Annotated in this window: 43 protein-coding genes and 1 tRNA gene (1 of these 44 running past the window's edge); 24 read left to right on the forward strand and 20 right to left on the reverse strand. The window is 74.0% G+C overall.

Annotated elements, in window-relative coordinates; all coding sequences use genetic code 11:
* Positions 1-46 precede the first annotated feature (46 nt).
* The 3 genes from CR165_RS20665 to gyrB all read left to right on the forward strand — a co-directional run bounded on the left by CR165_RS20665 (position 47) and on the right by gyrB (position 3,867).
* Positions 47-123: transfer RNA gene (locus CR165_RS20665), tRNA-Met, on the forward strand.
* Between the two features lie 69 nt (positions 124-192).
* The gene (gene recF, locus CR165_RS20670; RefSeq protein WP_245906637.1) at positions 193-1,353 is read left to right on the forward strand and encodes a DNA replication/repair protein RecF; all 1,161 of its coding nucleotides are present in this window, start codon (positions 193-195) and stop codon (positions 1,351-1,353) included.
* Between the two features lie 54 nt (positions 1,354-1,407).
* A complete protein-coding gene (gene gyrB / locus CR165_RS20675) occupies positions 1,408-3,867 on the forward strand; it encodes a DNA topoisomerase (ATP-hydrolyzing) subunit B (protein ID WP_109518838.1) in 2,460 nt (819 codons plus the stop codon).
* Between the two features lie 218 nt (positions 3,868-4,085).
* On the opposite strand, the gene CR165_RS20680 is transcribed toward gyrB, so the two are convergent.
* Positions 4,086-6,596, reverse strand: a complete 2,511-nt coding sequence (locus CR165_RS20680; RefSeq protein WP_109518839.1) for a heavy metal translocating P-type ATPase — start codon at positions 6,594-6,596, stop codon at positions 4,086-4,088.
* A 167-nt stretch (positions 6,597-6,763) separates the two neighbouring features.
* Between CR165_RS20680 and CR165_RS20685 the strand changes: the two genes are divergently transcribed.
* Positions 6,764-7,195 (forward strand): MerR family transcriptional regulator, encoded by a 432-nt coding sequence (locus CR165_RS20685; RefSeq protein WP_109518840.1) that lies wholly within the window; start codon positions 6,764-6,766, stop codon positions 7,193-7,195.
* 158 nt (positions 7,196-7,353) lie between these two features.
* Here the strand turns inward: CR165_RS20685 and CR165_RS20690 are convergent, their stop codons facing one another.
* A complete protein-coding gene (locus CR165_RS20690) occupies positions 7,354-7,710 on the reverse strand; it encodes a hypothetical protein (RefSeq protein ID WP_109518841.1) in 357 nt (118 codons plus the stop codon).
* Positions 7,711-7,781: 71 nt separating this feature from the next.
* Complete coding sequence (dnaN, locus tag CR165_RS20695) at positions 7,782-8,909, reverse strand: DNA polymerase III subunit beta (protein WP_109518842.1); 1,128 nt, start codon at positions 8,907-8,909, stop codon at positions 7,782-7,784.
* Between the two features lie 122 nt (positions 8,910-9,031).
* Between dnaN and CR165_RS20700 the strand changes: the two genes are divergently transcribed.
* Complete coding sequence (locus CR165_RS20700) at positions 9,032-9,712, forward strand: UdgX family uracil-DNA binding protein (RefSeq protein ID WP_109518843.1); 681 nt, start codon at positions 9,032-9,034, stop codon at positions 9,710-9,712.
* A gap of 7 nt (positions 9,713-9,719) precedes the next feature.
* Here CR165_RS20700 and addA read toward each other — a convergent pair whose 3' ends face one another.
* From addA to CR165_RS20715, 3 genes are all read right to left on the reverse strand, one after another.
* Entirely contained in the window at positions 9,720-13,226 is a 3,507-nt protein-coding gene (addA, locus tag CR165_RS20705; RefSeq protein WP_109518844.1) for a double-strand break repair helicase AddA, read from the reverse strand.
* Positions 13,216-16,239 carry a double-strand break repair protein AddB gene (addB, locus tag CR165_RS20710; protein WP_109518845.1) on the reverse strand — a complete coding sequence of 1,008 codons (3,024 nt, stop codon included), beginning with the start codon at positions 16,237-16,239 and terminating at the stop codon, positions 13,216-13,218. Before addB ends, addA begins: the two co-directional genes overlap by 11 nt.
* Before the next feature lie 97 nt (positions 16,240-16,336).
* The gene (locus CR165_RS20715; protein WP_109518846.1) at positions 16,337-16,957 is read right to left on the reverse strand and encodes a pyridoxamine 5'-phosphate oxidase family protein; all 621 of its coding nucleotides are present in this window, start codon (positions 16,955-16,957) and stop codon (positions 16,337-16,339) included.
* Positions 16,958-17,069: 112 nt separating this feature from the next.
* Between CR165_RS20715 and CR165_RS20720 the strand changes: the two genes are divergently transcribed.
* Complete coding sequence (locus CR165_RS20720; protein ID WP_109518847.1) at positions 17,070-17,978, forward strand: LysR substrate-binding domain-containing protein; 909 nt, start codon at positions 17,070-17,072, stop codon at positions 17,976-17,978.
* Here CR165_RS20720 and CR165_RS20725 read toward each other — a convergent pair.
* The gene (locus CR165_RS20725) at positions 17,975-18,586 is read right to left on the reverse strand and encodes a CoA pyrophosphatase (protein ID WP_109518848.1); all 612 of its coding nucleotides are present in this window, start codon (positions 18,584-18,586) and stop codon (positions 17,975-17,977) included. The two genes, CR165_RS20720 and CR165_RS20725, sit on opposite strands and share 4 nt — an antisense overlap.
* A 38-nt stretch (positions 18,587-18,624) precedes the next feature.
* Positions 18,625-19,125, reverse strand: coding sequence for a DUF1285 domain-containing protein (locus CR165_RS20730; RefSeq protein WP_245906638.1), 501 nt, complete (start codon positions 19,123-19,125; stop codon positions 18,625-18,627).
* Positions 19,126-19,374: 249 nt separating this feature from the next.
* Here CR165_RS20730 and CR165_RS20735 point away from each other — a divergent pair, with 249 nt between their 5' ends.
* The 7 genes from CR165_RS20735 (at position 19,375) to CR165_RS20765 (ending at position 29,424) form a co-directional block, all read left to right on the forward strand.
* On the forward strand, positions 19,375-20,379 hold the full coding sequence (locus CR165_RS20735) for an AAA family ATPase (RefSeq protein ID WP_109518849.1): 1,005 nt from the start codon (positions 19,375-19,377) through the stop codon (positions 20,377-20,379).
* Positions 20,372-21,250: a DUF58 domain-containing protein gene (locus tag CR165_RS20740; RefSeq protein ID WP_245906640.1), complete on the forward strand. Its 879-nt coding sequence runs from the start codon at positions 20,372-20,374 to the stop codon at positions 21,248-21,250. The genes CR165_RS20735 and CR165_RS20740 overlap by 8 nt, the downstream gene beginning before the upstream one ends.
* Before the next feature lie 37 nt (positions 21,251-21,287).
* The gene (locus tag CR165_RS20745; protein WP_181378267.1) at positions 21,288-24,002 is read left to right on the forward strand and encodes a DUF4159 domain-containing protein; all 2,715 of its coding nucleotides are present in this window, start codon (positions 21,288-21,290) and stop codon (positions 24,000-24,002) included.
* A gap of 161 nt (positions 24,003-24,163) precedes the next feature.
* Entirely contained in the window at positions 24,164-26,257 is a 2,094-nt protein-coding gene (locus CR165_RS20750) for a hypothetical protein (RefSeq protein ID WP_109518850.1), read from the forward strand.
* Positions 26,258-26,318: 61 nt separating this feature from the next.
* Positions 26,319-26,672 (forward strand): hypothetical protein, encoded by a 354-nt coding sequence (locus CR165_RS20755; protein WP_109518851.1) that lies wholly within the window; start codon positions 26,319-26,321, stop codon positions 26,670-26,672.
* Between the two features lie 81 nt (positions 26,673-26,753).
* Positions 26,754-27,383 carry an ankyrin repeat domain-containing protein gene (locus CR165_RS20760; protein WP_146201967.1) on the forward strand — a complete coding sequence of 210 codons (630 nt, stop codon included), beginning with the start codon at positions 26,754-26,756 and terminating at the stop codon, positions 27,381-27,383.
* Positions 27,384-27,513: 130 nt separating this feature from the next.
* Positions 27,514-29,424: an AsmA family protein gene (locus CR165_RS20765; RefSeq protein WP_109518853.1), complete on the forward strand. Its 1,911-nt coding sequence runs from the start codon at positions 27,514-27,516 to the stop codon at positions 29,422-29,424.
* Positions 29,425-29,442: 18 nt separating this feature from the next.
* On the opposite strand, the gene CR165_RS20770 is transcribed toward CR165_RS20765, so the two are convergent.
* The 3 genes from CR165_RS20770 to CR165_RS20780 form a co-directional block, all read right to left on the reverse strand.
* The gene (locus CR165_RS20770; RefSeq protein WP_109518854.1) at positions 29,443-30,369 is read right to left on the reverse strand and encodes an NAD(P)/FAD-dependent oxidoreductase; all 927 of its coding nucleotides are present in this window, start codon (positions 30,367-30,369) and stop codon (positions 29,443-29,445) included.
* Positions 30,370-30,374: 5 nt separating this feature from the next.
* A complete protein-coding gene (locus CR165_RS20775) occupies positions 30,375-31,727 on the reverse strand; it encodes a dihydrolipoyl dehydrogenase family protein (RefSeq protein ID WP_109518855.1) in 1,353 nt (450 codons plus the stop codon).
* A 121-nt stretch (positions 31,728-31,848) separates the two neighbouring features.
* Positions 31,849-32,085 carry a CsbD family protein gene (locus tag CR165_RS20780; protein ID WP_109518856.1) on the reverse strand — a complete coding sequence of 79 codons (237 nt, stop codon included), beginning with the start codon at positions 32,083-32,085 and terminating at the stop codon, positions 31,849-31,851.
* 121 nt (positions 32,086-32,206) lie between these two features.
* On the opposite strand from CR165_RS20780, the gene CR165_RS20785 reads away from it, so the two are divergent.
* Positions 32,207-33,424 carry a CCA tRNA nucleotidyltransferase gene (locus CR165_RS20785; RefSeq protein ID WP_109518857.1) on the forward strand — a complete coding sequence of 406 codons (1,218 nt, stop codon included), beginning with the start codon at positions 32,207-32,209 and terminating at the stop codon, positions 33,422-33,424.
* A gap of 48 nt (positions 33,425-33,472) precedes the next feature.
* On the opposite strand, the gene CR165_RS20790 is transcribed toward CR165_RS20785, so the two are convergent.
* Positions 33,473-34,126 (reverse strand): TIGR04282 family arsenosugar biosynthesis glycosyltransferase, encoded by a 654-nt coding sequence (locus tag CR165_RS20790; protein WP_109518858.1) that lies wholly within the window; start codon positions 34,124-34,126, stop codon positions 33,473-33,475.
* A gap of 174 nt (positions 34,127-34,300) precedes the next feature.
* On the opposite strand from CR165_RS20790, the gene CR165_RS20795 reads away from it, so the two are divergent.
* The 5 genes from CR165_RS20795 (at position 34,301) to arfB (ending at position 40,113) form a co-directional block, all read left to right on the forward strand.
* Complete coding sequence (locus CR165_RS20795; protein ID WP_109518859.1) at positions 34,301-35,449, forward strand: PA0069 family radical SAM protein; 1,149 nt, start codon at positions 34,301-34,303, stop codon at positions 35,447-35,449.
* 114 nt (positions 35,450-35,563) lie between these two features.
* Positions 35,564-37,525 (forward strand): hypothetical protein, encoded by a 1,962-nt coding sequence (locus CR165_RS20800; RefSeq protein ID WP_109518860.1) that lies wholly within the window; start codon positions 35,564-35,566, stop codon positions 37,523-37,525.
* Positions 37,526-37,535: 10 nt separating this feature from the next.
* Positions 37,536-38,477, forward strand: a complete 942-nt coding sequence (locus tag CR165_RS20805; RefSeq protein WP_181378268.1) for a DUF2272 domain-containing protein — start codon at positions 37,536-37,538, stop codon at positions 38,475-38,477.
* Complete coding sequence (locus tag CR165_RS20810) at positions 38,474-39,592, forward strand: NADH:flavin oxidoreductase/NADH oxidase (RefSeq protein ID WP_109518861.1); 1,119 nt, start codon at positions 38,474-38,476, stop codon at positions 39,590-39,592. The genes CR165_RS20805 and CR165_RS20810 overlap by 4 nt, the downstream gene beginning before the upstream one ends.
* A 92-nt stretch (positions 39,593-39,684) precedes the next feature.
* Positions 39,685-40,113, forward strand: coding sequence for an alternative ribosome rescue aminoacyl-tRNA hydrolase ArfB (arfB, locus tag CR165_RS20815; RefSeq protein ID WP_109518862.1), 429 nt, complete (start codon positions 39,685-39,687; stop codon positions 40,111-40,113).
* 192 nt (positions 40,114-40,305) lie between these two features.
* On the opposite strand, the gene CR165_RS20820 is transcribed toward arfB, so the two are convergent.
* From CR165_RS20820 to CR165_RS20835, 4 genes are all read right to left on the reverse strand, one after another.
* Positions 40,306-40,488 carry a KGG domain-containing protein gene (locus CR165_RS20820; protein WP_109518863.1) on the reverse strand — a complete coding sequence of 61 codons (183 nt, stop codon included), beginning with the start codon at positions 40,486-40,488 and terminating at the stop codon, positions 40,306-40,308.
* A gap of 113 nt (positions 40,489-40,601) precedes the next feature.
* Positions 40,602-41,375: an ABC transporter ATP-binding protein gene (locus tag CR165_RS20825; protein ID WP_109518864.1), complete on the reverse strand. Its 774-nt coding sequence runs from the start codon at positions 41,373-41,375 to the stop codon at positions 40,602-40,604.
* A 6-nt stretch (positions 41,376-41,381) separates the two neighbouring features.
* Positions 41,382-42,215 (reverse strand): ABC transporter permease, encoded by an 834-nt coding sequence (locus CR165_RS20830; protein WP_109518865.1) that lies wholly within the window; start codon positions 42,213-42,215, stop codon positions 41,382-41,384.
* Between the two features lie 78 nt (positions 42,216-42,293).
* A complete protein-coding gene (locus tag CR165_RS20835; RefSeq protein ID WP_245906642.1) occupies positions 42,294-42,881 on the reverse strand; it encodes an outer membrane lipoprotein in 588 nt (195 codons plus the stop codon).
* Between the two features lie 292 nt (positions 42,882-43,173).
* On the opposite strand from CR165_RS20835, the gene CR165_RS20840 reads away from it, so the two are divergent.
* Positions 43,174-44,697 (forward strand): lytic transglycosylase domain-containing protein, encoded by a 1,524-nt coding sequence (locus tag CR165_RS20840; RefSeq protein ID WP_109518867.1) that lies wholly within the window; start codon positions 43,174-43,176, stop codon positions 44,695-44,697.
* A gap of 89 nt (positions 44,698-44,786) precedes the next feature.
* On the opposite strand, the gene CR165_RS20845 is transcribed toward CR165_RS20840, so the two are convergent.
* A complete protein-coding gene (locus CR165_RS20845) occupies positions 44,787-46,070 on the reverse strand; it encodes a bifunctional folylpolyglutamate synthase/dihydrofolate synthase (protein WP_109518868.1) in 1,284 nt (427 codons plus the stop codon).
* Positions 46,067-47,047, reverse strand: coding sequence for an acetyl-CoA carboxylase, carboxyltransferase subunit beta (accD, locus tag CR165_RS20850; protein WP_109518869.1), 981 nt, complete (start codon positions 47,045-47,047; stop codon positions 46,067-46,069). The genes CR165_RS20845 and accD overlap by 4 nt, the downstream gene beginning before the upstream one ends.
* A gap of 159 nt (positions 47,048-47,206) precedes the next feature.
* Here accD and CR165_RS20855 point away from each other — a divergent pair, with 159 nt between their 5' ends.
* Positions 47,207-47,554, forward strand: a complete 348-nt coding sequence (locus CR165_RS20855) for a DMT family protein (RefSeq protein WP_109518870.1) — start codon at positions 47,207-47,209, stop codon at positions 47,552-47,554.
* Positions 47,555-47,599: 45 nt separating this feature from the next.
* On the opposite strand, the gene CR165_RS20860 is transcribed toward CR165_RS20855, so the two are convergent.
* Positions 47,600-48,550 carry a metal ABC transporter solute-binding protein, Zn/Mn family gene (locus CR165_RS20860; protein ID WP_109518871.1) on the reverse strand — a complete coding sequence of 317 codons (951 nt, stop codon included), beginning with the start codon at positions 48,548-48,550 and terminating at the stop codon, positions 47,600-47,602.
* Between the two features lie 74 nt (positions 48,551-48,624).
* Positions 48,625-49,404 carry a hypothetical protein gene (locus tag CR165_RS20865; RefSeq protein ID WP_109518872.1) on the reverse strand — a complete coding sequence of 260 codons (780 nt, stop codon included), beginning with the start codon at positions 49,402-49,404 and terminating at the stop codon, positions 48,625-48,627.
* Positions 49,405-49,517: 113 nt separating this feature from the next.
* Here CR165_RS20865 and pip point away from each other — a divergent pair, with 113 nt between their 5' ends.
* The 3 genes from pip to CR165_RS25185 form a co-directional block, all read left to right on the forward strand.
* Complete coding sequence (pip, locus tag CR165_RS20870) at positions 49,518-50,468, forward strand: prolyl aminopeptidase (protein ID WP_109518873.1); 951 nt, start codon at positions 49,518-49,520, stop codon at positions 50,466-50,468.
* Positions 50,469-50,769: 301 nt separating this feature from the next.
* Positions 50,770-53,487, forward strand: coding sequence for an ATP-binding protein (locus CR165_RS20875; RefSeq protein WP_109518874.1), 2,718 nt, complete (start codon positions 50,770-50,772; stop codon positions 53,485-53,487).
* 981 nt (positions 53,488-54,468) lie between these two features.
* A protein-coding gene (locus CR165_RS25185) for a hypothetical protein (protein WP_181378269.1) crosses the window boundary here: on the forward strand, positions 54,469-57,488 show its 5' portion. Its footprint extends 1,984 nt past the window's final position; only the first 3,020 of its 5,004 coding nucleotides appear in the window; the start codon lies at positions 54,469-54,471; its stop codon lies off the right edge, out of view.

The raw sequence follows: 57,488 nt of genomic DNA on the forward strand, positions 1-57,488 counted from the left end.
GGGCCACCAAGCCGGAACTTAACAAACACACGGATACTCTCACCACCGCGGGGTGGAGCAGCCCGGTAGCTCGTCAGGCTCATAACCTGAAGGTCACAGGTTCAAATCCTGTCCCCGCATCCAAATCACAATCCTTATATTCAAAGCAGCCCGTCTTGCCAAAACATGGCAGGTACGGGCCTATCGCGTTCCGTGGACAATACACCCGCCCTGCAACTCCGCCGCCTCATGCTGCAGGATTTCCGCAGCTATGCCGCGCTGGATCAGGGCTTCACCGCGCGCATCGTGGTGATTGCCGGGCCGAACGGCGTCGGAAAGACCAATCTTCTGGAAGCCATCAGCCTGCTCTCTCCCGGCCGTGGGTTGCGCATGGCCCGCGGTGCCGAGCTGGGCCGGCGAGAGGGTGATGAAGGATTGTCCTGGGCCATCGCCGGGCATTTCGAGGGGCGGGCAGGCCCGCTGGTCATCGGCACCGGCGCGGGGGCAGGGCAGGATCGGCGCAGCTTCCGGCTCGACGGCGCCGCCATTCGCAACCAGGCCGAACTCTCCGCGCATATCGCCATGCTCTGGCTGACGCCGCAGATGGACCGCCTGTTCCAGGAAGGCGCCAGCGGCCGCCGCAAGTTCCTCGATCGCCTCGTCTGGTCGCTGGAGCCCACCCATGCGCGGGACGTGGCGGCGCATGACGCGGCCATGACCCAGCGCAACCGCCTGCTTGCGGAAGGACGCCGCGATGCCGCCTGGCTGGCGGCGCTGGAGGACACCATGGCGCGCCATGGCGTGGCCGCCATCGCTGCCCGCCGCGCCATGGCGGGGCAGCTGAACGCCGTCCTGGCCGAAGGCGTCGCCGGCGCCTTCCCGGCGGCACGGCTGGAACTGCTGTGCCCGATCGCAGATGCCCTGGCCGAACGGCCCGCCCTGGCCGTCGAGGAGCAGCTGCGTGCCGGCCTGCAGGCCGACCGCGCGCGGGATGCCGCCGCCGGCGGCGCCCGCCAGGGCGCGCACCGTACCGACCTGCGCATGCTCCTGCTGCCCAAGGCCATCCCCGCCGAGCTCTGCTCCACCGGGGAGCAGAAGGCGCTCCTGGTCAGCGTCGTGCTGGCGCAGGCGGCGCTGGTGGCGGGCCAGCGCGGCTTCGCGCCCCTGCTGCTGCTGGACGAGGTGGCCGCGCACCTGGACCCCGGGCGCCGCGCCGCCTTGTTCGCGGCGCTTGCCATCCTGCCCGCGCAGTGCTTTCTCACCGGCACCGAGGCCGCGCCTTTCGCGCCGCTCGCCGGCACCGCGCAATTCCTGGAGGGCGAGCCGGGCGGGCTTCGCCTTCCTGCGGATTTCCCCGTGCCCAACAGCCGATAAAATGCTATAAATCCGTGTGTTTCCGCACGTCGTCAGCAGGAGTTTTCCGCCGGCATGAGTGAGTCCGCGCGCGCGCCGTCCCCCGCCACCGAGCTGCCGGCGGACGCCTATGACAGCGCCTCCATCACCGTGCTGCGCGGGCTGGAAGCTGTCCGCAAGCGCCCTGGCATGTACATCGGCGACACCGATGACGGCTCGGGCCTGCACCACATGGCCTTCGAGATCATCGACAACGCGGTGGACGAGGCCCAGGCCGGCTACGCCACGCGGTGCGAGGTGGTGCTGAACGCCGATGGCTCCGTCACCGTCACCGACGATGGCCGCGGCATCCCGACCGACATCCATGCCGAGGAAGGCGTCTCCGCCGCCGAGGTGGTGCTGACGCGGCTGCACGCCGGCGGCAAGTTCAACCAGAACTCCTACAAGGTCTCCGGCGGCCTGCACGGCGTCGGCGCCGCGGTGGTGAACGCGCTCTCCGAGTGGATGGAGGTGGTGATCTGGCGCGAGGGCCAGGAGCACTTCATCCGCTTCGAGCATGGCGAGACGGTGCAGCCGCTGAAGGTGGTCGGCCCTTCCGTCCACGGCAACGGCACCCGCGTCACCTTCAAGCCCTCCTCCGGCACCTTCACCCGCACGGAATACGAGTTCTCCGTGCTGGAGAAGCGCCTGCGCGAGCTGGCCTTCCTCAATTCCGGCCTGGCCATCTCGCTGCGCGACGAGCGCCCGGTGGCGCTGGGCGAGCCGGCGCGCGAGACGAACTTCCGCTTCGATGGCGGCCTCGTCGCCTTCGTCGAATGGCTGGACCGCTCGAAGGAGCCGCTGTTCAAGCCGGCCATCAGCCTGAAGGCCAAGGAAGGCACTGGCATCCAGGTCGAGCTGGCGATGTGGTGGAACAACAGCCCGCACGAGCTGGCGCTGTGCTTCACCAACAACATCCCGCAGCGCGACGGCGGCACCCACCAGGCCGGCTTCCGCCAGGCGCTGACCCGCGTGGTGATGAAATACGCCGAGGAGCTGGCCAAGAAGGAGAAGGTCGAGCTCTCCGGCGAGGACATGCGCGAGGGGCTGACCGCCGTGGTTTCGGTGAAGGTGCCGGACCCGAAATTCTCCTCGCAGACCAAGGACAAGCTGGTCTCCTCCGAGGTGCAGCCGGTGGTGCACATGGCGGTGGCCGATGCGCTCTCCCACTGGTTCGAGACGCACCCGAAGGAGGCGCGCATCGTGCTCGACCAGGTCGTGCTCGCCGCCGCCGCCCGCAAGGCGGCGCAGCTGGCGCGCGAGAAGGTCGGCCGCAAGAACGCGCTCGATATCAGCACGCTCCCCGGCAAGCTGGCCGACTGCCAGGAGAAGGACCCCACCAAGTGCGAGATCTTCCTCGTCGAGGGTGACTCCGCCGGCGGCTCCGCCAAGCAGGGGCGCGACCGGCGCTTCCAGGCCATCCTGCCGCTGAAGGGCAAGATCCTGAACGTCGAGCGCGCGCGCATCGACAAGATGCTCTCCTCCGCCGAGATCGGCACGCTGATCACCGCGCTCGGCACCGGCATCGGCACCGGGCCGGTGGAGAAGGGCGGCTTCTCGGCCGACAAGCTGCGCTACCACCGCATCGTCATCATGACCGACGCCGATGTGGACGGCTCGCACATCCGCACCCTGCTGCTGACCTTCTTCTTCCGGCAGATGCCGGAGCTGCTGCACCGCGGCCACCTCTACATCGCCCAGCCGCCCCTCTACCGCGCCAAGCGCGGGCAGGAGGAACGCTACCTCAAGGACGACCGGGCGCTTGAGGACTTCCTGCTGGAGAAGGCCCTGCACAACGCCAGCCTGCGCTATGGCGATGGCCGCGTGGTGGAGGGCGACGCGCTGCGGGAGGTGGTGGAAGGCCTGCGACAGACCGCGCACCGCATCCGCCGCCTCGCCAACAACACCGTGCCGACCGAGCTGGTGGAGCAGGCCGCCATCACCGGCGCGCTGAACGCCGATGCGGAACGTGCCCTGGCCGCCGCCCCCGCCCTCGTCACCCGGCTCGACGCCCTGGCCCGCCCCACCGAGCGCGGCTGGAAGGTGACGGCCGGCGCCGAGGGGCTGGTGATGGGCCGCACCGTGCGCGGCGTGGCCGACCGCCACCGGCTGGACCCCGCCGCCCTGCGCAGCCCTGAGGCGCGCTGGCTGGTCGAGCGTCAGGCGGCGCTGGCCGCCGCCTGGGCGCAGCCCGCCAGCCTGGCGCTGGATGGGCACCCGCTGGAGGTGGCCGGCCCGCTGGCCGCCTTCGACCGTCTGCTGGCCCAGGGCCGCAAGGGCCTCGCCATCCAGCGCTTCAAGGGGCTGGGCGAGATGAACCCGGACCAGCTCTGGCAGACGACGCTCGACCCCGCCGCGCGCACCCTGCTGCAGGTGAAGATCGAGGATGTGGAGGATGCCGAGCAGGTCTTCTCCACCCTGATGGGCGATGTGGTGGAGCCGCGCCGCGAGTTCATCGTCGGCAATGCGCTGAAGGTCGCCAACCTCGACGTCTGAGGCGCCGTAAGGCGCCGCGGACACGGCGAGACGCCGCGCCGGACGGGACGCGGCAAACGCGCGAGCAGCGCGGCCCGGTCCCGCGAGCAGCGTGGCCCGGTCCCGCCCGGCCCATGCTGGCCTCTCCGGCCTCCGCCGGCGGGCCTGGGGCACCGCCCGCGCCGGCCGGCGAGGAACCGGGGAAAAGGGCGCCGTGGCGACCGGCCGCCACGCCCTTCTCAGGCCGCCGGCTTCCAGGCCAGCAGCCGCAGCGCGTTCAGCGTCACCAGCACCGTGGCGCCGGTGTCGGCCAGGATGGCGGGCCAGAGGCCGGTGACGCCGAGCAGGGTGGTGACGAGCAGCAGCCCCTTCAGCCCCACCGCGATCCCGACATTGGCCTTCACATTCGCCATGGTGGCGCGCGACAGGCTGACGAGCTCGGCCACGCCCGTGGTCCGGTCCTTGAGGATGGCGGCGTCGGCCGCCTCCAGCGCCACATCCGTGCCGCCCCCCATCGCCACCCCGGCGGAGGCGGCGGCCAGCGCCGGCGCGTCGTTGATGCCGTCGCCCACCATGACCACCGGGCCGGCGGCGCGCAGCGCCGCGATCTCGCGCAGCTTGTCGTCCGGCAGCAGCCCGGCCTTCGCCGTGAGGCCCAGCGGCCCGGCGATGGCCGCGGCGGTGCGGGCATTGTCGCCCGTCAGCATCACTGTCCGCACGCCCAGCCTGGAAAGGGCGGCCACGCTGGCGGCGGCGTCCGCGCGCGGCTCGTCCCGCAGTGCCAGCACGCCGGCCGGCGTGCCATCGGCGAGGACCACCACGGCCGTCTTGCCCTCCGCCTCGAACCGCGCCACCGCCTCCGCCAGTGGGCCGGGTAGCGCCCCGGCCTCCGCCGCGTGGCGTGGGCTGCCGACGCTGATGGCGCGGCCGCCGATCGTGGCGCGGACCGCCCGCCCGGGGATGGCCCCCTGGCCGGAGGCCGCGGGCAGCGCGATGCCGCGCGCCGCCGCCTCCGCCACCACCGCCCGCGCCAGGGGATGGGAGGAACCCTGCTCGGCGCCGGCCGCCAGGGCCAGGAGCTCCGCCTCCGGCAGGCCCGCCGCCGGCAGGATGTCGGTCACCCGGGGCCGGCCCTCGGTGAGCGTTCCGGTCTTGTCGAAGGCCACCGTCCTCGCGCCGCCGATCGCCTCCAGCGCCGCGCCCCCCTTGATGAGCAGGCCGCGCCGGGCGCCGGCCGAGAGGCCGGAGGCCATGGCGGCGGGAACCGAGATCACCAGGGCGCAGGGGCAGGCGATGAGCAGCACCGCCAGGCCGCGATAGACGCTCTCCCACCAGCTCCAGCCCAGCAGGAAGGGCGGCAGGAGGATGACCAGCAGGGAGACGGCCATCGCGCCCGGCGTCCACCAGGCGGAGAAGCGCTCGATGAAGCGCTGCGTCGGCGCGCGAGAGGCGGTGGCCTCCTCCACCATGCGGATGATGCGGGCGATGGTGTTGTCGGCGGCGGCGCGGGAGACCCGCACCCGCAGCGCCCCGTCGGCGTTGATGGAGCCGGCCAGGACGGCCTCGCCCGGGCCGCGCGGGACCGGCACGCTCTCGCCGGTGACGGGGCTTTCGTCGAGGGCGGAGCGGCCCTCCTCGACAAGGCCGTCGCAGGGCACCCGCTCGCCGGGGCGGATGAGGACGAGATCGCCCACGGCCAGGGCGGCGGAGGGCACCGGCTCGGCCGTGCCATCGGCCCGCAGGCGGAGCGCCGTGCGCGGCATCAGCCCGGCCAGGGCCTTGATGCCCGCCCGGGCGCGGCCCGCCGCCACGTTCTCCAGCAGCTCGCCGACGGCGAAGAGCAGCACCACCATCGCCGCCTCCTCCGCCGCGCCGATCAGGGCGGCGCCGATGGCGGCCGTGACCATCAGCGTCTCGATGGAGAAGGGGGAGCCGGCGCGCGCCAGGGCGAAGGCGCGGCGGCCGAAGGGAATCACCGCCAGGGCGGTGGCGGCCAGGAACAGCGGATAGGCCCAGCTCTCGGCCACCGCCAGGGAGAGGGCATGGGCGCCGAGGACCAGCGCCCCGAGCAGCCAGACCAGCCGCGCCTTGGCCGTGGCGTACCAGGGCTTGGCGGCATCGGCCGGGTCTTCGTGGTCGGCATGGGAATGGCCGAAGGCGCCTGCCCCGGCATGGGCGTGGCCGTGCCCCGCATGGCCGTGCGCGTGGTCCTGCGCCGGGTGGCCGTGCCCGCGGCAGCCGTCATGCTCCTGCGGGGGCGGCGCGCCGGCGGGCTGCCCGGCCGGCGCCAGGGGGCGGGCCGTGTAGCCCAGGCCCGCGAGCGAGCGCGGGATGGCCGCCGCCTCCGTCCCGCCCGGCTCCAGCCGCAGGGTGAGTCGCTCCGCCATGAGGTTGACGCTGACCGCCGAGACGCCGGGCAGGCGCCCGAGCGCGGCTTCGACCTTGGCGGCGCAGCCGGCGCAATCCATGCCCTGCACATGCCAGGCAAGGGAGAGGGCCTCCGGCGCGGCCTCCAGCCGGGTGGCCTGGAAGCCGAGCGCCGCGACCTGCGCCTCCACCGCCTCGGGCATGGCGGCACCGGGGGCGAGGGTGGCCCTGAGCCGCTCGGCCATCAGGTTGACGCTGACCGCTCTGACGCCGGGCAGGCGCGAGACTGCCTTCTCGACCTTGGCCACGCAGGAGGCGCAATCCATGCCGGACACGCGCCAGCTGACCTCCCGGCCGTCCTCTTCGCTCCCTCTGCCGTCCATGGCTCCAACTCCTGCTGACGGCGCCTCAGATAGGACTTCCAGCCACTGGAGGTTCAAGGGAAGATCGGCCGGCGGCGGAATTTCGGTGCCGCCCGCCCGCCGGCATCCGGGCGCGGGGCTGGGTGCCGGGGCTTCCGCGCACCATCTTATCCGGCATGGAGAACACGATGCGGCAGATGGGCATCGGCGACCTGTCCCGGCTCACGGGGGTCAAGCCGACGACGATCCGGTGGTACGAGGCCGAGGGATGGCTGCCCCCGCCCGCCCGCACCGAAGGCGGCCATCGCAGCTACGGGGAGGCCCATCTCCGGCGGCTGGGCTTCATCCGCCATTCCCGCGAGCTCGGCTTCCCGATGGCCGATATCCGCGCGCTTCTCGCGCTCGCGGACCGCCCCCGCGACGAATGCTCGGCGGCGCACGCGATCGCCACGGCGCAGATCGCCGAGATCGACGCCAGGCTGCGCCGCCTGCAGGCGCTCCGGAGCGAGCTGGAGCGCATGGCGCAGGGCTGCGAGGGCGGGCAGGTCGGGGAGTGCCGCATCATCGAGACCCTCTCCGACTTCGCCCACGGGCATTGCGCCCATCCCGGGCACGGCTGAGCCGGCCTGGCCACGGCCAGGATGCCCCGGCTGCGGGGCCTCCCGCCCTCATGCGCCGGCGCTCCGCCGGGCTGCGCGCGGCTATGCCGGTCCAGGCCTCGCCGCCCGCCGCGCGGGAGGTGGCGGATAACGGGGGCGGGAAGGCGCCGGAGGCCCGCTCAGCGCCGGCGGCGCGCCAGGTTCAGGCCGCGCGTCACCGCCCAGACACCCACCAGCAGCATCAGGGCCAGGGTCACGGTGTAGAACACGGCGCCGGATTTCTCCCGCCCGTGGATGAGGTAGTCGGCGTTCTCGGCCAGCAGGCCGGCCACCAGCCCGCAATAGCCGGCCCAGGCGGCGATCATCGGCGGCGTCTCGTCGTGGCGGGCGCGCCAGGCCGCCCAGAGGAGCGCGGCCGCCACGGCCAGCTCGTCCAGCGCGAGGGGGATGAAGGTGGGGGTGCCGGCGCGGCGGGCGATCTCGCCCCCCGCCATCAGCACCGCCAGGCCGATGGCCAGGATCTGCAGGGTCTTCATGGTCGGGTAACCTAAAGAAAAAGCCGGGGCGGCGCTGCCCCGGCCTGTTCCTCGCCCGGATGGCGGTGCGCTCAGACGCGCATCGGCATCAGCACGTAGAGCGCCTCGGGCTTGGAGGCGTCCACCACCACGGTGGGGGCGGAGCCGTCGGCGAAGCGGAACTCCACCTTGCTCTCGATCTGGTCGGTGATGTCGGCGAGGTAGCGCGCCTGGAAGCCGATCTCGATCGGGCCGTTGCCGTAGGAGACGGCGCCGCCATCCAGCTCCTCCTCCGCCTGGCCCTGGTCGGGGCTGCTGGCGGTCAGCGTCAGGCTGTCCTGCTTCAGGCTCAGCTTCACCGGGCGGGAACGCTCGGAGGAGATGGCGGCCACGCGGGAGACGGCGTCGGCGAAGGCCTTCTTGTCCACCGTCAGGATCTTGTCGTTGCCGCGCGGGATGACGCGCTCATACTCGGGGAAGGTGCCGTCGATCAGCTTGCTGGTCAGGTGCACGGCGCCGAAGGTGAAGCGGATCTTGGTGTCGGAAAGCCGCACCTCGATCGGGTCTTGCGCCTCGTCGGCCAGCTTGCGGATCTCGTTGACCGTCTTGCGCGGGATGATGACGCCCGGCATGCCGGCGGCGCCCTCCGGCAGCGGCTCCTCCACGCGGGCCAGGCGGTGGCCATCGGTGGCCACGGCGCGCAGCACGGGCTGCCCTTCCACCTCGGTGGCGTGCAGGTAGATGCCGTTGAGGTAGTAGCGCGTCTCCTCGGTGGAGATGGCGAACTTGGTGCGGTCCACCAGCTCGCGCAGCAGCGAGGGGGCGAGCTGGAAGCTGTGCGGCAGCTTGCCCTCGGTCATCGAGGGGAAGTCCTCCACCGGCAGCACCATCAGCGAGGTGGCGAAGCGGCCGGCGCGCAGCGCCAGCGGCGCGTCGCCGCCCGCATGGTCCAGCTCCACCTTGGCGGCATCCGGCAGCTTGCGGACGATCTCGTACAGCGTCGCAGCCGGCGCGGTGGTGCGGCCGGTGCGGGTGACGGTGACGCCCGGCACCGCCTCGACGATGGCGATCTCCATGTCCGTCGCCGTCAGGGTCAGGGCGCCGTCCTGCGCGGCCAGCATCACGTTGGCGAGGATGGGGATGGTGTTGCGCCGCTCCACCACGCTCTGCACATGCGCGAGCGCCTTGAGCAGCACCGCCCGGTCCACCGAGAACTTCATGGCTTGAGCAACCCCCACGCGCCTGGAATCGAGAGAAGTCGCCCTCTCTACCAGCCGGAAAGTGCCGGGGAAAGGCGCCGCGCGCGGAACCGCCGCCGGGCTTGCGCATTCCTCATCCAGCCATGACACCGCCAGACAGCGACGCCCCCGCTCCCGCCATCCCCATCCCCACGGCCGAATGGGCCACCGGCCGCCCCGCCGTGCCCGGCGAGGGGCCGCGTGGCGCCCCCCTGATGTTCGTCGGCGAGCAGCCGGGGGATGAGGAGGACCGGCAGGGCCGCCCCTTCGTCGGCCCTGCCGGCCGGCTGTTCACCCAGGCGCTGGAGGAGGCGGGCGTCGAGCGCGGCGCCGCCTACGTCACCAACGCGGTGAAGCACTTCAAGTACACCCAGCGCGGCGCGCGGCGGCTGCACCAGAGCCCGGATGCGGGTGACATCAAGCTCTACCGCCCCTTCCTGCTGGCGGAGGTGGCGGCGGTGGCGCCGCGCTTCCTGGTGGCGCTGGGCGCCACCGCCACCCAGGCGCTGATGGGCCGCAAGCTGCCGATGCTGAAGCTGCGCGGCCAGGTTTTCGAGGCGCCGGAGGAGCTGCCCGCCGGGCTGCCGGTGATGCTGACCGTGCACCCCAGCTACCTGCTGCGCCTGCCCGACCCCGAACTCAAGAAGCGCGAATACGAGCGCTTCGTGGCCGAGCTGCGCTTCGCCGGGCAGGCGGCGCGCGGCGAGATCCGCCGCAACGCCGGCGGCGCGCCGGAGGCCCTGCCGGAGCCTGCCGGGGGCGGGCAAGGGACGCTGCCGCTCTGAGCGGCCCTCAGGCCGGCTCGTAGCGGTCCAGCACCGCGCCCGGCAGCGCCATGATTCGCGCCGACCAAGTCCAGAGCAGCCAGCATTCCACCGCCCGGCCGGGGAAGACCTGCCGCAGCAGCGCGCGGTAGGAGGCCATCTGTCTCAGGTAGAGGCCCGGCACATCCTCCACCCGCTCGGGCGGTGGGCGGTTGGTCTTGTAGTCCAGCACCAGCACCCGCTCGGGGGTGATCAGCATGCGGTCCACCTGGCCGGCCAGCGGCAGGCCGTTCACCCGCCCGGCCAGCGGCGCCTCGGCCAGGCTGCCGGGGCCGAAGGCGTCGCGCAGCGCCGGCTCGTCCAGCAGGCGCAGCACCTCCGCCAGGGTCTCGGCCCGGTCCTGCTCGCCGAGGCCATGGCCGGTGCGGCCGAGGAAGCGCTCGGCCACCGCGGCGCGCTCGGCCACCGGGTAGTCCGGCAGGTGCTGCAGCAGCGCATGGATCAGCCGGCCGCGGCGGAAGCGCTCGCCCGTCGGGTCGGCGCGGCCATGCGGGGCGGCGGTGGGGGTCTCCTCCTCGCCCGGCAGGGCGGAGGGGGAGAGGGTCAGCGCCTCGCTCTCCGGCGCGGCGGGGCGATGGATCCACTCCGGCAGCGGGCCTTCCTCGCCGGGGTGCTCGGGTTCCGACTCGGCGCGCGGCGGGGCGGCCTGCGCGCTGGCCAGCCGGCGCAGCGGCCCGGCGAAGCTGGCCATGGGCGGGGCGCCGAACTCCTCCGGCGCGAAGGGCATCTCCTCCGCCCCCTCCAGCCGGGCGAAGCCCTGCGCCACGAGGTCGTACCAGCTGCCGGGCTTCGGCTCACCCCAGGCGCAGACCAGCAGCCGGTCCTCGGCGCGGGTGAGCGCCACGTAGAGCAGGCGGTTCTCCTCCGCCTCGCGCGCCGCGTTGTCGGCCTCCATCAGCGTGGTCCAGGCGGGGGCGAAGAAATCCTTCCGGTTGCGCGGCGCCCAATAGGGCAGGGGCGGCTCCGCCTCGTCCCACCGCACCGGCTTCTCGCCCCGCCCGCTGCCGACATCGGGCAGGATGACGATGGGCGCCTGCAATCCCTTGGAGCCGTGCGCCGTCATCAGCCGCACCGCGTCGGCGCCGGACTCGGCCTCACGCTTCACCTCGGCGCCACCCCGCCGCAGCCAATGAACAAAACCTTGCAGGCTGGGCGGGTGGCGGGATTCGTAGCTGAGGGCGGCGTTCAGCACCTCGTCCAGCGGGTCGGCGGCGTCGGGGCCGAGGCGGGCCAGGATGCGCGCCCGCCCGCCATGCTCGCCCAGCACCTCGGCCAGGATGGAGTGGGGCGTGGCGAGGTCGGCGCGGTCGGCAAGGTCGGCCAGCCACTCGGCGGCGCGGCCGGGGGCGGTGTCCTGGCCGCGGTGCTCCAGCAGGCGCCACCACAGCGGCTGGGTGCGGGCGCGCGCCAGGTCGCACAGCTCCGTCTCGGAGACGCCGCAGAGCGGGCTCTTGAGCAGCGCCGCCAGTTGCAGGTCGTCCTCCGGCAGCAGCAGCACGTCGATCAGCGCCAGCAGGTCCTGCACGGCGATCTGCTCGATCAGCCGCATCCGGTCGACGCCGCCCACCATCACGCCGCGCGCCTTGAGCGCCCGCACCAGCAGGTTGGAGAAGCCGGTGCGCCGGCGCAGCAGCACCAGGATGTCGCCCGGGCGGATGCGGCGGCCGCCGCGCGCCGGCAGCGTCTCGTGCCGCACCATGTGGGCGATGCGCGCGGCGAGCGATTCCGCCATCAGCGCCTCGGCATCCGCCTCGGCCACCGGCTCGTCCGGCACGTGCCAGGGCTCGAGCGTGGCGTTGCCGGGCTTCACCAGCGGCGGCCACAGCTCCACCAGCCCGGCATCGGCCTCGCGGTCGGCGCGGTGGCGGAGCGTGTCGCCTTCCTCCACCACCCCGCGCCGCGCCGGGCCGTCGGCGAAGACGGCATCGACCAGTGCCAGCACCGGCGCCGTGGAGCGGAAGGAGACGTTCAGCGGCACGGCGGCGAACTGCCCGCCCGCCGCCTGCACCGCCTGCGCGAAATGCGCCTCCCACCGGGCGAAGCCGGCGGCGTCGGCGCCCTGGAAGCTGTAGATGGACTGCTTCTCGTCGCCCACCGCGAAGATGCTGCGCGGCGGGCCCTCCTCACCCTCGGGGCGGGTGCCGAGGCCGGAGAAGAACTCCTCCGCCAGCCGCGCCGCGATCTCCCACTGGTAGGCGTTGCTGTCCTGCGCCTCGTCCAGCAGCAGGTGGTCCAGCCCGCCATCGAGCTTGTAGAGCACCCAGGCGCTGCCGGGGTCGTAGAGCAGGGCGCGGGCGGCCTGGATCAGGTCGTCGAAATCCACCGCGCCGATGCGCGCCTTGCGCGCCGTGTAGGCCTCCAGCACCGGCTGGGCCAGCGCCAGCAGCGCCAGACTGGCGGCGTGCAGGCGCCAGGCCTTGCGGCTCTCCTCCAGCGCGAAGACCCGCTCCGCCTCGGCCGCCAGGATGGACTGCGCCTCCTCGTGCCGGTCCCGCAGCCCGCCCTTGGTGGCGAGCGACTTGCGCGGCGTGCCCTCGGCGGCGGTGAGGAAGATGGCCGTCCATTCCTCCCAGCGCGCCGCGCGGGCGCCCTCGGGCAGGTCCATCCAGGCCTTCATCGTCTCGCCGCGGGCGCGGTCGTTGGCGTTGCCGCTGCCGCGCAGTAAAGCGGCGGCGCGCACCAGCTCTTCCCGCGCCGCGCCGCGCGCCGCCTCGGCCACCGCCTCCACCTCGCCGCCCCCGGCCGGCAGGCCGAGGCGGCGGCGCAGCACCGCGTCGCTGCCGCGCACGCCACCGGCGGCGGCGATGGCGGCGCCCAGCCGCTCGCGCTCCTTCACCAGGGTGCGCAGGGTCTCGGAGAAATCCTCGGGCGAGCCGAGGCCGGCCATGGCCTCGATGGCGTCGGCCGGCAGCCGGCCGGAGGCGAGGGTGGCCTCGCGCGCCTCGGCCAGCATGGTGGCGGCCTCGGTCTCCTCGATCAGGCTGAACTGTGGCGGCAGCCCCGCCTCCAGCGGGAAGCCGCGCAGCAGCGACTGGCAGAAGGAATGGATGGTGGCGATGCGCATGCCGCCCGGCTGCTCCAGCACCTCGGCGAAGAGGGCGCGGGCGCGGCGGCGCAGCGCGGCATCGGGCGCCTGGCCGGTCAGGTCGTGCAGGCTGCGCGTGAGCGTCTCCTCATCCGCCACCACCCACTCGCCGAGGCGGCGGGCCAGGCGCTGCGCCATCTCGGCGGCGGCGGCCTTGGTGAAGGTGAGGCAGAGGATGCGCCCCGGCCTCGTGCCCGGCCGCAGCAGCAGGCGCAGCACGCGGTCGGTCAGCACCTTGGTCTTGCCCGAGCCGGCGGAGGCGCCCACCCAGGCCGAGGCGTCGGGGTCCGAGGCGCGGCGCTGCGCCGCCTGTGCGGCGGCACGCGGCGAGAGGGCGACGCCGCCGGCGCGCTCGCCATCCGGCGGGGCTTTGCAGGGATCAGGCCTCATCGGTGTTCCCCCATTCGGCGACGCGGGCCAGGTGGTCGTGGTCGGTGCGCACCGGCTTGCGGCGCGGATGCGGGCGGGCGATGAAGCGCCGCTCGCCCAGCAGGAAATCCCGCAGCAGGGCGATGGTGTTGTCCAGCGCATCGGCCGCCAGGGCCTCCGGCTCGCCGGCGACCGGCTTCACCGCGCCCGGCGTGCCGCCGCCGGTGAGCCGCCAATGGGCGAGCGCCGAGACGGGGCGCGGCTCCACCCCCTGGAAGCCGCCCGCCGCGGCGATCGCCGCCTCCAGCGGCATCTGCGGCGCGCGGCCATCCTGCACCTCCTTGTTGGAGGGCGGCGTGCCGGTCTTGTAGTCGATGATGGAGAGGGTGCGGTCGGCCAGCAGGTCGATGCGGTCGGCGCGCACCTTCAGGCGGAGCTGGCCCTGGGCGAGGTCGAGATGCCCCGGCACCTCGGCATGGCGGGTGCGGACAGGCTGGCCGCGCTGCATCGCCTCCTCCTGCGCCACGACGAAGGCGCCGATGCGCGAGAGGCGCGGCCGCCAGAAGGCCAGCAGGCCGGGGCGGGCGGCGGCCTCCTCCAGCGCCGCCTCGGCGGCCTCCTCGAACCATTCGAGGGCGGTGGCGGCGCCGGGCCAGCCGCCGGGGGCGGTCTCCAGCCGGCGGGTCCAGCGCGCCATCGCCTCATGCACCATCTGGCCGTAATCGGCGGCGCCCACCTCGGCGTCCAGCGGGTCGAAGGGCACCAGGCGCAGCACGCGGCGGGCGTAGTAGCCATAGGGGTCGGCCATCAGGTCCGCCACCTCGGTGACGCTGATCTCGCGTGGGCGGTCGGCGGCGGGGGGGCGGGGGGCGGGGCGGGGGCAGGGGCGCACCGCCTCCGGCATGTCGAGCCGCGCCGCCCAGCCCAGCGCCGGGCTGCGCGGCAGCGCCAGGCCGCGCGGATGCGCCGCGTCCCGCTGCCCGGAGAGGAAGGTCTCCAGCCGCGTCAGCCAGCGCGAGGGCACGGTGGGGGCGCCGGCCCGCTTGCGCGCCCAGGAGAGCACCACGCGCGGCGCCGAGGCGGCGGCCAGCAGGAAGTCGGCGGCGACGCGGCCGATGCGGCTCTCCGGCTCGGGCAGGCCGAAATCGGTGCGCATCGGGCGGCTCAGCCAGGGGCCTGGGTCGGTCGCCTGCGGCCAGACGCCTTCCTCCAGGCTGCCCAGGATGGCGAGGTCGAAATCCTGCAGCCGCGCCTCCAGCAGCCCGAGGATGGCGATGCGCGGATGCTCGGCATGGTCCCGCCCCCGGCCGATGCGCACGCTGGGCGCCGAAGGCCCTGCCAGCGAGGCGTCGAACAGGGCGGGCCAGCCGGCCGGGCTCATCGGCGGCAGGGCGCGCAGCGCGGGCGGCATCTGCGAGAGATGCACCGCCAGCGGCTCGCCCTCCTCGCCGGCATAGAGGCGGAGCCCGCCGGGGCGGTCGCGCGTGGAGGCCAGCGCCTCGGCGGCGGTCAGGTGGGCATCGAGCAGGTCGGCCGGCGGCCGGGCGGGGCTGTCGGGCAGGCTGCCGAAGCCGTCCAGGCAGCGCTCCAGCGCCTCGATCAGCCGCATCACCGTGGCCAGCAGGGCAGCGTCCTTCTCGCGGCGGAAGGCTTCCAGCACGCGGGCGCGCAGCCCGGCCAGCCCGGGCGCGGGGCGCGGGCCGCGCAGCGCGCGCCGCTCCAGCAGCCGCACCGCCTCCATCCACTCGGCGCGCGCCAGGCCGCCGGCCGAGAGCGGGTGCTTCAGCAGCGAGAGCAGCGGCACGGGGGCGAAATCCTCGCCCACCGTGCGGGCGAGCAGGCGCAGATAGGCCCCCGTCGGCGTCTCGCCCAGCGGCTGGCCGGCGGAATCGTCGGCCAGCACGCCGTGGCGGGTCAGCTCGGCGGCGACGCGGCGGCCCAGCTCGCGGTCCGGCGTGATCAGCGCGGCGCGGGCGCCGGGGTGCTCCAGCGCCTCGCGCAGCAGCAGGGCGATGGCCACCGCCTCCGCCTGCACGTCCGGCGCCTCCAGCAGCGAGAGGCCGCGCAGCGCCGGCTCCCAGTGGGCGGGGCGGCGGGTCAGCCAGGCATCGAGCCCGGCGGCCGGGCGCAGCGAGCAGGAGAGTAACTCGGCGCGGCGGATCAGCGGCGCCTGCCCCGCGCCATTGCCCGGCCAGGGCCGCAGGTCGCCCGGCGTCGCGTCCATCGCCGAGAGCAGGCGCACCTGGCCGGAGAGCGGATGGGTGGGGCTCTCGCCGATGGCGGCCCACAGCTCGGCCGACTTCACCTCGCCCGGGCCGTGCAGCACCACGCAGCCCTGCGGCAGCCGCGCCACCACCTTCAGCAGCGCCGCGGCCGCGGGGATGGTGCCGCCGGCGCCGATGCCGGCGGCGATGACGGGGTCGGCGGGCGGCTCGCGCTTCCACGCCTCGGCCTGCGCCTCCAGCGCGGCGACGCGGCGGGGGCCGATATCCATCAGCCCCTGCTCGGCGAGCCATGCCCCCCAGGCATCCAGCACGCCGCGCAGGAAGGTGTGCGTCACCTGCCAGTGGGCGGCGAACTCGTCCGGCACCAGCGAGGCGAGCAGGCAGTCGTCGCAGCCCTCCAGCGCCGTCTCGTCCATCAGCTCGGCCAGGGCGGCGGCGAGGGTCCAGGCCTGTTCCGGCGTGTTCGGCCCGCCGAAGCGGGAGGGCAGGCGCATCACCAGGTCGGTCAGCACCGCCTGGCGCCGAGCCGGGTCCACCGCCGGCGGCAGGTCCAGCAGCACGGGCAGGGACAGCTCGTCCGCCTCCTGGGTGGAGAGGCCGGTGAGCGCGCGCATGCGCGGCAGCAGCAGGGTGCGGTTGCCGGCGGTGCGCAGGAAGGCCTCGCGCAGGGCGAGGGCGGCGCGCCGCGTCGGCAGCAGGATGGTGGTGCGGGAGAGGGCCAGCGGATCGTCCAGCCCCACCCAGCCCAGCACGCCCTCCGCCAGGGTGGGCAGGAAGGGCAGATGCGCCGGGATCTCGTAGAGCTTCATGGCGGGGCGGCTCCTCGGGGGCGGCGCCGCGGAGGGAAGGCGCGCCGGCCCCCACAGATAGGCCCGGCGCGGCCGCCTGCCAAATGCCTCCGCCGCCTCACCACATGGATTGCCGCGCCCGCTCCGGCCATTCCCGGTCATAGGCCTCGCCGCCGACGCGGCCGCCGCTCATCGCCGCCAGGATGCGGCCGGGGCTGGGCAGCGTCGCCGGGTCCACCTGCCGCTCCGCCTGCCACAGCCCGGCGCGGAGGATGGCGCGGGCGCACTGGAAATAGACCTCCCGCACCGCGATCACCATGACGCTGCGCGGCGCCCTTCCCTCGGCCGAGAGGCGCTCCAGCAGGGCCGGGTCGTCCTCCAGATGCGCCGCGCCATTGACGCGCAGCGCGTTGCCGCTGCCGGGGATCAGGAACATCAGCGCCACGCGCGGGTCGCGCACCACGTTGCGCAGGCTGTCGATGCGGTTGTTGCCGCGCCGGTCGGGCAGCAGCAGGCGGCGGGGGCCGTCCACCACCGCCACCGCGCCGCGGTCGCCACGCGGCGAGCAGTCCAGCCCCTCCGGCCCCACGGTGGCCAGCGCCAGGAAGGGCGCCGCCTCGATGATCCGCCGGTACTCCGGCGTGACGTGGTCCGCCACCTTGGCGGTGGAGGCCTCGCCCACCGCCGCCGCGCCGCCATAGAGCTGCTCCAGCGCCTCGATCGTCCGGATGATGGCCATGCCGACCGGCCCTCCTTGGTGAATGCCGCGCCTTCTCTAGACGCGGCGCGGCGCTGCCGATATCGAGTTCGGCGCCGCCCATCGGTGCGGAAAACTCACCAAGGAGCCCGCCATGCCGGAGGGGGAGGGGAAGCCCCGGCGCCTGCCGCCGCTCTCCGCGCTGCGCGCCTTCGAGGCGGCGGCGCGACTGAACTCGGTGGGGCGGGCGGCGGCGGAGCTGGGCCGCACCCATGGCGCCGTCAGCCGGCAGATCCGCGCCCTGCAGGAGGCGGCGGGCGTGCCGCTGTTCGACCGCGCCGGCACCGGCATCCGCCTGAACGCGCAGGGCGAGGCGCTGCGCCGCCAGGTGGCCGGGGCGCTGGATGCGCTGGAGGAGGGCTGGCGCTCCGTGCTGGAGGAGGCGCACGGCCCCTCGCTGCACGTGGCGTGCAGCGCCACCTTCGCCATGCGCTGGCTGGTGCCGCGGCTGGGCGGGTTCTACGGCGCGCATCCGGGCGTGCGGCTGCGGCTTTCCATGACCTCGGCGCGGCAGCTGCGGCAGGAGGGGGCGGACCTGGTCATCGCCTGGGACCGCGCCGCCTATCCGCCGGCCGACCGGGCGCGCGCCCTGCCGCTGGGGGGCGTGGCCTTCGGCCCGGTCTGCGCCCCCGGCTACCCGGTGGCGGTGACGCCCGGCGCCCTGCGCGCGCCGGCGCGGATCGCGCAGGAACACACGCCGCGCGCCTGGGCGCTGTGGCAGGAGGCCACCGGGTGCTACGTGGATTGCGCGGCCGAGCTGCGCTTCCCGCACACCCATCTCTGCCTGGAGGCGGCCCTGGGCGGCCTCGGCGTGGCACTGCTGGAGCGGCGCATGGCGCGGGAGGCGCTGGAGCAGGGCCGGCTCGCCGCCCCCTGCGGCTTCGCCCCCTTCGCCGAGGGGCTGGCGGCGATTCCCTTCTCGGCCCGGGCGGAGGGGCCGGCGGCCCGCGCCTTCCTGGCCTGGATGCGGGCGAGCCTGGCGGCGGAGGACGCGGCCGGCTAGGCCTCCCGCAGCGCCACCGCCAGGCTGTGCATGATGGCCGCCGTGGCGCCCCACACGTAATGCGTCTCGTGCGGCCAGACGTAGAAATGCCGCCGCTCGCCCTTCCACAGCGCGCTCTGGCGCTGCGGCAGCGCCGGGTCGAGCAGCGGGGCCAGCGCGTATTCGAAGACCAGCGCCACCTCGTCCGGCGAGGGCATCAGGTTCAGCGGCGGCTCCAGCAGCGCCAGCACCGGCGTCACGTGGAAGCCGGTGCCGGTGACATGCTCCGGCAGCCGGCCGAGGATGCGGGGCAGGCGCGGGTCGAGCCCGACCTCCTCCGCCGCCTCCCGCAGGGCCGCCTGCTCCGGGTTCTCCCCCGGCTCGATGCGGCCGCCAGGGAAGGCCACCTGCCCGGCATGGCTGGAAAGCCGCTCCGCCCGCAGGGTCAGCAGCAGGGTGGGGCCGGCCTCGTGCAGCACCACGGGCACCAGCACGGCGGCGGCGCGGCCGCCCTCCGGCGGCACGGTGCCGCCGCCCCGCGCCAGCCGGGCCGGGTCGGAGAGGCGGCGGGCCACCTCCGCCACATCCAGCGGCGGGGCGGCGGGCACGGGCAGCGGCGCGTCGTTCACGCGGCCGCCCTCATGCGGCAGGGCTCATGCGGCGGCGCTCATTCCGCGGCGGCGGCCCCGTTGCGCGACTCGGCCGGCACCTCGTCGATGGGGAAGAACACCCCCTCGCTCCAGACGCCCAGCAGCTCGCGGCCTTCCACCTTCTCCGTCTCGGCCAGGGCCACCAGCTCGTAGAAGACGGCGCGGTTGATGCGCGCCTCCAGCCCCGGCCGCACCATCACGTAGGGGCGCGGCTCGCGCGAGCGGCGGTCGATGGCGACGCGGATCGGGTGGTCGGCATCGGCCGTCACCATCTCGTCGAGGTTGGTGCGGAAGGTCAGGCATTGCCGCCCCTCGCAGCGGCGCCAGAACACCTCGACGGCGACGAAGGGCGCGTCCTCGACGGTGATCTCGCCGCGCTCCACCGGGGTCTCCAGCAGGTAGCGGCCATCCGCCTCGCGCTTCAGCACGGAGGCGAAGAGGCAGACCAGCTCCTTCCGGCCGATCGGGCTGCCCTGGTAGTGCCAGGAGCCATCCTTGGCGATTCGCATGTCCAGCATGCCGCAATCGTGTTTCGGGCGGGCCGGGCCCGGGGCGGTCCCGGTGCGGCCCTTCGGCGGTGCGGTGTTCAGCACGGCGGCAGCATCCTCCCGTCGTCGGCAGGCATTCTCGCCTGCGGATTGTTTCAATGCTTCGTCCATGCGCCCGACGGTCATAGGCTTCCCCAAGTCTCGCTCCTGGCAGAAGGGGCGGGCTGGCCAAGGCGGGCCGGCTTCCCATATCCGGTCTATATAAGGAGGCGTAGCGGCATGGTTGAAGTGGCCGACCCCACCGATCCGAACATCCTCGTCGCGGAGGTGGAGGCGCTGGGCACCCGCCTGGCCCGTGTCCGCGCCGCGGTGGGGCGGGTGATCTTCGGCCAGCCCGAGGTGGTGGAGCAGGTGCTGATCACCATCCTCTCCGGCGGGCATGTGCTGCTGGTGGGCGTGCCGGGCCTGGGCAAGACGCGGCTGGTGGAGACGCTCGGCACCGTGCTGGGGCTCGATGAGAGCCGCGTGCAGTTCACCCCCGACCTGATGCCGGCCGACATCCTGGGCTCCGAGGTGCTGGAGGAGGGGGCGGACGGCCGGCGCGCCTTCCGCTTCATCAAGGGCCCCGTCTTCTGCCAGCTGCTGATGGCCGATGAGATCAACCGCGCCAGCCCGCGCACCCAGTCCGCCCTGTTGCAGGCGATGCAGGAGCGGAAGGTGGCCATCGCCGGCCAGGCCCACCCGCTGCCCGCCCCCTTCCATGTGCTGGCCACGCAGAACCCGATCGAGCAGGAGGGCACCTATCCGCTGCCCGAGGCGCAGCTCGACCGCTTCCTGCTGGAGATCGAGGTCACCTATCCGGACGAGGCGGCGGAGCGCGCCATGCTGCTGGCCACCACCGGCAGCGCCGAGGCGCGCGCCGAGCCCGCCATGACCGCCGCCGAGCTGCTGGCCGCGCAGGCGCTGATCCGCCGCATCCCGGTGGGCGAGCAGGTGCTGGACGCCATCCTGAAACTGGTGCGCGGCGCCCGGCCGGAGACCGGCACCCTGCCCGCCGTGCGCCAGCACCTCGCCTGGGGTCCCGGCCCGCGCGCGGCGCAGGCGCTGATGCTGGCCACCCGCGCCCGCGCCGTGCTGGATGGCCGCCTGGCCCCCAGCGTGGAGGACGTGCTGGCGCTGGCCGAGCCGGTGCTGCGCCACCGGATGGCGCTGAATTTCTCGGCCCGGGCCGATGGCGTGAAGCTCGCGGATGTGATCGGCGCGCTGAAGGCCAGCCTTGGCTGAGCCGTCGCCTCGCGGGCCTGCCCCGCCGCTGAACCCGCTCGCCGCCGAGGCGCTGGGCGGCCGCCTGCCGCCGCTGGTGGTGGCGGCCGAGCGCGTGGCGGCCACGGTGATGCAGGGCGTGCACGGCCGCCGCCGCGCCGGCCAGGGCGATGCCTTCTGGCAGTTCCGCCCCTATCTGGCCGGCGACGCGGTGGGCCGCATCGACTGGCGGCAGAGCGCCAAGTCCGACCGCCTCTTCGTGCGGGAAACCGAGTGGGAGGCGGCGCAGAGCGTTGCGCTGTGGCGCGACGCCGCCCCCGGCATGGCCTGGCGCGGCGGCCGCGACCGCCCCGAGAAGCGCGAGCGCGCCGAGCTGCTGCTGCTGGCGCTGGCCTCGCTGCTGCTGCGCGGCGGCGAGCGGGTGCGGCTGCTGGGCGCCCGCCGCGCCTTCGCCGGACGCGGCGCCCTGGCCTCGGTGGCCGATGCCCTTTCCCGCCACGCGCCGCCTGCCGCCGACGAGGCGCTGCCCCGCCACGCTCGCGCCGTGCTGTTCGGCGATTTCCTGGCGCCGCTGGAGGAGATCCGGGCGGCGGTGGCGGCGCTGGCCGGGCGCGGCGTGCGCGGCCACCTGCTGCAGGTGCTGGACCCGGCGGAGGAGACGCTGCCCTATGCCGGGCGGGTGCGCTTCGAAGGCATGGCGGCCACGGAAACCCCGCTGCTGTTACCGCGCGTTGAGGGTGTGCGTGCATTGTATGCCGAGCGGCTGGCGGCGCACCGGGCGGGTCTCGCCGCCATCGCCGGCGCCGCGGGCTGGTCCTTCGCCACCCACCGCACCGACACGCCGCCGGAGGCGGCCCTGCTGGCGCTGTGGCAGGCCCTGGCGCCCGGCTAGTTCCTGAGACGGCCCATCCAGAAGGAGAGGCTCGCGCGTGCTGTCCCTCGGTCCGATCGGCTTCGTCGCCCCCTGGCTGCTGCTGGCGCTGCCGGCCCTGCCGCTGATCTGGTGGCTGCTGCGCGTCACGCCGCCGGCGCCGCGCCGGCAGGCCTTCCCGGCGCTGCGCCTGCTGCGCGACCTGCCGGCGCCGGAGGAGACGCCCGCCCGCACGCCCTGGTGGCTGCTGCTGCTGCGCCTGGCCGCGGCGGCGCTGATCGTGCTCGGCCTCTCCCGCCCCGTCTGGGGGCCGGGCGCCGCCGCGCAGGGCGATGGGCCGCTGCTGCTGGTGGTCGATGATGGTTGGCCCAGCGCCGCCGACTGGCCGGCCCGCGCCGCCGCCGCCCAGGCCGCGCTGGAGGCCGCCGCGCGCGAGGGCCGCCGCGCCGCCCTGCTCACCACCGCGCCGGCCGAGAATGGCGAGGCGCTCCGCGCCACCGCGCTGATGCCGGCCGAGGCGCTGCGCGCCCGGCTCGCCGCGCTGCGCCCGAAGCCCTGGGCGCCGGACCGCGCCGCCGCCCTGGCCGCCCTGCAGGCCTGGGTGTCGCAGAACCCCGGCGGCTTCGCCAGCCTCTATCTGGCCGATGGCGTGGAGCACCAGGCACAGGGGGATGGCTTCACGCCGTTGGCCGAGACGTTAACCGCCGCCGGCCCGCTGACCCTCGCCCGCGCCGAGGGCCGCGCCACCCGCCTGCTGCTGCCGCCCCGCGCCGAGCCGGACCGGCTGCACCTCGCCCTGCGCCAGGCCCCCGCCGCCATGGCGGGCGAGGTGGCGGTGCTGGCCCGCACCGGCGACGGCCGGGCGCTCGCCCGCGCCACCATCCCCGTGGCCGCCGGAGGGGAGGCGGGCGAGGCGGCGCTCGACCTGCCGATCGAGATCCGCAACCAGATCACCCGGCTGGAGATCGAGGGCGAGGAGACAGCCGGCGCCGCCGTGCTGCTCGACGAGCGCTTCCGCCGCCGCCCCGTCGGGCTGGTCGGGCCGGTGGAGCAGGGCGCCTCCACGCCGCTGATCGGCCCGCTCTACTACCTGGAGCGGGCGCTGGAGCCCTATGCCGAGCTGCGCCAGGGGGGTGTCGCGCCGCTGCTCTCGCGCCAGCTCGCCGTCATGGTGCTGGCCGACCGCCCGCTGCCCGAGGGCGCCGAGCGCGCCGCGCTCGCCCGCTGGGTGGAGGAGGGCGGCACGCTGATCCGCTTCGCCGGGCCGCGCCTGGCTGAGGCGCCGGACCCGCTGCTGCCGGTGCGGCTGCGCGCGGGGGAGCGGCAGCTTGGCGGCGCGCTCTCCTGGGAGCAGCCGCAGGGCCTCGCCCCCTTCGCCGACAGCTCGCCCTTCGCCGGCCTGCCCACCCCGGCCGAGGTGGCCATCTCCACCCAGGTGCTGGCCGAGCCGGGGCCGCAGCTCTCCGACCGCACATGGGCGCGGCTGGCCGACGGCACCCCGCTCGTCACCGCCGAGGCGCGCGGCGCCGGGCGCATCGTGCTGTTCCACGTCACCGCCAATGCCGAGTGGTCCAACCTGCCGCTCTCCGGCCTGTTCATCGACATGCTGCGGCGGGTCGTGGCCCTCTCCTCCGGCGTGGCGGGCGCCGAGGGCAGCCAGCCGCTGGCGCCGCTGGAGACGATGGACGGCTTCGGCCGCCTTGGGCCCGCACCGGGCGGGGCGGGCGCCATTCCCGCCAACCGCTTCGCCGAGACGGCGCCGGGGCCGCGCCACCCGCCCGGCTGGTACGGCGTGCCGGGCGAGGGCGGCGAGCGCCGCGCGCTGAACCTTTCCGCGAGTCTGCCCGCGCCGCGTGCCCTGGCGGCGCCGCCGCCTGGCACCGCCTTCCAGGCCATCGGCGGCGTGCCGGCGGAGCGCGACCTGGGGCCCTGGCTGCTCGCCGCCGCGCTGCTGCTGCTGGCGGCGGACCTGCTGCTCTCGCTGGTGCAGCGCGGGCTTATCGGGCGCGCCGCGCGGCTGGCGGCGCTGCCGCTGCTGGTGGCGCTGGCCTCCACCCCCGCCTGGGCGCAAGACATGCCGCTGGCCACCCGCATCGGCTATGTCGCCAGCGAGGATGCCGGGCTGGACGAGACGGTGCGCCAGGGGCTCGTCGGCCTCTCGGACTACGTCAACCGCCGCACCGCCGCCGCGCTGGGCGAGCCGGTGGCCGTCCGTCCGGGGCAGGACGACCTCTCCACCCTGCCGCTGCTCTACTGGGTGATCACCGCCGAGACGCCGACGCCCGCCGGCGCCGCCGCCGGCGCGCTGAACGACTTCATGCGCCAGGGCGGCATCATCCTCATCGACACGCGCGGCGAGGGTTCGGGCGAGGGCTTCGCCCCCGGCGCCGCCGCGGCCTTGCAGCGCGTGACGCGGCCGCTGGCGATCCCGCCGCTCGCCCCCGTCTCACCGGAGCATGTGCTGACCCGCTCCTTCTACCTGCTGCCGCCCGAGTTGCCGGGGCGCTTCGCCGGCGGGCAGGTCTGGGTCTCGCGGCAGGAGGACCGGGCGAATGACAGCGTCAGCCCCGTTATCATCGGCGGGCATGACTGGGCGGGGGCCTGGGCCGTCGATGCGCGGGGCAACAACCCCTACGCCGTCATCCCCGGGGGCGCGCGGCAGCGCACGCTGGCCTACCGCTTCGGCGTCAACCTCGTGATGTACGCGCTGACCGGCAACTACAAGGGCGACCAGGTCCATGTGCCAGCCATCCTCGAAAGGCTGGGGAATTGAAGGGTTCTTTTTTGGAAAAAAGAACCAAAAAACTTTTGTTCGTTGGCGCCGCACCCGCTGAGAAGTGTGACGCCAAACTTGAAAAGTCTTTTTGCTTCTTTTTCTTCAGAAAAAGAAGAATCGCTTCTCTTCCTCCCGCCCGTACAGCGGAGTAGCCCACCATGCGCCAGGCCATCGCCGGTCTCGACTTCGCGCCCATCCTGCCGCTCTGGCTGCTGGGGGCGCTGGCGCTGCTGGCCCTGCTGGCGCTGGCGCCGGCTCTGTGGCGGCGGGCGCGGGGCGTGGGGTGGCGGGCGCTCTCCTTCGCCGTGCTGCTGCTGGCGCTGGCCAATCCCCGCCTCGTCGAGGAGACGCGCGAGACCCGGCCGGACATCGCTCTGCTGGTGCAGGACCGCAGCGATTCCGCCCGCATCGGCCCTCGTGCCGCGCAGCTCGATGCCGCCCGCAGCGCCATCGAGCAGGCCGCCGCCCGCTTCCCCGACCTGGAGCTGCGCACCGTCGACCTGCCGGAGGGCGGGCGGCAGGGCACCCGTCTCTTCACCGCCATCGACCGCGCGCTGGCCGAGATCCCGCGCGCCCGGCTGGCCGGCATCATCGCCCTGACCGACGGGCAGGCGCACGACATCCCGGCCCAGCCCTCCTTCGAGGCGCCGCTGCACCTGGTGCTGCCCGGCCAGCCGGGCGAGACGGACCGGCGCATCCGGATCATCGAGGCGCCGGGCTACGGCATCGTCGGCCGCAGCGTGGAACTGCGCGTGGTGGTGGAGGATCTCGGCGCGCGGGAGACGGGCGGCGCCGTGCGCCTCACCCTGCGGCGGGATGGCGCCCCGCCGCGGGTGGAGAGCGTGCCGCTCGGGCGCGAGCACCGCATCACCCTGCCCATCGAGCGCGGCGGCCCGAGCGTGGTGGAGCTGACCGCCGAGGCGAGGGCGGGGGAGGTCTCGCCGCTGAACAACCGCGCCGTCGTCACGGTGAACGGGGTGCGGGACCGGCTGCGCGTGCTGCTGGTCTCGGGCGAGCCGCATTCCGGCGAGCGCACCTGGCGCCGCCTGCTGAAGGCGGATCCGAATGTCGATCTCGTCCACTTCACCATCCTCCGCCCGCCGGAGAAGGACGACCTGACGCCGCTGAACGAGCTGGCGCTGATCGCCTTCCCGGTGCGCGAGCTGTTCCAGGTGAAGCTGCGCGAGTTCGACCTGATCGTCTTCGACCGCTTCAGCAACCGCGGCATCCTGCCGCCGATGTACCTGCGCAACATCGCCGACTATGTGCGCGGCGGCGGCGCGCTGCTGCTCTCGGTGGGGCCGGAGTTCACCGGGCCGTCCAGCCTCGCCGGCACGCCGCTGGGGCAGGTGCTGCCCGCCCGGCCCGCCACGGCGGGCGCCGGCAATGGTGCCCTGGCGGAGGGCGCCTTCCGCCCGCGCGTGACGGAGGCCGGCACGCGCCACCCCGTCACCCAGGGCCTCGCCGGCGCCAATGCCGGCAATGCCGAGCCCGCCTGGGGCCGCTGGTACCGCCACCTCCGCGCCCAGCCGCAGAGCGGCGTGACGGTGATGGACGGCCCGGGCGGCGACCCGCTGCTGCAACTGGACCGGGTGGGGGAGGGGCGCGTCGCCCTGCTGATGTCCGACCAGATCTGGCTGTGGTCGCGCGGGCATGATGGCGGCGGCCCGCAGGCCGAGCTGCTGCGCCGCGCCGCCCACTGGCTGATGAAGGAGCCGGAGCTGGAGGAGGAGGACCTGACCGCCCGCATCGAGGGCGGCACCCTCACCGTCACGCGCCGCAGCGTCGAGGCCGGCACGCCGCCCGAGATTGCCATCACCGCGCCGGACGGCACGGTCACGCGCCGCGTGCCGCAGCCCTCGGGCGGCGGGCAGGCGGTGCTGGAGCTGCCCGCCGGCCTGCCCGGCGTGTGGCAGGCCAGCGATGGCCGCCGCACCGCCTTCGCCGCCGCCGCCGCCGCCAACCCGCTGGAGATGGCCGACCTCCGCGCCGATGCTGGTGCCGCCCTGCCGCTGGCCCGCGCCACCGGCGGCGGCGCCCACTGGCTGGGCGTGGCCGAGGCCCCGGCGCTGCCCGAGCTGCGCCGCGTGGCCCTGGGGCGGGATGCCACGGGGGGAAGCTGGATCGGGCTGCGCCGCAACCAGGACCATCTGGTGACGGGAATCGCCGCCCTGCCATTGCTGCCGCCCTGGCTGGCCCTGCCGCTGGTGCTGGGGCTGGCGCTGGTCGCCTGGCGGCGCGAGGGACGTTGATCCTGCCGCCACTTTGCCGCCATCCCCTGCGTTTCCTATGTAGGGTGTGGAGGGTCCAACCATGCGCCGCCTGATTCCGAGCCTTGCCTTGCCAGTCCTGCTGGCCGCCTGCGCCGCGCCCGGCCCGACGCTGGAGCAGCGGCTGGCCACCTTCATCAACCGCAGCGAGGGGGATCTGGTGGCGCAGCTCGGCGTGCCCGTCCGCAGCTACGAGACGGAGGGCCGCCGCTTCCTGCAGTTCGAGCAGCGGCAGACGGTGATGGTGCCGGGCGATCCCTGGGGCTATGGCTATTACGGCTATCGCCGCCCCTGGGCCGTGCCGTCCAGCTACGCGGTGGTGCAGTGCGACATGACCTTCGCCATCCGCAACGACCGGGTGGAGAGCTTCACCCTGCGGGGCCAGGGCTGCGGCTGACGCGGCGGCCGGCCGCCCCTGTGGCCCAGGATCGCGCCGGGTGGCTTCGCCGGGCGCCGAAAATGTTCTAGAGAGGTCGCCATGCGCCGTCTCCCGATGCTCGCCTCCCTCGCCCTGACGGGTGCCGCCCTGGCCGCCGGCCTGGCTGCCGCCCTGGTCCCTGGCCGGCCCGCCCAGGCCCAGGAGCAATACCAGCGGCTGCGCGGGCCGATGACGCCCGAAGCCCAGCCGCAGCAGCGCCGCGCCGAGCCGCCCGCCCTGCCGGGCCTGGCCGGCCGGCCCAGCGCGCCGCCGATCCCGGCCGAGGCGGGGCAGAATCTCGGCCCCAACGAGGCGCTGTTCGACGCCATCAACCGGGGCGACATGGCCGCCGCGCGCGATGCCATGGCGCGTGGCGCCGACCTCGGCGCGCGCAACATGCTGGGCCTGACGCCGATCGATTCGGCCGTGGACCAGGGGCGCAGCGAGATCGCCTTCTTCCTGCTGTCCTCGCGCGGGCCGGCGCCGATCAGCGTGCCATCCCAGGCAGCCGCGCCCTCCACCCCGCCCGCCCTCGCGCGGGGTCCGGCCCCGCGCCCGTCGCCGGCGCCGCGCATGGCCGCCGAGCCCCGCCCGGCGCCCGTCGCGCCGCGCCTCTGGGCCGAGGATGGCGGCGCGCCGAAGCCGGACCGTGGCTTCCTCGGCTTCGACGCGGGCCGCCCGGGCGGCTGATCCCGCGGCGCGGGCGGTGGGTTGATCCCCACCCCCGCCGCAACGCGGACGCAACCCTGGGGCCTTTCCGCGCTTTCCTTCCCGCAGGGCTGCCGGCGCCGGCAGCCCCAAGAGCGGGAGGGCCTGACCCATGGCGGCACGACCTTTGCGCCGCGTGCTGATCTGGACCGGCATCCCGGCGCTGCTGCTCTTCGCCCTGGTCCTGCTGTGGTCCTGGGCCTGGTTCATCCCGCTGCTGGAGCGGCGCGCCGAGGCGGCGCTCGGCCGCCCCGTGCAGATCGGCGGGCTGGATGTCAGCCTCGGCCGGCTCACCGACATCACCCTCACCGACCTGCGCGTGGACAACCCGGAAGGCTTTCCGGCCGATCCGCCCTTCGCCGCCGTGCCGCGCCTGCGCGTGCGCGTGGACGTGATGGCCTTCATCCGCGAGCGACGCATCGTGCTGCCCGAGATCGCCATCGACCGCCCCCGGCTGGAGGTGCTGGCCGATGCGGAAGGGCGGAACAACTATTCCTTCCCCGCCCTGTCCGGGGGCGACGCGGCGCCGGAGCCGGAGGCTGAACCGGGGCCGGCGCCGCAGATCGGCGAATTGCGCATCACCGAGGGGGCGGCGCATGTGGCGCTGGCGCCGCTGCGCGCCGACATGCAGGTCACCGCCGGGACGGAGCATCCGGAGGGGCAGCCCGCCCGGCTGCGCCTCGCCGCCGAGGGGCGCTACGCCGGCCAGCCCATCACCGGCCGGCTGCTGGGCGGCGCCGTGCTCTCGCTGCGCGATGCCGACAATCCCTGGCCGGTGGAGCTGACGGTGGAGAACGGCCCGACCCAGGTCAGCCTGCGCGGCACGCTGAGCGACCCGCTGCGCTTCGCCGGCGCCAATCTGCGGCTCGACTTCTCGGGCACCGACATGGCGCTGCTGACGCCGCTGACCGGCGTGCCCATCCCCGCCACGCCGCCCTACCGCATCACCGGCCAGCTGGACTACGCGGCGGGCGCCGTGCGCTTCACCGGCATGGAAGGGCGGGTCGGCCGCAGCGACCTGAACGGCGACATCGCCGTGGAGCCGCGCAAGGGCACCCGCCCGCTGGTGACGGCCACCCTGCGCTCCCGGCGGGTGGACCTGGGCGATCTCGGCGGCTTCGTCGGCGCCAAGCCGGGCGATGCGGCACCGGCGCGCCGGCAGCGCGTGCTGCCCGACACGCCGGTGAACCTGCCCAGGCTGCAGGCCGCCGATATCCGCCTGAACTATGACGGCGCCCAGATCCTCGGCCAGGCCATGCCGCTGGACAATGTGCACGCCGAGCTGGCCATCACCGACGGCGCCATCGCGCTGAAGCCGCTGCGCTTCGGCGTCGGCCGCGGGCGGATCGAGCTTCAGCTCGACGCCGCGCCGGCCGAGGGCGGCGGGCTGCGCGCCAAGGCCGGGATCTCCTTCCAGCGCGTCGATCTCTCGCGGCTGATGGGCGTCACGCCGCTGGGGGAGGGGCAGGGGGCGATCGGCGGCTCCGCCCGCATCGAGACCCAGGGCCGCAGCGTGGCGGAGATGCTGGGGCGGGGCGACGGCGCCGTCACCCTCGGCATGGCGGGCGGCAACCTCTCGGCCCTGCTGGTCGATATCTCGGGGCTGCGGCTGGGAAATGCCATCCTCTCGGCGCTGGGCCTGCCCAACCGCACGCGGGTGCAATGCTTCGTGGCCGATCTCGGCCTGCGGCGCGGCGTCCTCTCCACCCGGACCGTGCTGGTCGATACCGAGGATGCGGTGATCAGCGGCCGTGGCGACATCAACCTGGCGCGCGAGACGCTGGACTATGCACTGCGCACCGAGGCCAAGAGCTTCACCATCGGCTCCCTGCCCACGGACATCCTGATCCGCGGCCCGTTCCGCGACCCGAGCGTGCTGCCGGACCCGGTGGAGCTGGGGGCGCGGGGCGGGGCGGCGGTGGGGCTCGGCATCATCGCCCTGCCGCTGGCGCTGCTGCCCACCATCCAGCTCGGCATCGGCGAGGACAATCGCTGCGAGGGGTTGGCGCGGCGGGCGCGGTGAGGCCGCCCGCGCGCGGCCTCAGTCGCGCCGCTCGGCGGCCAGGTCCTGCCGCAGCAGGTCGGCATTGATGGCGAAGGCGGCCATGGTGCCCTGCGCCGCCGCGACGATGGCCATCTGCAGGTGCGGCGAGGAATCGCCGGCCGTGTAGAGGCCCTTCACCGCGGTGGAACCGTCATGCCCGGCGCGGAGCAGCCCGCCGCTGGTCAGCGTGCAGCCGAGCTTCAGCGCCAGCTCGCTGCGCTGCCGCTGCGGCATGGACAGGAACAGCCCGGCGCGCGGCAGCACGCTGCCATCGGCGAAGCGCAGCCCGCGCAGCCGGCCCTCCGCCGCCTCCAGCGCCACCAGCGGCGATTCCCGCAGCGCGATGCCGAGGCCGCGCAGCTTGGCGCGGTCCCGCTCCGGGATCTCGCTGCCATCGGTGCAGAGCACCAGGTCGTGGCTCCAGCCGCGCACCTCCAGGGCCATGCGGACCGCCTCGTGCCCTGCCCCGTGCACGGCGAGCGGCCGGTCGCGCCGCTCGTAGCCATCGCAATAGGGGCAGTGCCACACGTCGCGGCCGTAGAGCTCGTCCAGCCCCTCGATGGCGGGAAGCTCGTCGCGCAGGCCGGTGGCCAGCAGCAGGCGGCGGGTGCGCAGCGGCGCCTCCCGCCCCGCCAGGGTGACGGCGAAGCCGCCCTCCGCGTCGCAGGCCTCGGCATCCGTCACCGCCACCGGCGCCACCTGGATGCCGGGATAGGCCGCCAGCTCGGCGCGGGCGATGCGGCGGAACTCGGCCGGCGCGATGCCTTCCCGCGTCAGGAACCCATGCATGGCCGTGGCGCGGTCGTTGCGGTGCTCGCCCGAATCGCAGAGCAGCACGCGCCGCCGTGCCCGGCCCAGCAGCAGCGCCGCGCTCAGCCCCGCCGGACCGCCGCCGACGATCACCACATCCCATTCTTCCTGCATGTCCCTCAGCCCAGCATGGAGGAGATGTTGGAGCCGCCGGTCGGGTAGGCGGTCATCATCCGGGCGAGCGCGTCGGCCGTCATGCCGGCGCGCATCGCCACGGCGAAGACGTTGATCACCTCCGGCGCCTCCGGCCCCAGCAGGTGCGCGCCGAGGATCTGGCCGCTGCCCGGCGCCACCAGCAGCTTGTAGGCCGCCGCCGTCTCCCCGGTGCGGCGCACCGACTGGTAGCCGGCCATGTCGCCCTGCCGCACCTCCACATCGGGGTTGGCCGCGCGCGCTGCCGCCTCGGTCAGCCCCACCGAGGCGAGGGGCGGGATGGTGAAGACGGCGCTCGGCACCACGCCGTAATCCGGCTTGGTGTGGCAGCCCTCCAGCATGTTGCGCGCCACCACGGCGGCGTCGTGGCTGGCCACGGGGGTCAGCGCCGGCCCCTGCGCGGCGGCGTCGCCGGCGGCGAAGACGCGCGGGTTGCTGGTGCTGCGCAGATAGGGGTCGAGCGAGAGCCGGCCCTTCTCCACCGCCACCTGCCCGGCCTCCAGCGCCAGGTCCTGCAAGGAGGGGCTGCGGCCCAGCCCATGCACCACCAGCGCCGCCTGAAATTCGCGCCCGTTCTCGCAGGCGACGGCGAAGCCCGCGCCCTGGCGGGCAATGCGGCTCGCCTTGCAGCCCAGCGCCACCTCGATGCCGAGGCCGCGCGTGCGCTCCAGCAGCCGCGCCACCAGGTCCGGCTCGAACTGGGCGAGCGGCCTGTCATCGGCCTGCAGGATGGTGACGCGCGCCCCGGCCCGGGCCGCCAGATGCGCGCACTCGAAGGCGATGTAGCCGCCGCCGACCATCACAAGGCTCTCCGGCATCGCGTCCAGCAGCAGGAAATCGTCGCTGGTGGCGAGCAGGTCGGCGCCCTCGATGGGCAGGTGGGCGGGAGCGGCACCGGTGGCGATCAGCACATGCCGGGCCGCCAGGCGCCGCTCGCCCACCGTCAGGGCGTCGGGCGCCAGGAAGCGCGGCTGGCCATGGATCGGCACGATTCCCGCTGCGCGCAGGGCGGCCTCGCGGTTCTCCGGCACCGGGTCGGTGAAGCTGTGCTTGAAGGCCTGGGCGGCGGTCCAGTCGAGGCGCAGCGCATCGCCGCCGGCCACGCCGTGCGGTGCCAGGTTGCGGGCGCGCTCAGTGGCCTCGGCAACCGTCCAGAACACCTTCTTCGGCTCGCAGCCGCGCAGGGCGCAGGTGCCGCCGAAATCGCGCGCCTCCACCACGGCGACCGACCAGCCCGCCTTTCGGCAGGTGGTGGCGACCTTGGTGCCGGCGCTGCCGGACCCGAGGACGACGAGATCGAATTGTTCGCTGTCCGGCATCAGAAGTTCCTGCGCGATGGGCAGGAAGGCAACACCGTGCCGGGCTGCAGGGTTGCCATGTCAGGAAAGGCACCGGTGGGGCAGGGGCGCCGCGGCGCCCCCGCCAATGCCCCCTGCGGGATCAGAGGATCCGAAGGCGGCCCAGGATGTAGCCGATGCCGGCGGCGATCGCGAGCGAGGTCAGCGGCTGCTCGCGCACATTGTCGCAGAGCTGGCCGAGGGCGTTCTCGGCCGAGCCCTGCGCCTGGTTGTACATGCCGCGGGCCTGGTAGTCGCGGTTGCCGGTCATGCCGCCCACGGCGTCCTGCACGCGGCCAATGGTCTCGCGGGCGGCGCCGGTCACGCGGTTCTCGTCCATCTCTGCTTCTCCTGGTCATGGTGCCGCGCCGGCTGGCGCGGCGGACTGCCGGTTGAACGCGGCACGGGTTGATTGGATGCGTGTTGCGTGGCGCGCCGCCGCGTGCTGTGCCTGCGCCGCCATGACCTCTCTCCCGACCGGCTTTCCGCCCGGCGACCCGCCGGCCGACCGCATCACCCCGCCCGGCTGGCTGCGCCAGGGCGCCCCCGCCGCCGTGCTGGCCGCGCTGCCGGGGGCGCGCGCCGTGGGCGGCGCGGTGCGCGACGCGCTGGCCGGCCGCGACGTGCACGATGTGGACGTGGCCGCGCCGCTGCCGCCCGAGGCGATCGCCGCCCGGCTGCGCGCGGCCGGGCTGAAGGTGTTCGAGACCGGCCTGCAGCACGGCACCGTCACCGCCGTGCTGGACCACCAGCCGGTGGAGGTGACCAGCCTGCGGCGGGACCTCGCCACCGATGGCCGCCACGCCACCGTGGCCTGGACCGAGGATTGGCGCGAGGACGCGGCGCGGCGGGACTTCACCATCAACGCCCTGTCGATGGATGCCGAAGGGGCGCTCTGGGACTATTTCGGCGGCCGGGCGGACCTCGACGCCGGCCGCGTGCGCTTCGTGGGCGACCCGGCGACGCGGCTGGCGGAGGACTATCTGCGCGTGCTGCGCTTCTTCCGCTTCCATGCCCGCTATGGCCGCGGCGCGCCGGATCCGGCGGCGTTGGCCGCCATCCGCGCCGCCGTGCCGGGGCTCGCCCGCCTCTCCGCCGAGCGGGTGTGGATGGAGCTGAAGCGCCTGCTGGAGGCGCCGGAGCCGGCAGGGGCGCTGGCGCTGATGCGCGAGGCGGGCGTGCTGGCCGCCGTGCTGCCCGAGGCGGAGGAGCTCGCGCCGCTGCAGCGCCTCGCCGCGCCGCCCGACCCGGTGCTGCGCCTGGCCGCGCTGCTGCCGCCCGGCGCGCCGCTCGACGCCCTGGCGCGCCGGCTGCGCTTCTCGGGCGAGGAGGCGAAGCGGCTGGGCGGCCTGTGCGGCGCGCCGCCGCCCGCCCCGGCGCTCGATGGCGCCGCGCTGCGCCGCTGGCTGGCGGAGCTGCCCGCCGGCGTGGCGGCGGAAGCCGCCTGGCTCGCCGAGGCGCGCGACGGGCAGGACCGCGCCGCGCTGCGCGCGCGCATCGCCGCCACGCCGCGCCCGGTGTTCCCTTTGCAGGGGCGGGACGCGCTGGCGCTGGGCCTGCCGCCCGGCCCGGCGGTGGGGCAGGCGCTGGCGGCGGTGCGCCGCTGGTGGCTGGAGGGCGGCTGCGCGGCCTCGGCCGCCGCCTGCCGCGAGGAATTGCGGCGGGCCGTGCGTCCCTGACCGGCGCGGCATGGGCACGGGATGCCGCGCCCGCCGCTCTGGCTGCCTTCAGCGTGGCTTCCGGCGCTTCGCCTTGCGGGTGCTGGCGGGCTTCACCGGCAGCACCGGCAGGCTGGCGAAGCCGCCGGGACGCGCGCGCAGGGCCTGCAGGTCTTCCGCCGTGTCCACGTCGCGCAGCGTGCGCAGCAGGGCGATGCGGCGGCCGGTGAAGTTGGCCAGGGTATCGGCCAGCGCGTGCTCGGTGGACCAGCGCACCCGCCCGAAGGGGCGGGGGGGCCGCCGCGCCGAGAGGCCGGCCAGCCAGTAGCCGCCATCCTCCGCCGGCCCGAACACCGCATCCGCCCGGCCGAGGGCGCGGAAGGCGGCGGCGATGTCGGCGGCGGTGACGCCGGGGATGTCGCTGCCCACCACCACCACCCGGCCGCGCCGGGGGCGGGTGGCGTTGTCCAGCCTCTCGCCCAGGCCGCCCCGGCCCTGCGGCACGGTGGCGGGGCCGCGCGGCCAGCGGGCGCGGGCGCCGTCCGGCGTGGTGGCGAGCAGGGTCCGCCAGCGCCTGTCGCGGCCGATGGCGCGGGCGACCGCCGCGAGCTGGCCGCGGTAGAAGCGCAGCGCCGCCATGGCGCCGATGCCCCGGGCCAGGCGGCGCTTCACCGCGCCCAGCCTCGGGGCCTGGGCAAAGATCAGGACGGTGTCTCTGTGCATGGGGCCTCGCGAGCTGGCGTGGCAGAGATAGAGGATTGTGCGGCTGTCGGAACAGCCCTCCCTGTGACCGAGTCGCGCCGGCGCCAGGGCGGGTGGGATGGTGTTCCTGCCATGTTCTTGACTTTCGCCGCGCGGCGGCGGCAGAGTCGGGCCGGAACGGAGGAAGAACCGACCATGCCGGAGGGCAGCATCCGCCCCGCCGCCTCCGCCCTGCTGGAGGGCACGCGCAAGGGCCGTGGCGCCACGGGAAACCCCCCCGTGCGCTTCGACCGCCTGGCCCTGGAAGCCTTCGACGATGGCTGGGAGACGCTGGCGGACAGCTTCGCCGCGCTGCCGCCGCTGCCGACGACACTGACGAAGGATTCCGCCCGCACCGTCATCGCCTGGAACAACTCGCCCGATGTCGGGTTCGACCGCGCGGTGAACCCCTACCGGGGCTGCGAGCATGGCTGCGTCTACTGCTACGCCCGGCCCAGCCACGCCTATCTCGGCCTCTCGCCGGGGCTGGATTTCGAGACGCGGCTGATCTTCAAGGCCGATGTGGCGGCGCTGCTGGAGAAGGAGCTGCGCAAGCCCGGCTACGTGCCGCGCCCCATTGCCCTCGGCTCCAACACCGACCCCTACCAGCCGGTGGAGCGGCAGCTGAAGCTGACCCGCGCCGTGCTGGAGGTGCTGGAGCGCTTCGGCCACCCGCTCACCATCGTCACCAAATCGGCCGGCGTGCTGCGGGACCTCGACATCCTGAAGCGGCTGGCGGAGCGGCGGCTGGTGCGGGTGTGCATCTCCGTCACCACGCTCGATGCCGGCCTCGCGCGCATCCTGGAGCCGCGCGCGGCGACGCCGGAGCGGCGCCTGGCCGCGCTGGGCGCGCTGGCCGCGGCCGGCATCCCCACCGCCGTGCTCGCCGCGCCGATGATTCCGGCGGTGAACGACATGGAGCTGGAGCGCATCCTGGAGCGCGCCAGCAGCCAGGGCGCCAGCCGCGCCGGCTATGTGCTGCTGCGCCTGCCGCTCGAGATCGCCGGGCTGTTCGAGGACTGGCTGCGCGCGCACATGCCCGACCGCGCCGAGCGCGTGCTCTCGCTGGTGCGGCAGACGCGCGGCGGGCGTGCCTACGATGCCGGCTTCGCCCAGCGCATGTCCGGCACCGGCCCCTATGCGGAGATGCTGGCGCACCGCTTCCGCGTCGCCGCGCGCCGGCTGGGGCTGGACCGCGCCGGCCCGCCCGGCCCCGGCCAGGAGAGCCTGGACTGCGCGCAATTCGCCGTGCCGCCGGCGGCGGGCGTGGCCTCCGGCGCGGCGCGCCAGCTCGCCCTGTTCTGAGCGCCCGCCGCGGGGGGAGAGAAGGCTGGGCGGTTGATCCGCCGCCCCGCGTGCGCCACCTTGCCTTCCGGCCTATCATGCCGCCACAGGACTGGAACGGAGCCGGAAGGACCGATGGCCGAATTGCTGCGCGAGCCCGAGCGTGACCGCCTCATTGCCTATCTGGAGCGGAAGCTGCTGCGCACCGTCATGCTGGACGGGCAGGCGGTGCCGGCCCTGCGCGAGACGCATCTGCCTTTCCCCACCTCCGAATGGTGCTGGGTGGCCGACAGCGCCGCGGCCGCCGAGATGCTGGCCCAGCCGCACCTGCACGCGCGCTGGGGCGGGCTGGCTGACGGGCTGACCGACTTCCTGCTCGGCATGGGCACGGGCCATCTGCTGTTCAGCCGCGTCGCCGGGCCGGAATGCGTCATCCAGAGCGCCGATCCGCGCCAGCTTGTCATCCTCACCCAGGGCTATGAGTTCCGCGGCGACCTCTCGCGCGGCCTGCTGACCCAGTCGGTCCGGGGCGGCGCCGCCCGGCGCGAGATGCACTACACCGGCCACCTCGTGGAGTTCCGCCTGGGCCGGCAGCAGCATTGCCTGGATGTCGAGGATACCATCGCCGCCTATGGGGTGGAGCCGCGGCCGGAGGGCGCGCTGCTGTTCCATGAGAGCGTGCTGAAGGTGCAGGCCGGGCTGCTGCGCAAGACGGAGCGCGTGGTGGCGCGGCTGCGCTACGAATACACCATCCAGGCCCGCGACCCGCGCCTGCTGCTGCGGGTGACGCTGCGCGCCGAGCCGGGCGTGACGCTGGAGAATGTGCGCCTGACCACCGCGCTCGACGAGCTGTCCGCCGAGGCGGAGCGGCCCTTCGGCCAGCTGTTCACCGAGCGGGACGGGCGCTTCCTGCCCCTGCCGGCGGCCGGCACGGAGCTGTTCACGCTGCACCAGGGGCCGACCCGCCTTTTCAGCCTCATCGAGGAAACCGCGCCGGGCGCCGCGAACGGCCTGCACATCGCGCCGCTGGCGCCGCAGGCGCTGCAAAGCATCAAGGCCCGGACGCAGAACGGCCGGCTGCACTGGGTGCTGACGCGCTACCTCTTCCCGCGCGTCGAAGGCGGCGCCGAGGCCAGCATCCAGGAAGCGCGGCTGCTGACGGCCGGCACGCTGGCGGCCGGGCTGCCCGCCTACCAGGCCATCCTGGACGAGCCCGCCATCCTGTCCGGCCGCGATGCCGGATTGAGCCCCGATGCCGGCACCGCCCTCAACGCGGTGGCCACGCAGATCTTCTTCGCCGCCCACAACGCCTATGCGGCGCCGCTGCCGGCGGAGCGCCAGGCGCAGATGCGCGTCTGGTACGACCGGCACGTGACGCAGTTCTTCGCCGGGCTGGGACCGGACGGCCAGGCCAGCCCGGGGCGCGTCTATCTGCGCTCCCTCGCCTTCGCCCTGCTCTCGCTCGACACCATGCTGCGCGCCACGGAGGAGCCGCGCTACGCGGAGCTTCTGGACCACGGGCTGACGCTGCTGGTGCGGCTGCAGCAGCCGGAGGAGACGGGCGGCGCCTTCGCCGATGCCGGCAAGACGGCCTATCTGGACTGCCACGCCGCCGCCATGCTGGCGCTGGCCCGGCTGCTGCCGCGCCGGCCGGAGCCGGTGCTGCAGGCGGCGCTGCGGCAGGCGCTGGCGGCGGTGCAGCTCGGCATCCTCAACGTGCCGCTGGAGAAGGGCTCGCACCGGCTGGAGACGCCCTTCGTGCGCCTGTACCGGGATGGCCGCTGGGAGGAGGATGGCGGCTTCTGGTCCTTCAAGCTGGGGCTGCTGATGCGGGCGCTGAACGCGCTGCGCCTGGCCGCGCAGGGCGGCTTCATCGTGCTGGAGCCGGCCGAGCAGGAGCGGGTGGCAGCCCTCACCGAGGCCTGCTTCGCCGGGTTGCGGGGCCGCGTGCGGGAACTGGGCGAGGCGCTGGAGGTGCTCACCAGCCCGCTGGCCGGCGAGGGCAACGCCGCCACCCAGCCCGCCGTGCTGATGGGGCTGATGGCGCCCGATGCCGCCATCCTGCGCTTTTCCCAGCCGGCCACGGCACTGGGCTGAGACGGCACGCATGGCCCTGAAGGACCGGGTGCCGAAGGGCTGGCGCCGCCATGCCGGCCTGGCGGCGCTGCTGCTGGCGCTGCTGCCCGCCGCCTGCGCCGCGCCCCCGCCGCCCGCCAGCGCTGGCCTGGCGCCGCCCCTGCCTTACCCGCCCTCGGCGCGCGAGCGGATGCTGCGCCTGGCCCTGGCGGAATGGGAGGAATGGGGCCGCATCGTCGTGGAACCGACGGCCGGCCCCGCCCTGCACGAGGACGCCCCCGGCGGCCTGCCCGGGCCGGAATCGGCGGCGGCCAGCTTCCCGCGCGTGCTGGCCTACTGGCGCGCCACGGAGGAGGGCGAGGCCGCCATCGCCCGCAACCGCGCCCGCTACGCCAACGCCCTGGCCGATCCCGGCGCGCCGGCCTCGCTGTGGTCGGAGCCGGCCTGGTCGGCCGCCTTCATCAGCTACGTGATGCGCGGCGCGGGGGTGGACCGGCGGGAATTCCCGCCCTCCGCCGCGCACGCCTTCTACATCGACGGCATGATGGCCGATGCGCGGGACTTCCCGGCCACCGCGCCCTTCCTGCCGCGGGACTGGACCGGCTACGCGCCGCAGCCGGGCGACCTGCTCTGCGCCGACCGCTCCCGCCGGCCGCTGGCGCACTGGCAGGCGCGCTGGGCCGAGATCGGCCAGTTCCGGCCGATGCATTGCGACATCGTGGTGGCCGCCGGCCCCGGCGTGGTGGAGGCGGTGGGCGGCAACGTGGCCGATGCCGTCACCCTCTCGCGCTTCCCGGCCGACGCGGCGGGGCGGCTGCTGCCGCGCGCCGCCGGCGGCCCCGCCTGGTTCGCCGTGTTCGAGAACCGCCTGGGCCGGCTGCCGCCCTGGCAGCCACAGATGCAGCCCATGGCTCAGCCACAGATGCAGCCCGGGGGGCCATTGCCGCCCGGAACCTGGAGGAACGCTTCATGACCGACCTGTTCGAGCCCCTGACGCTGCGGGGCGTGACGCTGCGCAACCGCATCGGCGTCTCCCCCATGTGCCAGTACAGCTGCGCGCCGGACGGGATGCCGACCGAGTGGCACCTGGCGCATCTGCACGCGCGGGCGATCGGCGGCGCCGGGCTGGTGATCGCGGAGGCCACCGGCGTCAGCCCCGAGGCGCGCATCACCCCCGCCGATCTGGGCCTGTGGAGCGACGCCCACATCCCCGGCCACGCCCGGCTCACCGCCGCCATCGCCGCCGCCGGTTCGGTGCCGGGCATCCAGATCGCGCATGCGGGGCGCAAGGCCAGCAGCAGCCCGCCCTGGGTGGGCGGCGTGGCCGGCGACGACCAGCATGGCTGGGAGCCGCTGGCGCCGAGCGCCGTGGCCTTCCCCGGCCTGCGGATGCCGCGCGCCATGACGGAAGCCGACATCGCCCAGGTGATCGCCGACTTCGCCGCCACGGCGCGCCGCTCGGTGGCGGCGGGCTACCGCTTCATCGAGATCCACGCGGCGCATGGCTACCTGCTGCACCAGTTCCTCTCGCCGCTCTCCAACCAGCGCAACGATGGCTGGGGCGGCGACTTCGCCGGGCGCACGCGGCTGACGCGCGAGGTGGTGGCCGCCGTGCGCGCCGCCATCCCGGAGGAGATGCCGCTGGCCATCCGCTTCTCCCACACCGACTGGACGGAGGGCGGCTGGACGACCGAGGAAACGGTGGAGCTGTCGCGCCAGGTGAAGGCGCAGGGGATCGACCTGATCGACGTCTCCTCCGGCGCGCTGGTGCCGGCGCAGATCCCGGTCGGCCCCGGCTACCAGGTGCCGGGCGCGGCGGCGGTGCGCGCCGGCGCGGAGATCCCGGTGGCGGCGGTCGGCATGATCACCGAGCCGCAGCAGGCGCAGGAGATCCTCGCCGAGGGCAAGGCCGACCTGATCCTGCTGGCGCGCGCCCTGCTGCGCGACCCCTACTGGCCGCTGCACGCCGCGGCGGCGCTGGGCCGCACCGAGGCGCTGCGCATCCCGCCGCAATACGACCGCGCCTGGGGCGCGCTCGGCAAGATGCCGATGGACAGCGCCATCGCCGAGCCGATGCCCGCCCTGTAAGGCGCCGCTCCCCCCGAACTCGCAGAAAAAAGAAGGGGGCCCCGGGGGAATTCATTCCCCCGGATTCTTTTCATCCCCCAAGGTCTGGCGCCATGCCCCGCATACCCATCACCGCCCGCCTGAGCATCGATGAATCCGAGCTGACGGAAAGCTTCGCGCGCGCCTCCGGCGCCGGCGGGCAGAACGTCAACAAGGTGGAGACGATGGTGCAGCTGCGCTTCGATGCGCGCAACTCGCCCAGCCTGCCGGAGCCGGTGCGGGAGCGGCTGATCCGCCTCGCCGGCCACCGGGCCACGGCGGCGGGGGAGGTGGTGATCACCGCGCAGCAGTTCCGCACCCAGGCGCGGAACCGGGAGGATGCTCTGGAGCGGCTGCTGGAGCTGATCCGCGAGGCGGCGGCGGCGCCGCCGCCGAAGCGGCGGCCGACGCGCCCGACCCTTGGCTCGAAGAAGCGCCGGCTGGAAGGCAAATCCCAGCGTGGCGTCACCAAGCGGCTGCGCGGCAAGCCGGCGGCCGACTAGAGCCTTTCCGTCCGCACTGGCTCACGGATAAGGCCCTGGCTCATTGTTTTCGCGGGAATCTTCACGCGATCAGGCAAAGCTGCCTGCCTGCCTGCGGCCTGCTCTGACCGGCCAGCCCGCCCAGCCATATTCCGCACGACAATGACGCCGAAGCGGCAGCCGGCCGGATGATACGATCCGGCCGGAGTCGCTTCAGTCGTTCTTGTGGCTGTTCTGGCCGCCCTTGCGGCCTGCCTCGGCCGCGCGCTCGTGGTCATTGGCGAAATTGTTGGGATCGTTCGCCTTGCCGCTGCCCACGGTTTCCTGCGACACGCCCTTCTTGCCCTCGGCCGAGCCGTGGCCGCCATGCTGGTCCTGAGACTTTCCTTGCGTCATCGGCTTGCTCCCTGTTCACCCGGGGGCAGGAGCGCCCGGCGGGTTTCCAGGAAAACGTCTCCCCCCGCCCCCGGTTGCGGCGCGGGAAGAGATGGAGCCGGCCGGGCTTTGCTCTAGGCCTGCTCCGCCGCCTGCGGCGTTTCCGCATGCGGCGCCTGCACCGCGCCCAGAACCTGCTCCACGGTGCCGTCGGCGACGATGCGGCCGGCTTCCAGCTTGATGACGCGGGTGCACCAGCGGCGCACCACGTTCATGTCATGGGTGGCGATCACCAGGATGTCGGCACCCGTCACCAGCCGGGCGAGCCGCTCCTCGGCCTTGGTCATGAAGTCGGCGTCGCCGGCCAGGAACCACTCGTCCATCAGCAGGATCTGCGGCGTGATGGCGGTGGCCATGGCGAAGGCCAGCCGCACCTGCATGCCGGCGGAGTAGCCGCGCGTCGGCACGTCGAGGAACTCGCCAAGGCCGGAGAAGGCGGCGGCGTCCTGCTCCAGGGCCGCGATCTCCGCCTCGCTCATGCCGCGGTAGAGGCCGCGCAGGCGGATGTTCTCGCGCCCCGTGCTGTCGGAATCCATGCCGGCGGCGGGGTCGATCAGCGAGCCGATCTCGCCCTCCACTACCAGCTCGCCGGCGACCGGCTCGTAGATGCCGGCGAGTGTCCGCAGCAGGGTGGTCTTGCCGGCGCCATTGGTGCCGACCAGCGCCACACGCTCTCCACGGCGGATCTCGAAGGTCAGGTCGTGCAGGGCGGAGACGACGACGCGGTTCGACTCGTCGGTCTTGACGCGGATGGCGGCCTTGGCCAGCAGGCGCTTCTTCAGGCTGCGCGCGGCCAGGTGATAGAGCGGGAAGGCGATGCTCAGCCCACGGGCGGAAATGCTGGCCATGGCTGCTCAGACCCAGAAGGCGACGCGGCTGCGGAAGCGGACGAAGAAGGCCATGGCGGTGCCGCCCAGCACGCCGGTGTAGAGCAGCGCGGCCAGCCAGGTGGTCAGCGAGCCGCCGCCCTCGACCAGCGGGCCGCGCACCATCTCCAGCATGGTGTAGAACGGGTTGAGGGGCAGCCACTTGGCGCTCTCCCCCAGCAGCTCCGGCTTCCAGATCACCGGCGTCATGAAGAAGGCGAGCTGCATGACATTGGCGACGATCGGGCCGATGTCGCGGAACCGGGCGCAGATCATGCCGAGGAGCAGCGAGACGGAGAGGGCGTTCACCGCCAGCACCGCGAGGCCCGGGATGATCAGCAGCGCCTCGGCGCCCGGCCAGTGGCCCATCAGCGCGAACACCACCAGGATCAGCGGCAGGCTGTGCGCCGCGTTCAGCGCGTTGCGGAAGACGCAGCGCAGCGCGTGGGTGGTCAGCGGCAGGCGCAGCTGGCGGATCACCCCCTCGGCATTGGAGAGGCAGGTGGTGGCCTCCGACACCATGGCCGAGAGGGCGTTCCAGGTGATCAGGCTGGCCGCCAGATGCGGCAGGTAGTTGGCGATATCGAGCCGGAAGAGCTGCGCGTAGAGCAGCCCCATGCCCGCCACCAGCGCGGCGGTGGAGAGCGTGACCCAGAACGGCCCGATGACCGAGCCGCGGTAGCGGTTGCGCAGGTCGAGCCGCGCCAGCGTCCAGGCCAGCCGCCAGGAGGCGAAGCCGGCCCTGAGGTCTGCCATGGCCCGGCCGGCGCGGTCCGGCTGGTTGGCGTCGATGCGATAGGTGGGAAGAACCGCTTGCTGCATGGCGGCCGCTCTATACACCCCAAATCTTCCGGGCCGCCAGCGGCCGGGGCGAAGGATCGCCCCGGCGTGTTGCGCGGATCAGTATTTCGGACCGCCATAGCTGGCGCCATGCGCCGGGGGGGTGCCATAGGGGACGGTGCCGTAGGAGGCGGGCGGCGGGGCATAGGCGCCAGGCGGCGGGCCACCGGCGGCGCGGCTGAGGCGGGTCCGGTCGCCGCGCGCGATCACGACACGGTCATTGACCCCCAGTCCCTCCTCGTTGGTCTGCACCACCGAGATGTCGCCGCCCTGGTCCTCGCGCACGAAGAACTCGACGGCCTGCCCATCGCTGACACCGCGGCCGATGGCGTTGCCGGCGAGGCCGCCGAGCACCGCGCCGCCCAGGCCGGCGAGCGCGTTGGAGCGCCAGTCGCCGCCGATGAAGCTGCCGGCGACACCGCCGGCCACGGCGCCCGCGGCGGTGCCGACGCCGGAGCTGTTGCCCTGCACCTGGACCGGCCGCATGCCGACGATGGTGCCATAGGAGACGGAGGCGGCGCGGCCGAGCGCGGCGCTGCTGTAGGTGGCGCCGGTCTGCTGCGGTGCGCAGGCGGCCACCGTGCCGCCGATCAACATCACGGCAAGCCCGGCGCGAAGGCTGCGAGAGAGGCGGGAGGGCGCAGGCATGCGTGAACCCTTTGTCCGAAGGCTGCGATTCCAGGGAGGACGGAAGCCCCGCCGGGCAATGCCCAGGGTTTCGCTCCCCTTTGCCTATGAATGGGGTGCCGGCGACGCGAACGCCAGGGGGGGCAGCCGCCCCCGCACACGAGGCTTGCGCTAATCTGCTGTATCCTTTAGCGCTTTGCGGGCAGATGTTCTGCTGAAACCTAAACCCGGGGCGGTTCCGGATTCGTCGGCGTGGGGGCGCAGGCGGTCCAGCACAGGAACCAGATCCACCGGGCCAGACGGAGAACAGGGGATGACTCCGTTCCAGTACGGTCGGATGGCGCCGGGGGGGCGCGTCCGCATGGTGGCCACCTTGTCGCTGGTGGGCCTTTTGGCCGCCTGCGGCAGCAGCCAGCAGACCAGGACCGTCAGTTCCGGCGCCGCCGCGCAGTCGGCCGCCTACCCGCAACCCAGCAGCTATGACGCGCCCGGCCCGTCCAGCGATCCATGGGGGCCGTATATCCGCGAGGCCTCCCGGCGCTTCGACGTGCCGGAGCGCTGGATCCGCGAGGTGATGCGGCAGGAGAGCGGCGGCCGCGTCGGCGCCCGCAGCCCGGTGGGCGCGATGGGGCTGATGCAGGTGATGCCCGGCACCTATGCCGAGCTGCGCGGCCGCTACGGGCTGGGGGACGACCCCTACCACCCGTGGAACAGCATCATGGCCGGCACCGCCTATGTGCGCGAGATGTACGAGCTGTATGGCAGCCCGGCCTTCCTCGCCGCCTACAATGCCGGCCCGCGCCGCCTGGAGGACTACCTCTGGAACGGCCGCGGCCTGCCGGCCGAGACGCGCAACTACGTCGCCCGCATCGGCCCGCGAATCGTCGACGCGCATCCGGGCCGCCGCGCGGCGCCGGAGGTCTATGCGGCGGCGGAGATCCCGCTGAGCATCCCGGCCGGACCGCGCCGCGGCGACACCGCCACCATGCTGGCGCTGCGCGAGCAGCGCAACGCGGTGGACCCGGGCATCCGCGTGGCGAGCCTGCCGCCGGGCCCGGTGGTGCGCATGGACCCGATCCCGGACGGCTCCACCTACAGCACCGAATCGGTGCAGGTGGCCAGCCTCGATCCGTCGATCGGCACCTCGCTGGGTGGTGGCTCCGTGGTGCGCATGGACCCGATCCCGGACGGCTCCACCTACGCCGCCGCCCCGGCCGCCGGCCCTGTGGTGCGCATGGAGCCGATTCCGGACGGCTCCACCTATACCGCCGCGCCGCCCGCCAGCCCGCCGCTCGAGCTGGCCATGGCGCCGCCGCCCGCGCCTCCGGCGCTGCGGCCCAGCCCCGCGCCCGTGCCCAGCCTGCTGGCCTCGGCCTCGGCCAGCCCCGCCGCCGAGCGGGCGCCGCCGCGCACCACGGCGCGGATCGCCAGCGCCTTCGCCGAGGCGCCGCGGCCCGCGCCGTCGCCCAGCCTGGCGCGCAGCGGCGGCTTCAGCCTGATCGGCTCGGCGCACGCCGCCACGGTGGCGCCGCCGGCCCAGGTGCTGCGCGCGCCCTCCGCCAGCCAGCCGGCGGCGATGCCGAGCCAGGCCGGCGCCTGGGGCGTGCAGGTGGGCGCCTTCGCCAGCGCCAACCTCGCCCGCGCCGCGGCCGAGGCGGCGCGCGGCCGGCTCGGCGCTTCCGGCGCCCGCTCGCGGGTCGAGCCGGTGGCGCAGGGCGGCAACACGCTCTACCGCGCCCGCGTCATCGGCCTCTCGCGCGACAATGCGCAGTCGGCCTGCGACAAGCTGCGCAGCCAGGGCGCCTGCATCATCGTCTCGCCGGACGCGCAGGGCTGAGGCCGGCCGCCTGAGAAAAAAAAGCCCGGGGACGCGTCCCCGGGCTTTTTTTGTGCCGCCTCTCCGGGCCGGCCCGCCGGCCGCGCCTCTCAGGTGATGGCGGTGTGGTCCGCCTTCAGCACCTCGCCCGCCAGGTAGAGGCTGCCGCAGATCAGTACGCGCGCGGGTGGCCCGCCGGCCTCCGCCAGGGCGCGCAGCGCATCGGCCACATGCGGGCCGGGGCGGGCGCGGCCGCCGCTGGCCGCCACGATCTCCTCCACCGGCATGGCCAGGTGCTGGCCCGGCTCGGCCACGGCCCAGAGGCTCTCGGCCAGGGGCAGCAGGGGCGAGAGGAAGTCGCCCGAGGCCTTGCCCTGCTTCATGCCCACCACGAGGTGGCGCGGGCGGTCCTCCCACAGCGGCAGGTGGGCGGCCAGCGCCGCGCCGGCGCCGGCATTGTGGCCGCCATCCAGCCACAGCTCCCAGCCCTCGGGCAGCAGCGCGGCGAGGTCGCCATGCAGCCGTTGCAGCCGGGCGGGCCAGGTGGCGGTGGTGAGGCCGGCGGCGATCGCCGCCTCGGTCAGCCAGGGCGGGTTCCAGCCGCGCAGCGCGGCGATGGCGATGCCGGCATTGTCCGCCTGGTGCGGCCCCGGCAGGGCCGGGCGCGGCAGGTTCAGCGAGCCGCCGCCATCGGTGTAGCGCAGCCCCGACTCGGTCCAGCCCACCGACCAGCCCTGGTTGCGCACCGCCAGCGGCGCCCCCAGCGCGGCGGCCTCGGCCTCCAGCACCGCCAGCGCCGCGGGCGCCTGCAGGCCGGTGGCGGCGGGCACGCCGGGCTTCAGGATGCCGGCCTTCTCGCCGGCGATGCCGGCCAGCGAATCGCCCAGGAAGTCCATGTGGTCCATGGAGATGCTGGTGATGGCGCAGGCCGCCGGGCGCTCGACCACGTTGGTGGCGTCGTAGCGGCCGCCGAGGCCCACCTCCAGCACCAGCAGGTCGGCCGGCGTGCGGCTGAACAGCAGCAGCGCCACCGCCGTCGTCACCTCGAAGACGGTGATGGGCTCGCCCGCGTTCACCGCCTCCACCTCCTCCAGCGCGGCGGCCAGCGCGGCTTCCGAGACCAGCGTGCCGGCCAGCCGGATGCGCTCGTGGAAGCGCACCAGGTGCGGCGAGGAATAGACATGCACGCGCTGCCCCGCCGCCTCGGCGATGGCGCGCAGGAAGGCGCAGGTGGAGCCCTTGCCGTTGGTGCCGGCCACATGCACCACCGGCGGCAGGTGGCGCTCCGGGTGGCCGAGCGCCGCCAGCAGCCGCTGCAGCCGCCCGAGGCTGAGGTCGATCAGCTTCGGGTGCAGCGCGTGCAGCCGGTCGATGATGGCTTCCGAGCGGCTCACGCGGCGGGGGCCGGCTTCGCCGGGGCAGTGGCCGGGGGAGCGGAGGCCGGGGCCGGGGTCGGGGCAGGAGCCGGCTCCGGCGCCGCCTCGGCCTCGGCCGGCGCGGCGGCCGCGGCGGGGGCGGTCTCCAGCAGCGGCTCGCGCAGCAGGCTGATGAGGCGCGCCAGCGTCTCGCGCATCGCGCCGCGCTTCACCACCATGTCCAGGATGCCGTGCTCCAGCAGGTACTCGGCGCGCTGGAAGCCCTCGGGCAGCTTCTCGCGCACCGTCTGCTCGATGACGCGGGCGCCGGCGAAGCCGATCATGGCGCCCGGCTCGGCGATCTGGATGTCGCCCAGCATGGCGAAGGAGGCGGTGACGCCGCCCGTCGTCGGGTCGCACAGCACGACGATGAAGGGCAGCCCGGCCTCCTTCACCATCTGCGCGGCGATGACGGTGCGCGGCATCTGCATCAGGCTCAGCGCGCCCTCCTGCATGCGCGCGCCCCCCGAGGCGGTGAACACGATCAGCGGCGCGTCCTGCAGCACGGCCAGCTTGGCGGCGGTGACGATGGCCTCGCCGACGCCCGGGCTCATCGAGCCGCCCATGAAGCCGAACTCGAAGGCGGCGATGACGGCGCGGCGGCCCTCGATGGCGCCATGCGCGACCACCACCGCGTCATCCATGGCGGACTTGGCCTGCGCTTCCTTCAGCCGGTCGGCGTATTTCCGCTGGTCGCGGAAGCGCAGCGGGTCGGCGGGCGATTTCGGCAGCTCGATGCGCTGGAAGCCGGGATCGAGCGTGTATTCCGCCCGCCTCAGCGCCGGGATGCGCATGTGGTGGCCGCAATGCGTGCAGACATGCAGCGACCGCTCGAGGTCCCGGTGGAAGATCATCTGCTCGCAGGCCGGGCATTTGTGCCAGAGGTTGTCCGGCACCTCCTTGCGGCCGAGCCATGTCTGGATCTTCGGCAGCGCCCATTCGCTGATCCAGTTCATGCGGACCCTCTCTGGCTTGACGTTCTGGCGGAAGCGGGGGTGGTAGGCCCGGGCAGGCCCGGAAGGCAAGGGGTATGGGACCGGCAGGGCCGTGGGCTGTCGGGCGGCCGGCCGGCGCCCTAGGATGCCGCCTCTTCCGAACCGCCGATGGCACCCCGCATGACCACCGCCCTGCTCTGGCCGCCCCTGCTCCTGGTCGGCTCCAACATCCTCATGACCTGGGCCTGGTACGGCCATCTGAAGCAGCCCTCCTGGCCGCTTTGGCTGGCGGTGCTGGTCAGCTGGGGCATCGCCTTCTTCGAGTACTGCCTGGCGGTGCCGGCCAATCGGATCGGCTACGGCGCCTACACCGGGCAGCAGCTCAAGGTGATGCAGGAGGTGATCACGCTGATGGTGTTCGGCGTGTTCTCGGTGATGGTGCTGGGCGAGCCGCTGCGCTGGACCTACATCGCCGCCATGCTCTGCCTGGTGGCGGCGGTGGTGTTCATCTTCCTGCCCGTGGAGTGAGGTGGGGCAGGCGAGGGGAGGTGCCGGCCTCCCCATCCGCCCTTCTCAGCCCGCGCCACCCAGCATCGCCGGCACCAGCAGCCCGACATTGTGCCGGAACATCGCCTCGTAGCTCGGCGCCGGCCCGCCCGGCGGGGAGAGCGCGTCGGCGTAGAGCCGGCCCTGCACCGTGATGCCGGCCTCGGCGGCCAGGCGCCGCAGCGTCGCCGGGTTGGCCATGTTCTCCAGGAAGACGGCGGTGATGTTCTCCGCCTTCAGGGTGCGGATCAGCCGCGCCACCTGGGCGGCGGAGGGTTCGGCATCGGTGCTGACGCCCTGCGGCGCCAGGAAGCGCACCCCATAGGCCTCGGCGAAGTAGCCGAAGGCGTCGTGGCTGGTCACCACCCGGCGCCGCGCCTCCGGCACACGGCCGATCTCCTCCCGCACCCAGGCATCCAGCGCCGCCAGCCGCGCCTGATAGGCCTCGCCGCGGGCACGGTGGAGATCGGCCCGCGCCGGGTCCGCCGCCGCCAGCGCGGCGGCGATGACGCCGGCATAGTGCCGGCCATGGCGCAGATCCTGCCAGGCGTGCGGGTCGGCCGCCGCCTGCCCGCCATGGCCATGGCCATGGCTGTGCCCGTGGCCATGCCCGCCCTCCAGCCTGCGCGGGGTCAGACCCTCCGTGGCGGTGGCCACCGGCCCGGCATAGCCGGCCGATCGGGCCAGCCGGTCCACCCAGGCATCGAAGCCGAGGCCGTTGCGCACCAGCAGCCCGGCGCCGCGCAGCGCCTGCGCGTCCGAGGGGCGTGGCTGGAAGCTGTGCGCGTCCACATCCGGCCCGGCGATGACATGCGCCGCCACCGCATCGCCGCCGATCTGCCGCACCATGTCTCCCAGGATGGAGAAGGAGGCGACGACCGGCAGGGGGGCGGCACCCTGCGCCGTGGCGGGGCGGGCGAGCCGGGGGGCGACCCAGGGCGCGGCGAGGGAGAGGGCGAGCAGGGCGCGGCGCTGCATGGGAAGACCTCTGCGCTATGTTATAAAGTTCCAATGCCGCGAAGCGGCGCGGGATGCAAGCCTCCCGCCCTTTCTCAGCCCTTGCCGAACAGCCGGCGCAGCCGTGCCCAAAGCCCTTCCGCCGGCGCGGCGCGGCCCACCTTCTGGTGCGCCACATGCGGGCGGCGGGCGGGCGGCGGCAGGGCGCTGGCCATGGTGTGCCGCCCGGCGTCGCGCGCCGCGATCAGCCGGCGCTCCAGCGCCACCACCTGCGCCACCGCCTCGGGCGTCTGGGCGGCGGCCAGCGCCTCGGCGGCGGCGGCGGCATCCCCCCACGCCTCGGAGCGGCGCAGCGCGTCGATCACCCGCACCGACTGCTCGGCATCCAGCGCCGGGCCGCCGCGCCACAGCGCCACCGCCTCCTGTCGCCAGCTCGCGGCCAGTTCGGGGCGGTTCATGTCGTCGGCCACCCAGGCGGCGTGCAGCGTGGCCTCGGCGGCGGCGTGCAGCGCGCCCGTCTCCTCCAGCACATGCGCCCAGGCCAGGAAGCGGCGGGCCAGCGGCGGATGGCTGGTGTCGGCGATCAGCGCGCGGAACGGCGCCGCCGCCACCGCGTCGGCCGCCGCCGGGTGGGCGCGGCCGATATCGGGCGCGGCATAGGCGCAGTGTGGGCATTGCTGCAGCCAGCGGCCCATGGTGCCGCGCAGCGGCTCCCCCGGGCGCAGGTCCAGGTCCGGCGCCTGCTCGGGCGGCGCGGGGCGGAAGGGCGGTTGCCGGCTTTCGCCGCCGCAGATGGCGCAGCGGAGCCCGCCCGGTGCGCCGCCGGTCTTGGAGCCGGCCGAAGGTGAGCCGGCCGAGGGTGAGGAAGTCGCCATCTCCCCAAGCTAGGCACGAAGACGCCCCGCGCGAAGGGGATGACACGCGCAAACGTTACGCGGCTCCCCGCATGGTGTTGCACGGGCGCCGCCGGCGCGCCAAAGATCATCCCATGCCCCGTGGCGACCTGTTTCCCGATATCGCGCCCTACGAGACCGGCCTGCTGCCGCTCTCGGCCGGGCATGTCATGTACTGGGAGCAGGTGGGCAATCCCCGCGGCCAGCCGGTGCTGTTCCTGCATGGCGGGCCGGGGGCCGGGGCGGGGGCGGTGCACCGCCGCTTCTTCGACCCAGGCCATTGGCGCGTCGTCATCTTCGACCAGCGCGGCTCCGGCCGCTCCCGCCCGCTCGGCGAGCTGTCCGGCAACACCACGCCCAATCTGGTCGAGGATATCGAGGCGCTGCGCCGCTTCCTCGGCATCGAGCGCTGGCTGCTGTTCGGCGGCTCCTGGGGCAGCACCCTGGCGCTGGCCTATGCCCAGGCGCATCCCGACCGGGTGCTGGGCTGCGTGCTGCGCGGCGTCTTCCTCGGCCGGGCGCGGGAGGTGGAGTGGTTCCTCTACGGGCTGCGCCGCGTCTTCCCCGATGCCTGGGCGCAGTTCGCCGAGCACATCCCCGAGGCCGAGCGTGGCGACCTGCTGGGCGCCTACCTGAAGCGCCTGACCGACCCGGACCCGCAGGTGCACTTCGCCGCCGCCCGCGCCTGGAGCCAGTACGAGGGGCTGTGCAGCACCCTGATGCCCAGCCCCGAGACGGTGGCGAGCTTCGCGCAGGACCGCACGGCGCTGGGCCTGGCGCGGATCGAGGCGCATTACTTCGCGCATGACCTGTTCCTGCCGCCCGGAGGGCTGTTGGCCCACATGGACCGCATCGCCCATCTGCCGGCCGAGATCGTGCAGGGCCGCTACGACATGGTCTGCCCCGCCGAGAGCGCCTTCGATCTCGCCGCCGCCTGGCCGCGCGCGCGGCTGACCGTGGTGCCCGATGCCGGCCACTCGGCGCTGGAGCCGGGCGTGCGGGTCAGCCTGGTGGCGGCGGTCGAGCGCTTCCGCCACCACCGCTGATTCCCGCCTCATGCCCGGCGGGGCAGGGATGGGTGCGAGGGCAGGGGCTGAGCAGGGCGCGCATGACGGCGATTCCATCCATTTCGCGCTGCAGCATGGATTGGAACGAATGGGAGATGTCCATATAACCAGCGGGGAAGGGGCGCGATTCACCGGGCGGCGGTGGATGGCTCCCGGCCTTTCCACGCCCCGCCAGACCGCGGGCCCGAACCTTCCGCCGAGGCGCTCCGGCCAGCCGGATCGTTGACGCTGTGGTAAGTGGCGCCAAATTCAGCGGATTCCGGCCAGGGAGCACGCCTGCATGATCATCGCTCCTCTCAACCCGCGGGAAGCCGCCCTGCTGGCGGGTCTGCGCGCCCTGCCGCTGGTGGCCGCCGCGCGGGAGCCGGAGTTCGACGGGCTGACGGAGGCGGCGCGGGCCGTGCTGGGGGGCACGGCCGCCGCCATCCTGCTGCTCGGCCCCAAGGGGGAGATGTATCGCAAGGCCTGGTCCGGCCCACCGCAGCCGGCCGCCGAGGCGCTGGCCCTGGCGCTGGGCACCGCCGCCTGCGCGGGATGCGCCGTGCCGGGCGAGCCGGAGCCGGCCGATGGCCTGGCCCTGGTGCTGCGCGAGCCGGGCGGCGCGCCGCTCGGCGCGCTCTGCGTGCTGGCCGAGGCCGGCCTGCGGCCGACGCCGCAGCAGAGATCGGCCCTGGATGCGCTGGCCGATGTGGCGGCCACGCTGCTGCTGCAGCGCCGCCGGCTGATGATGGCGGAGAACCGCCTCTATCTCTACTCCGTCAGCTTCGACGGCCTGCTGGAAAGCCTGCCCGAAGGGGTGGCGGTGCTGAACGACCAGGGCGGGCTGGCCCTGGTGAACGACCGTTTCTTCGTGCTCTCCGGCCTGTCCAAGTCCCGGCTGCTCTCGCGCAGCGCGCCCGGCACGGCGGTGCTGCGCTGGCTGGGCGGGCTGGGCGCGCTGGGCGAGGAGAAATGCGCCCTCCGCCGCTGGCGCGCGGTCCGCGAGACGGGGCAGCCGCTGGGCTGGCAGGGCGAGGTCGCCAACAACACCTGGCTGGCCGTGCGCATCCTGCCCGTGGAGGGTGGGGGCCACGCCATCATCCTGCGCGACATCACCGACGAGGTGCTGGCCGAGCGGGAGGCCCGCGCGCTGCGGGCGATGAACGCCCAGCTGCGCAGCGCGGTGGAGGCGGCGAGCTGCGGCGTGCTGCTGCTGGAGGGGCCGCCGGGGTCGCCGCGCCTGCTCTGGGCCAACCCGGCCTTCACCGCCATCACCGGCTTCACCGCCGAGGAGCTGCGGCGGCGCGGGGTGCGGGCCCTGCTGCGCCCCGCCTCCCTCGCGGGCGGGCTGCGGCCGCTCGCGGAGGCGATGCGCCATGGCCGTGGCGGCGTCTCGGAGCTTGCCGCGCGCCGCAAGGACGGCTCCGCCTGCTGGCTGCGCACCCATGTGGCGCCGGTGCCGGCCGCGCCGGAGGGCGATTCCGCGCCGCGCTGGGTGGTGGTGCAGAGCGACACCACCGATTTCCACGCCCTGGTGCTGGCGCAGGAGGCCGCGCGGCGCGGCGCCGAGGAGGCGAGCCGCGCCAAGTCGGAATTCCTGGCCACGGTGAGCCACGAGGTGCGGACGCCGCTGAACGGCGTGAGCGGCATGGCGGCGCTGCTGCTCGAGACGCCGCTGACCCCGCTGCAGCGGCGCTATGCCCAGGTGGCCCAGCAATCGGCCGGGCTGCTGCTCTCGGTGGTCAACGACCTGCTGGACAGCACGCGGCTGGAGGCGGGCCGGCTGGAGCTGGAGCGTATCCCCTTCATGCTGGAGGAGGTGGTGGAGGACATGCTCGACCTCCTCTCCCCCGCCGCGCAGGAGAAGGGCATCGAGCTGGCGCTGGACCTGCCGCCGGGGCTGCACGGGCGGCGCCTGGGCGACCCGACGCGCTTCTCGCAGGTGCTGCTGAACTTGCTGGGCAATGCCGTGAAGTTCACCGCCCAGGGCTCGGTGGTGGTGTCGCTGCGCGAGGAGGAGGACCAGCGGCTCCTGCTGCGCGTCGCCGACACCGGGCCAGGGCTCGACGCCCGCAGCGTGGCGCGGATGTTCGAGCGTTTCGCGCAGGGGGACAGCTCCGTAGCCCGCCTCTATGGCGGCAGCGGCCTCGGCCTGCCGATCGCGCGGCAATTGGTGGAGCTGATGGGGGGGCAGATCGGCGTGGAGACGACGCCGGGCGCCGGCTCCACCTTCTGGTGCCGGATTCCGCTGCCGCGGGCGGCGGCGCCGCCAACCCTGCCGCGCAGCCGCCCCGGTGCCTCGCTGCTGCTGGTCGAGCCGCCGGGGCCGGGCCGCGCCCTGCTGGCCGAGCGGCTGCGGGAGCTGGGCCTTGCCGTGACGGTGTGCTGCCCCGGGGCGGAATGGCCGCGCGGGGCGCGCTTCGACCGGGTGATGGCGGACCTGTCCGTGCCGGTGGCGCGGCTGCCGCGGGAGGTGCCGCGGATTCGTCTCTGCGTGGCCGGGCAACCGGGCGAGCGGGGCTGCTTCAACCTGGCCAGGCCGGTTCGGTATGGCGCCTTGCTGCGGGCGCTGGAGCCGCTTCTGGTTCTGGAGGGGGCGCAAGGGATGGCGGCCCCGCAGCCGCCGCCGCGCATGAAGCTGCTCGGGCACGTGCTGCTGGCGGAGGACAATGGCGTGAACCGCGAGATCGTGCGGCTGCACCTGCAGGCGTCCGGGCTGCGGGTGACCGAGGCGTGGGAAGGCGGGCAGGCGGTGGCCGCCGCCATGGCGGAGCGCTTCGACCTGATCCTGATGGACCTGGAGATGCCGGGCATGGATGGCCCGGAGGCGATCCGCCGCATCCGGGCCCTGGGCGGCCACAACGCCACGGTGCCGATCATGGCGCTGACGGCGCATGGGCGTGAGGCGGCGCTGGCTCTCCTCGCGTCCTGCGGCGTGGAGCATTACCTCACCAAGCCGGTGGGGGCCGGCGACCTGCTGGCCCGGATCGCGCAGCTCATGGCCCTCCCCTCCCGCTGAAGGCGGGAGGTTCCAGAATGGCCGCGCCGATGTGCGGAGGGCCCCGCGCAGGAGAGGCGGGGCGCGAAGGGCGAGCCGCCCTCTCCGGCGGGCTGCTTCCCAAGCAGGAGCCTTTGGGCTATGATCGGTCCCGGAAATGGCTTCGTCTGCGTAGCTCAGCTGGATAGAGCACAGGATTCCTTGTTTGCTTAACTGGGCGTTGCGATGGGAAACCGCGCAGCGGATCCGCTCAAAGTCGGGGAAAGCTTCGGCGCACTGGTCGCCCTGCCGATCCCGAGCCAAGCCCGGCATGATGCCGGGAAGGTGTAGAGACTGGACGGGCGGCGCCTAACGGCCTCTGGCCTATGGCGAAGGGACAGTCCAGACCACGAACGCCTCATGGGCGGCGGCGAAAGCCGAAGTGGTATGAATCCTGGGGCCGTGGGTTCGAATCCCGCCGCGGACACCATTCCTTCCTACAAACTCGCTCTCTGGTTGGCTGGCTGGCGCCTGAAACCGCAGGTTGCGCCAGGGTTGGCGCGTGGACCTTGGGAGTGCCGAGGTCGGAGCGGGCCGGAATTCTCTCTCCGGAGGGCGGATTCTCTCCGAACCTTGGGACTGCGCCGATTTAGTCCCAAGCTTCTGTTTCCTAAAAGAACAACAGCTTGTTGAACACGAACGAGGTTAGGCGTCAGAATTCTGATTGGGACACCGTTCCGGACTCGGCACGAACTCACGGAACAATAATCACCGCTAGAGCAACCCGGATGTGCTGGTGTGAGGTCGCGTGAATCGCCCTCCAGCGCCGCTTCTCGCAAGAGCGAGGCGCTCGCCCCGTCAGTGATGCCCACCTGCAGTCCGCCACCCGCTGCGGCTTGGCCACGGCTCACCCCCGCCAAAGAGCCCATCGCGCTCCTGCAACCGCAACGGGACACGGCCTAGCCGTCCCACCTTTAAACGACTCGCTTCCTCGCGAAGGTCGCCAATGGTAGGGCGCAGCTGATGACCTCGACCGGATCGCCGACGCGCCCCAAAGGGACCCGCAAGGGACGGGAAACGAAGGCCTCCCGCGCTCGTCCGCAGCGGCCGGAGGACGAGACCGCGTCCCTCGTCCGATACCGGAACGATGGAGAAGAGTTCCACCTCATTTGGACGGCGCGGCGCGCGCTTCGGCTGCTCGACGAGGGCCTAGGGCTACGGCAAGTCGTCGTAGAGGGGGTGTCGCGGGAGGAGGAAGCAGAAGGCGTCATCGCTGGCCTGCTCGTAGTGGACACGACGGAGTACTTCGGCGATCCCGTCAGGGAGATCCGCTACTGCCAGCTGAAGTATTCAACCCGCGCCGCGTCCGAGCCTTGGACAGCTTCTGGTCTTCGAGAAACGCTCCACGGGTTTGCGAAGCGGTTCCAGGCCCTCGCAGACCTGCATGGTCCCGATGCGGTAGCCCAGCGGTACCGCTTCGAGTTCGTAACAAACCGCCCCATTGCATCCGCGGTTTGCTCTGCGGTCGACCTTCTCGGCAGAGGTATGGTGGACGCGAAGGCGACCAAGGAGGTCACCGCCGCCCGGAAGGCGCTCTTGGCTGCTCTGGGGCTACCCCAGGAACTCGTTCCTGCCTTCGTCGGGTCCCTTCGTCTCCTCGGCAGCCAGCCTGGCCTCGCTCAGCAGGGCGAGCGGCTTGCAGCCGAAGGTGGTCGGCTGCTGCCCGAGCCAGACATCCAGACCTCCGCTGCGCTCCTCGATATGGTCCGGCGGCGGGGCACGTCAGAGGGTGAAGCCATCCGCACGATCACTCGCGAGACGGTGCTGGGAACGTTGGGTGTGAGTGCGCTCCGGGAGCTCCTCCCGGCGCCGCCCTCCATTACCGCGCCCGCGTCGCTCCAGGACCGTGACGAGTTCAGGCGCATAGGTGTCGAGATCCTTGCGGCGCAGGTCCCTGTCCTCCTCCGCGCACCGGGCGGCTACGGCAAGTCCACGCTGGCCCTGCGCTTGGCTGGCCTAATGCCAGAGGGGTCGGCGACCATTGTCTACGATGGCTTCAACGGGGGCGATTACCGTTCGCTTACCGCCTCGCGGCATAACACCGGCACGGCTGCCCTGCAGATTGCGAACGAATTGGCAGCGAAGGGGCTGTGCCTGCCGCTAATTCCGCGCCCTGGCGCGTTGGCCGCGGCGTGGATGCGGTCGCTCCGGTCGCGATTGGAGCAAGCCGTAGCTTCGGTCCAAGCGCGGCACCCGGAGGCGGTCGTGCTCGTCGTGGTGGACGCGGGCGACAACTCAGAGATCGCCGCGCGGGAGCGGGGTGAAAGGTCCTTTGCGCGGGATCTGCTCCTGGAAACGGTGCGCGAGGGGGTCCGTGTGGTCGTCGCCGCGCGGCCCGAGCGATGCGCCCTCCTTGATCCGCCCGCCTCCGTCCACCCCTTTGACCTTGGCCCATTCGAGGCTGAGGAGAGCGCAGCGCACCTCCGGACGCGCTTCCCGAAGGCCGGCGACATGGCGTGCCGGGAGTTCCATCGACTCACCTCCGGGAATCCCCGCGTTCAAGCAGCCTTCGTCAGTGACGCCCCATCGCTCAACCGGCTCTTCGCGCTGCTCGGGCCGAACCCTCTAGGGGCGGACGCGCTGATCGCCCGACAACTTGCCGATGCGTTGGAGCGGGGGCGGGAAAGCTTCGGCGATCCGGCGTCTTGGCAGATGCTGCTTTCGGCCCTTGCAACGCTACCTCCCGCGGTCCCGATCGCCACACTGGCGCGAGCGGCAGGCGTGCTTCCCGAGGCGATCCGCAGCTTCGTCGCTGACTTCGCGGGCGGACGGCCCGTGCTGCTCGTCCGCGACGCTGTTCAGTTTCGTGATGAGCCGACAGAAACTTGGTTCCGTGAGCATTTCCTGGCCGACCGAGACGGCCACGGGCGGCTTGCCGACGCACTCGGGCTGCTTGCAGGGACGGACCCATACGCTGCGCTCGCTCTTCCCGGCCTGCTGCTTGGCTCCGGGCGCGGCGCCGACCTCCGAAAGCTCGCGCTGGAGGCTCCGCCGTTCGGTGGCACAGATGCGGTTGCCCGACGCGAGATTGCCCACGCACGCGCGCGAGCCGCTTTGCGTGCCGCGGTCGCAGAGCGTGACTGGCCTGCGACGGCCATGCTGCTCCTGCGCGCGGCAGAGGACGCAGCCAACCGAGAGCGGCAGGCGGTCTTCCTAGCCGCGAATGTGGACCTCGTCTCCGCGCTGGCGGGCGACGATCTCGTGGCCGATTTTGTCTTTCGTGGAGCAGGGAGCGGATGGCGCGGGGCGGGCCACGCCCATGCCGCTGCCATGCTTGCGGCCCTACCGGCCCGCCACGCGGAGGCCATCAGTTTTCTCCGCGCAGCGCAGGCGTGGCTCGACGAGTGGTCGCGCGAGGCACGAGCCGGGGACCGTCGGCGCGTCGAGAAGCCGACCGATGACGCCGTCGCCTCCATTGTCCTCGCCGTGCTGGAGATCGCTGGGCCGGACGAGGCTGCCCGCGACCTCGCCCGTTGGCGCCCCGCTGCCTTTCGCCTAAGGCTTGCGCGTTTCGTTGCTGACCGTCTAGCCGCTGCCGGGCGCTACGCCGCCGTTGAAGGCCTGCTCGCCTCGCCAGGAGCCTGTGAGGAGATGCGCGTTGCCTGCGCCGCCGCCTTGGCCGGAGCTGGAAGGCGGGTGAACGAGGCTGCGGCGCAAGTTAGCCTCTCGGCGGCGTTGGCTGTCGCGGAGGGCGATTCCTTCACAGCAGACGCGCTGAAGGCGCGCGCAGCGCGCGTCGCGGCCGTGGAACTTGCTGTGCGATCGGGCCTGCCGCGCGAGGGTCTTGCCGCTGCGGCCAGCGCACTCCTGCCACCCCGGCCGGAGCGGGCTACGGCGGCCTGGGATCCGGAGAGGCTGGCCTGCGACCTCCGGGCGTTAACCCTCGGGGCTGCGCTCGAAGGTCGCGAACCGGATGCGGAGCGGCTGTTGCCCGAGCTTTCCGCTCTGCCGGGCGGAGCGGGACCGGCGAGGCGCGAAGCCCA

It is taken from the genome of Teichococcus aestuarii (assembly GCF_003116135.1).
GTDB lineage: Bacteria > Pseudomonadota > Alphaproteobacteria > Acetobacterales > Acetobacteraceae > Pseudoroseomonas > Pseudoroseomonas aestuarii.

Coding starts and splice junctions, on each gene's coding strand:
- gyrB (WP_109518838.1), top strand. CDS start 1,408: ATGAGTGAGTCCGCGCGCGCGCCGTCCCCCGCCACCGAGCTGCCGGCG.
- CR165_RS20680 (WP_109518839.1), bottom strand. CDS start 6,596: ATGGACGGCAGAGGGAGCGAAGAGGACGGCCGGGAGGTCAGCTGGCGC.
- CR165_RS20685 (WP_109518840.1), top strand. CDS start 6,764: ATGCGGCAGATGGGCATCGGCGACCTGTCCCGGCTCACGGGGGTCAAG.
- CR165_RS20690 (WP_109518841.1), bottom strand. CDS start 7,710: ATGAAGACCCTGCAGATCCTGGCCATCGGCCTGGCGGTGCTGATGGCG.
- dnaN (WP_109518842.1), bottom strand. CDS start 8,909: ATGAAGTTCTCGGTGGACCGGGCGGTGCTGCTCAAGGCGCTCGCGCAT.
- CR165_RS20700 (WP_109518843.1), top strand. CDS start 9,032: ATGACACCGCCAGACAGCGACGCCCCCGCTCCCGCCATCCCCATCCCC.
- addA (WP_109518844.1), bottom strand. CDS start 13,226: ATGAGGCCTGATCCCTGCAAAGCCCCGCCGGATGGCGAGCGCGCCGGC.
- addB (WP_109518845.1), bottom strand. CDS start 16,239: ATGAAGCTCTACGAGATCCCGGCGCATCTGCCCTTCCTGCCCACCCTG.
- CR165_RS20715 (WP_109518846.1), bottom strand. CDS start 16,957: ATGGCCATCATCCGGACGATCGAGGCGCTGGAGCAGCTCTATGGCGGC.
- CR165_RS20720 (WP_109518847.1), top strand. CDS start 17,070: ATGCCGGAGGGGGAGGGGAAGCCCCGGCGCCTGCCGCCGCTCTCCGCG.
- CR165_RS20730 (WP_245906638.1), bottom strand. CDS start 19,125: ATGCTGGACATGCGAATCGCCAAGGATGGCTCCTGGCACTACCAGGGC.
- CR165_RS20735 (WP_109518849.1), top strand. CDS start 19,375: ATGGTTGAAGTGGCCGACCCCACCGATCCGAACATCCTCGTCGCGGAG.
- CR165_RS20750 (WP_109518850.1), top strand. CDS start 24,164: ATGCGCCAGGCCATCGCCGGTCTCGACTTCGCGCCCATCCTGCCGCTC.
- CR165_RS20755 (WP_109518851.1), top strand. CDS start 26,319: ATGCGCCGCCTGATTCCGAGCCTTGCCTTGCCAGTCCTGCTGGCCGCC.
- CR165_RS20760 (WP_146201967.1), top strand. CDS start 26,754: ATGCGCCGTCTCCCGATGCTCGCCTCCCTCGCCCTGACGGGTGCCGCC.
- CR165_RS20765 (WP_109518853.1), top strand. CDS start 27,514: ATGGCGGCACGACCTTTGCGCCGCGTGCTGATCTGGACCGGCATCCCG.
- CR165_RS20770 (WP_109518854.1), bottom strand. CDS start 30,369: ATGCAGGAAGAATGGGATGTGGTGATCGTCGGCGGCGGTCCGGCGGGG.
- CR165_RS20775 (WP_109518855.1), bottom strand. CDS start 31,727: ATGCCGGACAGCGAACAATTCGATCTCGTCGTCCTCGGGTCCGGCAGC.
- CR165_RS20780 (WP_109518856.1), bottom strand. CDS start 32,085: ATGGACGAGAACCGCGTGACCGGCGCCGCCCGCGAGACCATTGGCCGC.
- CR165_RS20785 (WP_109518857.1), top strand. CDS start 32,207: ATGACCTCTCTCCCGACCGGCTTTCCGCCCGGCGACCCGCCGGCCGAC.
- CR165_RS20790 (WP_109518858.1), bottom strand. CDS start 34,126: ATGCACAGAGACACCGTCCTGATCTTTGCCCAGGCCCCGAGGCTGGGC.
- CR165_RS20795 (WP_109518859.1), top strand. CDS start 34,301: ATGCCGGAGGGCAGCATCCGCCCCGCCGCCTCCGCCCTGCTGGAGGGC.
- CR165_RS20800 (WP_109518860.1), top strand. CDS start 35,564: ATGGCCGAATTGCTGCGCGAGCCCGAGCGTGACCGCCTCATTGCCTAT.
- CR165_RS20805 (WP_181378268.1), top strand. CDS start 37,536: ATGGCCCTGAAGGACCGGGTGCCGAAGGGCTGGCGCCGCCATGCCGGC.
- CR165_RS20810 (WP_109518861.1), top strand. CDS start 38,474: ATGACCGACCTGTTCGAGCCCCTGACGCTGCGGGGCGTGACGCTGCGC.
- arfB (WP_109518862.1), top strand. CDS start 39,685: ATGCCCCGCATACCCATCACCGCCCGCCTGAGCATCGATGAATCCGAG.
- CR165_RS20820 (WP_109518863.1), bottom strand. CDS start 40,488: ATGACGCAAGGAAAGTCTCAGGACCAGCATGGCGGCCACGGCTCGGCC.
- CR165_RS20825 (WP_109518864.1), bottom strand. CDS start 41,375: ATGGCCAGCATTTCCGCCCGTGGGCTGAGCATCGCCTTCCCGCTCTAT.
- CR165_RS20830 (WP_109518865.1), bottom strand. CDS start 42,215: ATGCAGCAAGCGGTTCTTCCCACCTATCGCATCGACGCCAACCAGCCG.
- CR165_RS20835 (WP_245906642.1), bottom strand. CDS start 42,881: ATGCCTGCGCCCTCCCGCCTCTCTCGCAGCCTTCGCGCCGGGCTTGCC.
- CR165_RS20840 (WP_109518867.1), top strand. CDS start 43,174: ATGACTCCGTTCCAGTACGGTCGGATGGCGCCGGGGGGGCGCGTCCGC.
- accD (WP_109518869.1), bottom strand. CDS start 47,047: ATGAACTGGATCAGCGAATGGGCGCTGCCGAAGATCCAGACATGGCTC.
- CR165_RS20855 (WP_109518870.1), top strand. CDS start 47,207: ATGACCACCGCCCTGCTCTGGCCGCCCCTGCTCCTGGTCGGCTCCAAC.
- CR165_RS20860 (WP_109518871.1), bottom strand. CDS start 48,550: ATGCAGCGCCGCGCCCTGCTCGCCCTCTCCCTCGCCGCGCCCTGGGTC.
- CR165_RS20865 (WP_109518872.1), bottom strand. CDS start 49,404: ATGGCGACTTCCTCACCCTCGGCCGGCTCACCTTCGGCCGGCTCCAAG.
- pip (WP_109518873.1), top strand. CDS start 49,518: ATGCCCCGTGGCGACCTGTTTCCCGATATCGCGCCCTACGAGACCGGC.
- CR165_RS20875 (WP_109518874.1), top strand. CDS start 50,770: ATGATCATCGCTCCTCTCAACCCGCGGGAAGCCGCCCTGCTGGCGGGT.